At 63.5% G+C, this 55,214-nt stretch carries 54 protein-coding genes (2 of these 54 only partly in view); 22 read left to right on the top strand and 32 right to left on the bottom strand.

Features of this window, described 5'->3' with window-relative positions; all coding sequences use genetic code 11:
* The 4 genes from AC1D11_RS13375 to icmF form a co-directional block, all read left to right on the top strand.
* Positions 1 to 517, top strand: the 3' end of a protein-coding gene (locus AC1D11_RS13375) for a TRAP transporter substrate-binding protein (RefSeq protein ID WP_477647491.1). 593 nt of this gene lie to the left of the window's left edge; the window shows 517 of its 1,110 coding nt (coding positions 594-1,110); its start codon lies beyond the left edge, outside the window; the stop codon is at positions 515 to 517.
* Between the two features lie 77 nt (positions 518 to 594).
* A complete protein-coding gene (locus AC1D11_RS13380) occupies positions 595 to 1,221 on the top strand; it encodes a TRAP transporter small permease subunit (RefSeq protein ID WP_457281277.1) in 627 nt (208 codons plus the stop codon).
* A gap of 64 nt (positions 1,222 to 1,285) precedes the next feature.
* Positions 1,286 to 3,217 (top strand): TRAP transporter large permease, encoded by a 1,932-nt coding sequence (locus AC1D11_RS13385; protein WP_477651275.1) that lies wholly within the window; start codon positions 1,286 to 1,288, stop codon positions 3,215 to 3,217.
* 190 nt (positions 3,218 to 3,407) lie between these two features.
* Complete coding sequence (icmF, locus tag AC1D11_RS13390; RefSeq protein WP_477647493.1) at positions 3,408 to 6,731, top strand: fused isobutyryl-CoA mutase/GTPase IcmF; 3,324 nt, start codon at positions 3,408 to 3,410, stop codon at positions 6,729 to 6,731.
* Positions 6,732 to 7,001: 270 nt separating this feature from the next.
* Here the strand turns inward: icmF and AC1D11_RS13395 are convergent, their stop codons facing one another.
* Positions 7,002 to 7,901, bottom strand: a complete 900-nt coding sequence (locus AC1D11_RS13395) for a LysR family transcriptional regulator (protein WP_477647494.1) — start codon at positions 7,899 to 7,901, stop codon at positions 7,002 to 7,004.
* Between the two features lie 101 nt (positions 7,902 to 8,002).
* On the opposite strand from AC1D11_RS13395, the gene AC1D11_RS13400 reads away from it, so the two are divergent.
* Positions 8,003 to 8,872, top strand: a complete 870-nt coding sequence (locus tag AC1D11_RS13400) for an SDR family oxidoreductase (RefSeq protein ID WP_477647495.1) — start codon at positions 8,003 to 8,005, stop codon at positions 8,870 to 8,872.
* A gap of 36 nt (positions 8,873 to 8,908) precedes the next feature.
* On the top strand, positions 8,909 to 9,397 hold the full coding sequence (locus tag AC1D11_RS13405; RefSeq protein ID WP_477647496.1) for an AtaL-like protein: 489 nt from the start codon (positions 8,909 to 8,911) through the stop codon (positions 9,395 to 9,397).
* A gap of 119 nt (positions 9,398 to 9,516) precedes the next feature.
* Here the strand turns inward: AC1D11_RS13405 and AC1D11_RS13410 are convergent, their stop codons facing one another.
* Genes AC1D11_RS13410 through AC1D11_RS13430 form a run of 5 tightly spaced genes read right to left on the bottom strand, consistent with a single transcriptional unit; the run spans position 9,517 to position 13,566 of the window.
* The gene (locus AC1D11_RS13410) at positions 9,517 to 10,221 is read right to left on the bottom strand and encodes a hypothetical protein (RefSeq protein ID WP_477647497.1); all 705 of its coding nucleotides are present in this window, start codon (positions 10,219 to 10,221) and stop codon (positions 9,517 to 9,519) included.
* A gap of 1 nt (position 10,222) precedes the next feature.
* A complete protein-coding gene (locus tag AC1D11_RS13415; protein ID WP_477651274.1) occupies positions 10,223 to 11,500 on the bottom strand; it encodes a TRAP transporter large permease in 1,278 nt (425 codons plus the stop codon).
* Positions 11,497 to 12,069, bottom strand: a complete 573-nt coding sequence (locus tag AC1D11_RS13420; protein WP_477647499.1) for a TRAP transporter small permease — start codon at positions 12,067 to 12,069, stop codon at positions 11,497 to 11,499. Before AC1D11_RS13420 ends, AC1D11_RS13415 begins: the two co-directional genes overlap by 4 nt.
* 1 nt (position 12,070) lies before the next feature.
* Positions 12,071 to 12,529 carry a type II 3-dehydroquinate dehydratase gene (locus AC1D11_RS13425; protein ID WP_457281283.1) on the bottom strand — a complete coding sequence of 153 codons (459 nt, stop codon included), beginning with the start codon at positions 12,527 to 12,529 and terminating at the stop codon, positions 12,071 to 12,073.
* A 5-nt stretch (positions 12,530 to 12,534) separates the two neighbouring features.
* On the bottom strand, positions 12,535 to 13,566 hold the full coding sequence (locus AC1D11_RS13430) for a TRAP transporter substrate-binding protein (RefSeq protein ID WP_477647500.1): 1,032 nt from the start codon (positions 13,564 to 13,566) through the stop codon (positions 12,535 to 12,537).
* Positions 13,567 to 13,771: 205 nt separating this feature from the next.
* Here AC1D11_RS13430 and AC1D11_RS13435 point away from each other — a divergent pair, with 205 nt between their 5' ends.
* Entirely contained in the window at positions 13,772 to 14,551 is a 780-nt protein-coding gene (locus tag AC1D11_RS13435) for an IclR family transcriptional regulator (protein WP_477647501.1), read from the top strand.
* 27 nt (positions 14,552 to 14,578) lie between these two features.
* The gene (locus tag AC1D11_RS13440; protein WP_477647502.1) at positions 14,579 to 14,932 is read left to right on the top strand and encodes a hypothetical protein; all 354 of its coding nucleotides are present in this window, start codon (positions 14,579 to 14,581) and stop codon (positions 14,930 to 14,932) included.
* A gap of 17 nt (positions 14,933 to 14,949) precedes the next feature.
* Here AC1D11_RS13440 and AC1D11_RS13445 read toward each other — a convergent pair whose 3' ends face one another.
* The 4 genes from AC1D11_RS13445 to AC1D11_RS13460 form a co-directional block, all read right to left on the bottom strand.
* Positions 14,950 to 15,156 (bottom strand): hypothetical protein, encoded by a 207-nt coding sequence (locus tag AC1D11_RS13445; protein ID WP_477647561.1) that lies wholly within the window; start codon positions 15,154 to 15,156, stop codon positions 14,950 to 14,952.
* 163 nt (positions 15,157 to 15,319) lie between these two features.
* The gene (locus AC1D11_RS13450) at positions 15,320 to 16,468 is read right to left on the bottom strand and encodes an ABC transporter substrate-binding protein (protein WP_477647503.1); all 1,149 of its coding nucleotides are present in this window, start codon (positions 16,466 to 16,468) and stop codon (positions 15,320 to 15,322) included.
* 178 nt (positions 16,469 to 16,646) lie between these two features.
* Complete coding sequence (locus tag AC1D11_RS13455) at positions 16,647 to 18,074, bottom strand: MmgE/PrpD family protein (protein WP_477647504.1); 1,428 nt, start codon at positions 18,072 to 18,074, stop codon at positions 16,647 to 16,649.
* Positions 18,075 to 18,183: 109 nt separating this feature from the next.
* Positions 18,184 to 19,158, bottom strand: coding sequence for a Bug family tripartite tricarboxylate transporter substrate binding protein (locus AC1D11_RS13460; RefSeq protein ID WP_477647505.1), 975 nt, complete (start codon positions 19,156 to 19,158; stop codon positions 18,184 to 18,186).
* Positions 19,159 to 19,335: 177 nt separating this feature from the next.
* Between AC1D11_RS13460 and AC1D11_RS13465 the strand changes: the two genes are divergently transcribed.
* Complete coding sequence (locus AC1D11_RS13465; RefSeq protein ID WP_477647506.1) at positions 19,336 to 20,241, top strand: LysR substrate-binding domain-containing protein; 906 nt, start codon at positions 19,336 to 19,338, stop codon at positions 20,239 to 20,241.
* A 557-nt stretch (positions 20,242 to 20,798) separates the two neighbouring features.
* On the opposite strand, the gene AC1D11_RS13470 is transcribed toward AC1D11_RS13465, so the two are convergent.
* From AC1D11_RS13470 to AC1D11_RS13495, 6 genes are all read right to left on the bottom strand, one after another.
* A complete protein-coding gene (locus tag AC1D11_RS13470) occupies positions 20,799 to 23,213 on the bottom strand; it encodes a TIM-barrel domain-containing protein (protein ID WP_477647507.1) in 2,415 nt (804 codons plus the stop codon).
* Positions 23,214 to 23,255: 42 nt separating this feature from the next.
* Positions 23,256 to 24,257 carry an ABC transporter ATP-binding protein gene (locus tag AC1D11_RS13475; protein ID WP_477647508.1) on the bottom strand — a complete coding sequence of 334 codons (1,002 nt, stop codon included), beginning with the start codon at positions 24,255 to 24,257 and terminating at the stop codon, positions 23,256 to 23,258.
* 14 nt (positions 24,258 to 24,271) lie between these two features.
* A complete protein-coding gene (locus AC1D11_RS13480; protein ID WP_477647509.1) occupies positions 24,272 to 25,327 on the bottom strand; it encodes a carbohydrate ABC transporter permease in 1,056 nt (351 codons plus the stop codon).
* A gap of 10 nt (positions 25,328 to 25,337) precedes the next feature.
* Positions 25,338 to 26,327, bottom strand: coding sequence for a carbohydrate ABC transporter permease (locus AC1D11_RS13485; RefSeq protein WP_477647510.1), 990 nt, complete (start codon positions 26,325 to 26,327; stop codon positions 25,338 to 25,340).
* Between the two features lie 139 nt (positions 26,328 to 26,466).
* Positions 26,467 to 27,756, bottom strand: coding sequence for an ABC transporter substrate-binding protein (locus tag AC1D11_RS13490; protein ID WP_477647511.1), 1,290 nt, complete (start codon positions 27,754 to 27,756; stop codon positions 26,467 to 26,469).
* Positions 27,757 to 27,807: 51 nt separating this feature from the next.
* Positions 27,808 to 28,056: a hypothetical protein gene (locus AC1D11_RS13495; protein ID WP_477647512.1), complete on the bottom strand. Its 249-nt coding sequence runs from the start codon at positions 28,054 to 28,056 to the stop codon at positions 27,808 to 27,810.
* A gap of 297 nt (positions 28,057 to 28,353) precedes the next feature.
* On the opposite strand from AC1D11_RS13495, the gene AC1D11_RS13500 reads away from it, so the two are divergent.
* Positions 28,354 to 29,382, top strand: a complete 1,029-nt coding sequence (locus AC1D11_RS13500) for a LacI family DNA-binding transcriptional regulator (RefSeq protein ID WP_477647513.1) — start codon at positions 28,354 to 28,356, stop codon at positions 29,380 to 29,382.
* A gap of 130 nt (positions 29,383 to 29,512) precedes the next feature.
* Here the strand turns inward: AC1D11_RS13500 and AC1D11_RS13505 are convergent, their stop codons facing one another.
* From AC1D11_RS13505 to AC1D11_RS13525, 5 genes are all read right to left on the bottom strand, one after another.
* A complete protein-coding gene (locus AC1D11_RS13505; protein ID WP_007863796.1) occupies positions 29,513 to 29,674 on the bottom strand; it encodes a hypothetical protein in 162 nt (53 codons plus the stop codon).
* Between the two features lie 75 nt (positions 29,675 to 29,749).
* Complete coding sequence (locus AC1D11_RS13510) at positions 29,750 to 30,586, bottom strand: amidohydrolase family protein (protein WP_477647514.1); 837 nt, start codon at positions 30,584 to 30,586, stop codon at positions 29,750 to 29,752.
* Between the two features lie 3 nt (positions 30,587 to 30,589).
* Positions 30,590 to 31,567 (bottom strand): tripartite tricarboxylate transporter substrate binding protein, encoded by a 978-nt coding sequence (locus AC1D11_RS13515; protein WP_477647515.1) that lies wholly within the window; start codon positions 31,565 to 31,567, stop codon positions 30,590 to 30,592.
* 34 nt (positions 31,568 to 31,601) lie between these two features.
* A complete protein-coding gene (locus AC1D11_RS13520; protein ID WP_477647516.1) occupies positions 31,602 to 32,351 on the bottom strand; it encodes a GntR family transcriptional regulator in 750 nt (249 codons plus the stop codon).
* 141 nt (positions 32,352 to 32,492) lie between these two features.
* Positions 32,493 to 33,455, bottom strand: a complete 963-nt coding sequence (locus AC1D11_RS13525; RefSeq protein ID WP_477647517.1) for a Bug family tripartite tricarboxylate transporter substrate binding protein — start codon at positions 33,453 to 33,455, stop codon at positions 32,493 to 32,495.
* Positions 33,456 to 33,713: 258 nt separating this feature from the next.
* Here AC1D11_RS13525 and AC1D11_RS13530 point away from each other — a divergent pair, with 258 nt between their 5' ends.
* Complete coding sequence (locus AC1D11_RS13530) at positions 33,714 to 34,442, top strand: hypothetical protein (RefSeq protein WP_477647518.1); 729 nt, start codon at positions 33,714 to 33,716, stop codon at positions 34,440 to 34,442.
* A 13-nt stretch (positions 34,443 to 34,455) separates the two neighbouring features.
* Here the strand turns inward: AC1D11_RS13530 and AC1D11_RS13535 are convergent, their stop codons facing one another.
* A complete protein-coding gene (locus AC1D11_RS13535; RefSeq protein ID WP_477647519.1) occupies positions 34,456 to 35,289 on the bottom strand; it encodes an aldo/keto reductase in 834 nt (277 codons plus the stop codon).
* 144 nt (positions 35,290 to 35,433) lie between these two features.
* Here AC1D11_RS13535 and AC1D11_RS13540 point away from each other — a divergent pair, with 144 nt between their 5' ends.
* Positions 35,434 to 35,745, top strand: coding sequence for a cupin domain-containing protein (locus AC1D11_RS13540; protein WP_477647520.1), 312 nt, complete (start codon positions 35,434 to 35,436; stop codon positions 35,743 to 35,745).
* Between the two features lie 28 nt (positions 35,746 to 35,773).
* Here AC1D11_RS13540 and AC1D11_RS13545 read toward each other — a convergent pair whose 3' ends face one another.
* Positions 35,774 to 36,847 (bottom strand): DUF6352 family protein, encoded by a 1,074-nt coding sequence (locus tag AC1D11_RS13545; RefSeq protein ID WP_477647521.1) that lies wholly within the window; start codon positions 36,845 to 36,847, stop codon positions 35,774 to 35,776.
* A gap of 12 nt (positions 36,848 to 36,859) precedes the next feature.
* The gene (locus AC1D11_RS13550) at positions 36,860 to 37,012 is read right to left on the bottom strand and encodes a hypothetical protein (protein WP_477647522.1); all 153 of its coding nucleotides are present in this window, start codon (positions 37,010 to 37,012) and stop codon (positions 36,860 to 36,862) included.
* Positions 37,013 to 37,178: 166 nt separating this feature from the next.
* Here AC1D11_RS13550 and AC1D11_RS13555 point away from each other — a divergent pair, with 166 nt between their 5' ends.
* From AC1D11_RS13555 to AC1D11_RS13580, 6 genes are all read left to right on the top strand, one after another.
* Entirely contained in the window at positions 37,179 to 39,560 is a 2,382-nt protein-coding gene (locus AC1D11_RS13555; RefSeq protein ID WP_477651273.1) for a DUF6600 domain-containing protein, read from the top strand.
* 314 nt (positions 39,561 to 39,874) lie between these two features.
* Positions 39,875 to 40,648 (top strand): ABC transporter ATP-binding protein, encoded by a 774-nt coding sequence (locus AC1D11_RS13560; protein WP_477647524.1) that lies wholly within the window; start codon positions 39,875 to 39,877, stop codon positions 40,646 to 40,648.
* 152 nt (positions 40,649 to 40,800) lie between these two features.
* On the top strand, positions 40,801 to 41,505 hold the full coding sequence (locus tag AC1D11_RS13565) for an ABC transporter ATP-binding protein (RefSeq protein WP_477647525.1): 705 nt from the start codon (positions 40,801 to 40,803) through the stop codon (positions 41,503 to 41,505).
* Positions 41,506 to 41,598: 93 nt separating this feature from the next.
* Entirely contained in the window at positions 41,599 to 42,792 is a 1,194-nt protein-coding gene (locus AC1D11_RS13570) for an ABC transporter substrate-binding protein (RefSeq protein WP_477647526.1), read from the top strand.
* A 173-nt stretch (positions 42,793 to 42,965) separates the two neighbouring features.
* On the top strand, positions 42,966 to 43,850 hold the full coding sequence (locus AC1D11_RS13575) for a branched-chain amino acid ABC transporter permease (protein ID WP_457281315.1): 885 nt from the start codon (positions 42,966 to 42,968) through the stop codon (positions 43,848 to 43,850).
* A gap of 2 nt (positions 43,851 to 43,852) precedes the next feature.
* Positions 43,853 to 44,833 carry a branched-chain amino acid ABC transporter permease gene (locus tag AC1D11_RS13580; protein ID WP_477647527.1) on the top strand — a complete coding sequence of 327 codons (981 nt, stop codon included), beginning with the start codon at positions 43,853 to 43,855 and terminating at the stop codon, positions 44,831 to 44,833.
* A 114-nt stretch (positions 44,834 to 44,947) separates the two neighbouring features.
* Here AC1D11_RS13580 and AC1D11_RS13585 read toward each other — a convergent pair whose 3' ends face one another.
* Complete coding sequence (locus tag AC1D11_RS13585; RefSeq protein ID WP_477647528.1) at positions 44,948 to 45,958, bottom strand: GlxA family transcriptional regulator; 1,011 nt, start codon at positions 45,956 to 45,958, stop codon at positions 44,948 to 44,950.
* Positions 45,959 to 46,079: 121 nt separating this feature from the next.
* Here AC1D11_RS13585 and AC1D11_RS13590 point away from each other — a divergent pair, with 121 nt between their 5' ends.
* On the top strand, positions 46,080 to 46,727 hold the full coding sequence (locus AC1D11_RS13590; protein ID WP_477647529.1) for a cysteine hydrolase family protein: 648 nt from the start codon (positions 46,080 to 46,082) through the stop codon (positions 46,725 to 46,727).
* Positions 46,728 to 46,749: 22 nt separating this feature from the next.
* Here AC1D11_RS13590 and AC1D11_RS13595 read toward each other — a convergent pair whose 3' ends face one another.
* From AC1D11_RS13595 to AC1D11_RS13615, 5 genes are all read right to left on the bottom strand, one after another.
* A complete protein-coding gene (locus tag AC1D11_RS13595; protein ID WP_477647530.1) occupies positions 46,750 to 47,616 on the bottom strand; it encodes a transglutaminase-like domain-containing protein in 867 nt (288 codons plus the stop codon).
* A gap of 358 nt (positions 47,617 to 47,974) precedes the next feature.
* Entirely contained in the window at positions 47,975 to 49,423 is a 1,449-nt protein-coding gene (gene dbpA, locus AC1D11_RS13600) for an ATP-dependent RNA helicase DbpA (protein WP_477647531.1), read from the bottom strand.
* Between the two features lie 41 nt (positions 49,424 to 49,464).
* Positions 49,465 to 49,797 carry a hypothetical protein gene (locus AC1D11_RS13605; protein ID WP_477647532.1) on the bottom strand — a complete coding sequence of 111 codons (333 nt, stop codon included), beginning with the start codon at positions 49,795 to 49,797 and terminating at the stop codon, positions 49,465 to 49,467.
* A 53-nt stretch (positions 49,798 to 49,850) separates the two neighbouring features.
* On the bottom strand, positions 49,851 to 50,636 hold the full coding sequence (locus AC1D11_RS13610; protein WP_477647533.1) for a crotonase/enoyl-CoA hydratase family protein: 786 nt from the start codon (positions 50,634 to 50,636) through the stop codon (positions 49,851 to 49,853).
* Positions 50,630 to 50,911 carry a DUF2917 domain-containing protein gene (locus AC1D11_RS13615; RefSeq protein WP_477647534.1) on the bottom strand — a complete coding sequence of 94 codons (282 nt, stop codon included), beginning with the start codon at positions 50,909 to 50,911 and terminating at the stop codon, positions 50,630 to 50,632. Before AC1D11_RS13615 ends, AC1D11_RS13610 begins: the two co-directional genes overlap by 7 nt.
* 95 nt (positions 50,912 to 51,006) lie before the next feature.
* Here AC1D11_RS13615 and AC1D11_RS13620 point away from each other — a divergent pair, with 95 nt between their 5' ends.
* Positions 51,007 to 51,930, top strand: a complete 924-nt coding sequence (locus AC1D11_RS13620; RefSeq protein ID WP_477647535.1) for a LysR substrate-binding domain-containing protein — start codon at positions 51,007 to 51,009, stop codon at positions 51,928 to 51,930.
* Here AC1D11_RS13620 and AC1D11_RS13625 read toward each other — a convergent pair.
* Both AC1D11_RS13625 and AC1D11_RS13630 read right to left on the bottom strand, forming a co-directional pair.
* A complete protein-coding gene (locus AC1D11_RS13625) occupies positions 51,927 to 52,886 on the bottom strand; it encodes a pyridoxamine 5'-phosphate oxidase family protein (protein WP_477647536.1) in 960 nt (319 codons plus the stop codon). The genes AC1D11_RS13620 and AC1D11_RS13625 overlap by 4 nt on opposite strands.
* Complete coding sequence (locus tag AC1D11_RS13630) at positions 52,883 to 53,536, bottom strand: glutathione S-transferase family protein (protein WP_477647537.1); 654 nt, start codon at positions 53,534 to 53,536, stop codon at positions 52,883 to 52,885. The genes AC1D11_RS13625 and AC1D11_RS13630 overlap by 4 nt, the downstream gene beginning before the upstream one ends.
* A 141-nt stretch (positions 53,537 to 53,677) precedes the next feature.
* On the opposite strand from AC1D11_RS13630, the gene AC1D11_RS13635 reads away from it, so the two are divergent.
* Entirely contained in the window at positions 53,678 to 54,568 is an 891-nt protein-coding gene (locus AC1D11_RS13635; RefSeq protein ID WP_477647538.1) for a LysR family transcriptional regulator, read from the top strand.
* 43 nt (positions 54,569 to 54,611) lie between these two features.
* Positions 54,612 to 55,214: the 5' end (the start) of a glutathione-disulfide reductase gene (gene gorA / locus AC1D11_RS13640; RefSeq protein ID WP_477647539.1), read on the top strand. It continues 765 nt past the right edge of the window; 603 of the gene's 1,368 nt are visible here — the first part of the coding sequence; the start codon lies at positions 54,612 to 54,614; its stop codon lies off the right edge, out of view.

The following is a 55,214-nucleotide window of genomic DNA, read 5'->3' on the forward strand; positions in this document are numbered from 1 at the left end:
TCCGCTGCCGGGCGGTGAGATCGTCCCTGCGCTGGACCGCGGCTTGATCGACGCGGCCGAGTTCAACAACGCGAGTTCGGACCGTGTTTTGGGTTTTCCGGATGTGGTCAAAAACTGCATGCTTCAGAGCTTTCACCAGAGCGGAGAGCAGTTCGAGATTCTGTTTAACAAAGCCAAGTACAACGCGCTACCCGCCGAGCTCAAGGCAATCATCGACTACGGCGTGCAGGCTGCCAGCGCCGACATGAGCTGGAAGGCCATAGATCGCAATTCCACCGACTACGCTGAAATGAAGAAACAGGGCATCAAGTTCTACAAGACGCCCGACGCCGTGCTCAAGGCACAGCTGGAAGCCTGGGACAAGATCATCGAGGACAAAGCCAAGGCCAATCCGCTGTTCAAGAAGGTGATCGACTCGCAGAAGGCCTACGCCGCGCGCACCATCCCTTGGCAGAACGACTACATGGTCGATTTCAAGATGGCCTACAACCATTCCTTCGGCAAGAAGAAGGCCTGAGCCTGCGAGCCCCGGCGAAGCCGGCCAGCCGTCCAGCCCTGGATGGCTGGCCTTTTTGATGGGAACACCGGTTCAAAATGAATACACAAAAAATCCTTCACACGGCTGACCACATCAGCACCTGGGTCGGGAAGGCCGCCGCCTGGCTCATCGTGATCCTCATGGTGGTCGTTTGTGCTGAAGTTTTCAAGCGTTACGCGCTCAACGCGCCCACGGCCTGGATCTTCGACGTCAATAACATGCTGTATGGCACGCTGTTCATGCTGGGGGGAGCCTACACGCTGGCGCATGACGGCCATGTGCGCGGCGACTTCTTCTACGGAAACTTGAAGCCCCGCACGCAGGCCTGGCTGGACCTGGTCCTGTACATCGTCTTCTTCCTACCCGGGATTATGGCGCTGACCTGGGCCGGCTGGACATACTTCAATGAGTCACTGGCGATGCGCGAACAAACCTTCAACGCCACCCCTATCCCCCTGTATCCGTTCAAGTTTGTGATCCCGGTGGCTGGCACCATTGTGCTGATGCAAGGGCTGTCCGAGATCCTGCGCTGCGTCGTTTGCATCCGCACCGGCATCTGGACACCGCGGCTCAAGGACGCCCAGGAATCCGATGTGGTCGCGCAACAGCTGGCCGGCAGCGAGTTTGTCGATGAAGAAGCCAAGCGGTTGGCCATCGAAAAATCCGCCGGCTTGAAAGGTTGAACATGACTCGCCCGGCTGTTCCGAAGATTCATGGCACCGCAGCCCACAGGGCGGAGGTCTCCAAATGAGCAACGCAGTACTCGGCATGACCATGCTCGGCCTGATCGTGGTCGTCATCATGATGGGCTTTCCCACCGCATTCACACTGATGGGCCTGGGCATGGCGTTCGGCTTCCTGGCCTTCTACGATCCGTCCACCCATTTTTGGGAAAACAGGATCTTCGACCTGATGGTCCAGCGCGCCTTTGGAGCGATGACCAACGAGACCCTGTTATCGATTCCGCTGTTTGTGCTGATGGGCTACGTGATGGAGCGCGGCGCGCTGGTGGACAAGATGTTCCATAGCGTGCAGCTGGCATTCCGCAGCGTGCCCGGCTCGCTGGCGGTCACCACCCTGATCATCTGCACGTTCTGGGGCATCGCCAGTGGCCTGGTGGGCGCTGTGGTGGTGCTGATGGGCGTGATCGCCATGCGGCCCATGCTCAACGCCGGCTACGACACGCGGCTGGCGGCTGGCGTGATCACCGCTGGCGGCACGCTGGGCATCCTGATCCCGCCCTCGGTGATGATCATCGTCTACGCCGCCGTCGCCGGCCAGTCCGTGGTCAAGCTCTACGCGGCGGCCATGTTCCCCGGCTTCTTCCTGGCTCTGCTCTACCTGGTCTACATCGTCGGCTGGGTCATGCTCAACCCCAAGATCGCGCCCAAGCTGCCGCCGGAGCAGAACCGCGCGCCGGTGCCGCTCTGGCTGCAGCAGGTGACCGCCGCCTATTCGCGCAGGGCGCTGCCGGCGCTGGCCATGGCCGTCGCGGCTCCGGGCAAGGCGCTGCAGGCGGGCGCCCAAGTCAGCCGCGGCTTCCTGTTGCGCAGCTTGGGCACAGCCCTGGTGCCGGTGGTGTTCGCGCTGGCGACTCTGGGCGGCACCTGGTGGTATGTGGTCATCCATTCTCAGGCCGACAACATCGCCCAGGTGGCGGCGGCACGCGCCGCCAAGGCCGCAGCGCCGGCGGGCGAAGGCCTGCAGGGGCCCGCAGTCAGCGGCGGAGTCCAGGAACCACCGGCGGAAGAAGGGCTGAAAGAACCCGGCGACACGGCCAAGGAGCCGGCCGAAGCCGGCGGCTTGCAAACGCCGCCGGGATCGGAGGATGCGAAGCCATCAACAGCAGCAGCCACCACCGACGCACCACTGCAGGAAATCGGCGAGCCCTCGGGTTCGGGGCCACAGACCGCACCCGTGCCCGAGTCCTTCTACACGGGCTTTGCCATCGCCTGCGTGCTGATGGCGGGACTGCTGCTGTGTTACTACCGGCGCTTCGACGCCGAGCAGTTCGAGATCCTGCGGATGCTGGTGAGCTCGGTCATGCCGCTCGCGCTGCTGACCATTGTCGTGCTGGGGGTCATCCTGTTCGGCATCACAACCGCCACCGAATCGGCGGCCGTCGGCGCGGCCGGCGCCTTTCTTATGGCTTGGCATGCCGGCACGCTGGACTTTCAGAAAATCAAGGAGGCGGTGTTCCTGACCTGCAAGACGACCTCCATGGTGTGCTGGCTGTTTGTGGGTTCAGCACTCTTCTCCGCGGTTTTCGCCCTGCTGGGCGGCCAGCGCGTCGTCGAGGAATGGGTGATGTCGATGAACCTGACACCACTGCAGTTCCTGCTGCTGTCACAGGCCATCATCTTCGTCCTGGGATGGCCGCTGGAGTGGACCGAGATCATCGTGATCTTCGTGCCCATCTTCCTGCCGCTGCTGCAGCATTTCCAGATCGATCCCATCCTCTGGGGCGTGCTGGTCTTCGTCAACCTGCAGGCGGCCTTCCTGTCACCTCCGGTCGCGATGTCGGCCTTCTACCTGAAAGGGGTGTCGCCACCACACGTGACCATCAACCAGATCTTCGCCGGCATGACGCCCTACATGCTGATCGTGATCCTGTGTATGGTCTTCATGTACATCTGGCCCGGCCTGACGCTGTGGCTGCCTAAATACCTGTACGGGTAAACAGCGCGTGGGGGCCATTGGGCTCCAGGCTTTGGCAAAAAGGGGCGCTCCGCGTCCCTTTTTTTATGGCTGACGCCGATACATGGCGCACACTTGATCGGCGCTGGCTTACCGGCTAAGATTGACGTTTACGTAAACGTCAATCAAACAGATCACAGATCGGTGGCCACGTCGCCGCCCGGAGACAACCATGACCGACATGTCCGCCGAATACAAAGCGCTCGCCAGCTACCGCCCCACCCACAAAGTGCGCTTCATCACGGCAGCCAGCCTGTTCGACGGTCATGATGCCGCCATCAACATCATGCGGCGCATCCTGCAGAGCATGGGCGCAGAGGTCATCCACCTGGGCCACAACCGCAGCGTGGACGAGGTGGTGACGGCCGCCCTGCAGGAGGACGCGCAGGGCATCGCCATCAGTTCCTACCAGGGCGGGCATGTCGAGTACTTCAAGTACATGGTGGATTTGCTTAAAGGCCGCGGCGGCGAGCACATCCAGGTGTTCGGCGGCGGCGGCGGCGTGATCGTGCCGCCCGAAATCCGCGAACTGCATGCCTACGGCGTCACCCGCATCTACAGCCCGGAGGACGGACAGAAGATGGGCCTGGCCGGCATGATCGGAGAGATGGTCATGCGCTGCGACAAGGACCTGACCGGCTTCGCACCCAAAAACGTCAAGGCCATCGAAGGCCACGGTGAAATGAACTGGCGGGCGCTGGCCCAGTTGATCACCGCTCTCGAGAATGGAAAGGCCGACGCAGCCCTGGTCGACAAAGTGCGCGCCCAGGCCGCCACCCGCAAGATTCCCGTGCTCGGCATCACCGGCACCGGCGGGGCCGGGAAGTCTTCGCTGACCGACGAGCTGATACGCCGCCTGCGTCTGGACCAGGACGACAGGTTGCGCGTGGCCGTCATCAGCATTGACCCCTCGCGCCGCAAAAGCGGCGGTGCCTTGCTTGGCGACCGCATCCGCATGAACGCCATCAACCCCTGGACTGTTCCGCTGGCCGGCCAGAAGAACGCCGACAGCGGCCAGCGCGTCTTCATGCGCTCGCTGGCCACACGCGACTTCGGCTCCGAAATCAGCCAGGCTTTGCCCGACGTGATCGCTGCCTGCAAATGCGCGGGCTTTGACCTGATCGTGGTCGAAACTTCCGGCATAGGCCAGGGTGACGCTGCCATCGTCCCGCATGTGGACGTGCCCATGTACGTGATGACGCCCGAGTTCGGTGCGGCCAGCCAGCTCGAAAAAATCGACATGCTGGATTTTGCCGAGTTCATCGCCATCAACAAGTTCGACCGCAAGGGATCGCTCGACGCATTGCGCGATGTCTCCAAACAAGTACAGCGCAACAAGGAGGCCTGGGGCACGCCGGCCGACAAAATGCCGGTCTTCGGCACCATGGCCGCGCGCTTCAACGACGACGGCGTGACCGCGCTCTACCAGGCGCTCAAGCCACGCCTGGCCGCGCTGGGCCTGGCGCTTGAGGCTGGCGTTCTGCCAACGGCCGACGTGCGCCACAGCACCAACCAGACACCTGTGGTGCCGGCCGCGCGTACGCGCTACCTGGCCGAGATCAGCGACACGGTACGTGGCTACAAGAAGCGTGCCCGCGCGCAATCCCAACTGGCGCGCGAGGTGCAGCAACTCAAAGCCGCCGCCACCATGCTCAGGATCGACAAGCCCGACCGCGCCCCGGCCGCCGAAGCCGTGCTGGATCTGGCCGGCCACCGCAAGGCCCGCATGGATGCCGATGCCCGTGCCCTGCTGAGCCAATGGCCGGACATGCAAGCCACCTATGCCGGCGACGAATACGTCGTAAAAATCCGCGACAAGGAAATCCGCACCGCGCTGACCACCAAATCGCTCTCAGGCACCACCATCCGCAAGGTGGCACTGCCGCAGTACGAAGATCACGGTGAAATTCTCAAATGGCTGATGCTGGATAACGTGCCCGGCAGCTACCCCTACACCGCCGGCACTTTTGCCTTCAAGCGCGAGGGTGAAGACCCCACCCGCATGTTCGCCGGCGAAGGCGACCCTTTCCGCACCAACACCCGCTTCAAGCTGCTCAGCGAAGGCATGGCCGCCAAGCGCCTGTCCACCGCGTTTGACTCCGTCACACTCTACGGCAACGACCCGGCCTTGCGGCCCGACATCTACGGCAAGGTCGGCAACTCGGGCGTCTCTATCGCCACGCTGGACGACATGAAGGTGCTGTACGACGGTTTTGATTTGTGCAATCCGTCGACCTCAGTCTCCATGACCATCAACGGCCCGGCGCCCAGCATCCTTGCCATGTTCATGAACACGGCCATCGACCAGAACCTGGAGAAGTTCAAAAAAGACAACGGCCGCGACCCGACGGCGACTGAGGCCGCGAAGATTCGCGAATGGGTACAGGAAAACGTCCGCGGCACGGTGCAGGCCGACATCCTGAAGGAAGACCAGGGCCAGAACACCTGCATCTTCTCGACCGAGTTCAGCCTGAAAGTCATGGGCGACATCGCCCAGTATTTCGTGCACAACCGGGTGCGCAACTTCTACAGCGTCTCCATCAGCGGTTATCACATCGCCGAAGCCGGCGCCAACCCCATCAGCCAGCTGGCCTTCACGCTATCCAACGGTTTTACCTTTGTTGAAGCCTACCTCGCGCGCGGCATGCACATCGACGACTTCGCGCCCAACCTGAGTTTCTTCTTCTCCAACGGCATGGACCCGGAATACACGGTGATGGGCCGCGTGGCGCGTCGCATCTGGGCTGTGGCCATGAAAGAAAAATACGGCGCCAATGAACGCAGCCAGAAGCTGAAATACCATATCCAGACCTCGGGCCGCAGCCTGCACGCGCAGGAAATCCAGTTCAACGACATACGCACCACGTTGCAGGCACTGATCGCGATCTACGACAACTGCAACTCGCTGCACACCAACGCGTTTGACGAAGCCATCACCACGCCAACCGAGGAATCGGTGCGCCGCGCCATGGCCATCCAGCTCATCATCAATCGCGAATGGGGGCTGGCCAAGAACGAAAACCCCTCACAGGGTGCTTTCATCATCGAAGAACTCACCGAGCTGCTCGAAGAAGCCGTGCTGCTGGAGTTCGAGCGCATCGCCGAGCGCGGCGGCGTGCTGGGCGCCATGGAAACCGGCTACCAACGCGGCCGCATCCAGGACGAGTCCATGCACTACGAAATGCTCAAGCACACCGGCGAGCTGCCCATCATCGGCGTCAACACTTTTCGCAATCCGCACGGCGACGCGGTGCAGGACAAGCTGGAGCTCGCACGCTCTACCGAAGAAGAAAAGCAGAACCAGCTCAAGCGCCTGGAGGATTTTCACCGCCGCCACGCCGCCGAATCGCCCGCCATGCTCAAACGCCTTCAGCAAGCCGTCATCGAAAACCTCAACGTGTTCGAAGTGCTGATGGAAGCGGTGCGGGTCTGCTCCTTGGGGCAGATCACCAACGCACTGTTTGAGGTGGGCGGGCAATACCGGCGGAATATGTAAGAGGCAGGAAGGGTGGGCTTTGAAAGATCAGATGTCCATCCGCGATGGTTGCAAGGCGTACAGGCCCGGCTCGCAACGCAGAGAAGAAGCACCCGGGATCAGATGACGCTGCGCCCGGACGGGTCAGCTCAAGAAAGCTCGAGCCCTAGGCCGAGAAGCTGGCCACCTGGCTGTAATCGAGGCAAAAAATCGCAGAAACAGCGGCGCGTTTTGAGGCAGTTCCACACAGCATGGGCTTCGCCAAACCGCTTAGGCCGGCCAGTGGCCCGTTCATAGCCTCATATAAGCCGCCAGTTCATCTGGGGTACCTTCAGGGAATGCCTCCTTCAAGAAGTTCAGGAAGGCGGAAACACGGGTGCTCAGCAAGCGGCGAGAGGGATAGAGCGCCCATAGCGCGACCTCAGGCCCCGGAACGTCCCCCCATTGCACCAGTGTTCCGGCGGCCAGATCATCAGCCACCAGCGATAGGGGGAGACGCGCAGCGCCGACATTCGCACGCACTGCATCACGAACCATGAACAACGAGGACAAGCCCAGGACAGGCTGGACGGTCAGGCGCTTTTTCGCGCCCTTCTCCGTCAGTTCCCACACAGCCGTCTGGTCGCCGGTTCCGCCTCCCCGCACCACGACTGGAATGAGCGCCCCGCCCGCCGGCCGCTGAAGCTCGGGGTGCGCCACCATCACGACGCGGTCTCTCAGGAAGATCCGGCCCACGAGGCTTTCGTCTGGGTCCGGATTCACCCGGATCACCAGGTCGTAGCCCTCTTCTACCATGTCCACGGAACGGTCTTCCGTCGTGACCTCCAGGCGGATTGCGCGATGTTTCATGGCGAACTGGGCCGCAAGCTTTCCCATCGCGGCTTGCGAGAAGAGCAACGGCGCACTCACCCTCAACCTTCCTCGCGGCTCATCTCCCCCGGCGGAAATCGCCGCCGTTGCCTCGTCGAGCTCGACAAGTAGCACGGAAGTCTTCTCAAACAGCGCCCGCCCCTCTTCGGTGAGCTTCAGCGCGCGCGCTCCGCGCTCAAAAAGCCGCAGGTTGAGGCCGCTTTCCAGGTCAGCCACCCGGCGGGACAGGGTGGCCTTGGGGCGACCTGATTCGCGGGAGGCCCGCCCGAAGCCGCCGTGCCGGGCGACAAGCGTGAAATCGGCAAGTGCAAGTAAGTCCATGTGTTCCATCTGTGAGACAGATGGTCTAAATATAACGGCTATCGAACATTCCACGAAACGATGAAGATTAAGGCTCTTTCAAACCAAACGGAGCAATTTTCATGACCATCCTTATCACCGGCGCAACCGGCAATGTCGGCCGCCAAGTTGTCCAGCAACTCGTCAATCGGGGCGCAGATGTTCGCGCGCTCGTGCGCGATCCATCAAAGGCTGACTTTCCGGCGAGCGTGAACGTCGTGCAAGGCGACCTGCTTGATGTGGACTCCCTGCGCGTCGCCCTCAAAGGCGTCTCCACCCTGTTCCTGCTCAACGCGGTGGTCCCCGATGAATTCACCCAGGCCCTCGTTTCGCTCAACCTGGCACGCGAGGCAGGCATTGACCGGATCGTCTACCTGTCGGTGATCCACAGCGACAAGTACCTGAACGTTCCCCATTTCGCAGGCAAGTTCGGCGTCGAGCGGATGCTGGAGCAGATGGGTTTCGGCGCCACCATCCTGCGGCCGGCCTACTTTATGGACAACGAACGCACCATCAAAGACGTGGTGACGGGCTACGGCGTGTACCCCATGCCCATCGGAAGCAAGGGCTTGGCGATGATCGATGCGCGCGACATCGGTGAGATCGCAGCCATCGAGCTGCTGCGCCGCGAACGCGCGTCCGGCCCGCTGCCCCTGGAGCGGATCAACTTGGTCGGCCCGGACACGCTGACCGGCGACACCGTCGCCGCCATCTGGTCTGGCGTTTTGAATCGCACTATCACCTATGGCGGCGACGACACGGCCGGCTTTGAAAAGAACCTCCGCAACTTTATGCCCGCATGGATGGCGTATGACATGCGCCTGATGAGCGAACGCTTCCTGACGGAAGGCATGGTTCCGGAAGCTGGCGACGTCGAGCGCCTGACGAAGCTCCTGGGCCGCCCGCTGCGCTCGTACCGCGACTTCGCCGCCGAAATTTCGGTACCGGCCTGAGCGCCGGCGTAGCAAAACTCCAATAAGGAAACCATCATGATCTATTCGACCGCTACCGTTCAGGTAAACCCGCAAGGCGAAGTTCCACTCACACGCTCCCAGGCGTGGGCCGGCCTGGTCCTCAAGGCGCGCGACGCGCGGCTGTTCCTTCCGCCTGGCCTTTGCACTTACTGCGAGGTCGTGGAAGAGAGCAAAACCCACATCGTGCGCGAAGCCACCATCGCCGGCACCGACCTTCGTGAAATCATCGCTTTCGAGCCAGAGAACAAGGTGACTTTCTTCCAGGCCACCGGCCCGCGCGAAGGCGCGATTGTCAACGAACTCTTTGAAGACGATGCAGGGCAACTTCAGCTTCGTTTCTATTGCTACATCGGCCTGCGCGGCAAAGAGCCGAATGCCCCCGAAGAGCAGGCCGAACAGGCGCAATTCGACAGCGACAAGGGCTACAAGGCAGCCCTGCTGTCAACGCTGAAACGCACGCGCGAACTGCTCGCTCAAGGCAAGCTGTCAGGAGGCGCGCAATGAACTCCGTCAACACTGTCCATTCCGGTCCTGCACACCCCGAAGGTCTTGGTGCTCGGCGCCTCCAGGTGGCAGATCGCCCGTCTGCGTGGCTGAAAGAAAAGAAACTGGATGACGGGGAATTACGCTGCCCCGCCCTGCGCAGCAGGTTTCAAGTCATGCTTCCCCAGTGAATAAGAAAGAGCGTAGATGTCATGTGTCATGGCCGCAAGGGCGCCTGCAACCTGGAGACGCTGCGGCGCCAATTCGTTGGCCAGGGCGTGTTGCAGGGCCTCCGTCTCATACGACGACAGCAAGACAATCCAGTCGGCGGCGGCATCCCCGCCGCGGATTTTTTGCTCTTGCGTCATGGCTGCCTCTGGCGTTCGGGTTTGCAGCAGGTGCGCCCCGACGATGCCTCTGCTGCCGGCCTGGCGGGCCAGCAGCTTTTCCAGCCAGGCCAGCGGAGCCTCTGCCTGGCCATCCGCAGGTGACAGGCGGATCGTCAGCACTGCCTTTCCCAGCCCGCCCCCGAAACTGCTGAGCAGCTTGCACTGGCTGCGCACCATGTACAGGTGGTGCGGCATCATCTTCGCCGACCACGGCGTCGGGTTGTTCAGGCTCTGCAGGTAGCCGGGAGAGGTGAGGGTGTCATACGATGCCAGCTCGTACATCACGAAGAACCCTGTTCCTCCGTCAATATTGGACCAGCGTGAACCGCGCAGAAAGCCTTCGATGCCCATGCGTTCCGGAAAGTGTTCGCGGGAGTGCCACTCCTGGAACTCCTCGCGTTGCGCGGGCAGGATGTCCCACCACATGGCGACTGCAGCGTTGCCTAAAAGTGCCATGTCAGTAGAACCAGCTCGCCGGAACCGTGACCAGTTTGGGGAAAACCACCATCAGGAACATCACCGCGAACTCGGCGATCATGAACGGGATGACACCCTTGGTGACGTCGTCCATGCTGATCTTGCCGACCCCCGCCACCACATTGAGCACCGTGCCCACCGGCGGCGTCACCAGCCCGATCGAGTTGTTGATGATGAACAGCACGCCGAAGTAGACCGGGTCTATGCCTGCGGCCTTGACCACGGGCATCAGCACTGGCGTGAGGATCAGGATGGTGGGTGTCATGTCCATCGCCGTGCCGACGACCATGACCAGCACCATGATGGCGGCCATCAGCAAGATCGGGCTGCCCATGAAAGGCTTGAGCAGGTCCACCACCATTCCCGGCAGGTTGGCAACGGTGATCAGCCAGGCGCTGACCATGGCCGCGGCGATCAGGAACATCACGATGGCACTGGTCTTGGCCGACGACACGAACACACCGTAGAGCTGCGCAGGCTTGAGCTCGCGATAGATAAAGATGGAAACAAAAAGTGCGTAGACGGCGGCCACCACGGCTGCCTCGGTGGGCGTGAACACGCCCATGCGCAGGCCGACGAGGATGATGACCGGCAGGACCAGCGCCCAGGTGGCGTCGCGGAAGGCCGTCATGATCTCGGTGGCCGACTTGCGCGGCGGCGGCACGATCTTCTCGCTGCGCACCAGCCAGGCCCAGGTGATCCAGAGCGCGCCGCCAATCAGCAGGCCCGGCACAACGGCTGCGAAGAAGAGCTTGGAGATCGACACGTTGGCCGCCACGCCGAAGATCACCAGCCCGATGCTGGGCGGGATCACAGGGCCGATCACCCCGACGGCAGCGATCAGGCCGCCGGCGCGCGCCTTCTCGTGCCCTGCCTTGACCATCATCGGCAGCAGTAACGCGGTGAGCGCGGCCGCGTCGGCCACGGCTGAGCCCGACAGCGCCGACAGCAGGCAGCCGGCCATGATGGTCACATAGCCCAGCCCGCCCTTGACGTGGCCGACCAGCGCCAGCGCCAGGTTGACGATGCGGCGCGACAGGCCGCCGACGTTCATGATCTCGCCGGCCAGCATGAAAAACGGCACGGCCAGCAGCGGGAAGCTGTCGGCGCCCCCGACCAGGTTCTGCGCCAGGATCTGAGCATCGAACAGTTGCAGGTGCCACATCAGGGCGACACCGCTGGCCAGCAGCGCAAACGCGATGGGAATGCCCAGGGCCATGGCGGCCAGCAGCGAGCCGACGAAAATGAGGATGGTCATGGCCGCGCTCCTGCGGTGTTGTCCGGCTGGCGCGCATCGTCCAGCACCTGCTTGAGCTGCACGGCCTCTTCCGACTCCTGCACCATGACCAGTTCGTCATCCGACAGCTGGCCGGTGACGACCTTCCACAAATCCAGCACCAGCAGGCCGCATGCCAGAACGCCGAACACAAGACCCGAGAGGTAGACGATGGACATGGACCAGCCGGTCGTCGGCGCCGTGACGTCCCAGTTGATCTTGACCTGCTCCCAGCTGCCCATGGCCAGCAGCACTACGATGAAGATCATCAGCGCGTGGCCGATGATGAGGCAGATCTTCTTGCCCATGACCGGCAGCCGCCCGACCACCATGTCGATGCCGAGGTGGCCGTGTTCACGCAGCGCCACCAGGGCACCGAGGAAGGTACCCCAGATGAAGAGCCAGCGCGACACTTCTTCAGACACAGTGATGCCCGAGTTGAAGCCGTAGCGCAACACGACGTTGCCGAACACCAGCACGACCATGATGGCCAGGCCGGAGGCGATGAGGAACTCAATGCCTTTGCAGGCCTTGTCGACGAACTTTTCCATGTCAGTTTTGCGCGGCAAGGGCCTGCGCTTCGCGCGCGATGTCGGTCACGACTCGAAGGCCCTGCAGGTACGAGCGCGGGCCGAAGCCCTGGATCGTTCCTTTCACAGCCGGCGAGATGATCGAGTGGTGGCGCCAGGGCTCACGTGTCGCGAGGTTCGACATGTGCACCTCGACCACCGGGAAAGGCATGGCCTTGATCGCGTCATGCAGCGGCACGCCATGCTGCGTTAAGCCGGCGGGGTTGACCAGCGCGCCCTGCGCCGTGTCGATGTGCTGGTGCAGGAAATCAATCAGCGCCCCTTCGTGGTTCGACTGGATGGTTTCAAGCGTGACGCCCAGTTCCCCGGCCAGTTGTGCCAGCATGTCGTTGATCTGTGCGAGCGTCGTGGTGCCGTAGATGTGGGGTTCGCGGCGGCCGAACAGATTCAGGTTCGGCCCGTGGAGGACAAGTATTTTCATGGGATTCAGAACTTCGACACGCGTTCCAGCTCGGACTTGAAGAGGGTGACGATGGCCGGGTCATAGGCGGCAGAGAACTTTTCGTAGACGGGACGCACTTCGGCGCGCATCTTGGCCAGCTCGGCGGGCGGCACATCGTTGTACAGCATGCCTTTGGCCGTGAGCTCGCCCAGGGCCTTGGCCGAGACTTCACGGCTGACCACGCGCTGCCAGTTTTGGGCTTCGATGGCGGCGTCCTGCAGGATCTTGTGCTCCGTCGCCGAGAGCTTGTCCCAGAAGCGCTTGCTGATCTGGATCGGGTTGGTGGCATAGACGTGGTTGGTGCCGCTCACGTACTTCTGCACTTCATAGAACTTGCTCGAGGCAATCACCGCGAAGGGGTTTTCCTGGCCATCCACCGCCTTGCTTTCGAGCGCGCCGTACAGCTCGGCAAAGGGCATAGGCACCGGATTCGCCTTGAAGGTCTTGAAGGTTTCCAGGAACACCGGGTTCGGGATCACGCGCAGCTTCAGGCCTTCCAGGTCGGCGCCTTTCATGATGGGGCGCTTGCTGTTGGTGACGTTGCGAAAGCCCAGGTCGAAAAAGCCCAGCACGATCACGCCCTTTTCAGGCAGTTTGGCGGTGAGCATCTTGCCCAAGGGGCCGTCGACCAGCGCGTCAGCCTGTTTCGCATTGGCGAAGAGGAAGGGAAAGTCGAGCAGGCCGAATTCCTTGACGATGCCGTTCAGCGACGTCGTCGAGGCCACCAGCATTTCCTGCACGCCGCCCTGCAGTGCGGACTGCTGCTGCAACTCGTTGCCGAGCTGGGAGGCCGCGAATTCCTGCACCTTGATCTTGCCGCCGCTCTTGGCGGCGACGATCTCGGCAAACTTGCGCACGCCCAGGCTGGTCGGGTGGTCGGGGTTGTTCAGGTGACCGAACTTGATGGTGCGTTCCTGGATGTCCTGGGCCGTGACGGCGGTCGACAGGCCTAACAGGGCGGCTGCGGCCAGGGTGAGGGTGCGGCGTGTAAAACGGATAGAGGGCATCGACGTCATGGAAGGTTCCTTTTGTCCCGGATTTGAATAATGGAAGTGAGCAAGCGGGCAGCGCCGATACACGCGCCACCATCAGGGCAGGCTGGATCATCAAGTAAAGTGGAAAGTCTTTCCATTATGGAAAACCATTATCATTTTGTAATCGGCCCGGCCGCAAGGCGTGGCCAAATAGCGCCATGCCCTTGCCTGAAAACGTCATTTCTCTATGAGCACCCTTCTTGAACGAAGCTTCAAAACCCTGGAGCATCTGGCCGTGCACCCCGAGGGGCAAACCGTCTCCATGCTTGCCGCCACGCTCGACATGCCGCTCAGCGCCACCCACCGCCTGCTGGCCGAACTGTGCCGCTGCGGTTATGTGCGCCAGGTGCGCGAGCAGGGCGAATACGTGCTCACCATCAAGCTCGTGTCGCTAGGCTTGGGCTTTTTGAGCGCGTCGGGCGTGGTCGATGTGGCACAGCCGCTGCTCGACAGCCTGGCCGAAGAATCGGGCGAGCTGGTGCGTCTGGCTGTGGTCGACGGTGACGACCTCACCTTTGTCGCCAAGGCTCAGGGCGCACGCCGCGGCCTGCGTTATGACCCCGACATGGGCTTGTCGGTGCGCCTCTCGTGCAGCGCCGCCGGCCACGCCTGGCTATCGACCATGAGCGACGAAGAAGCCATGCGCCTCGTTGCCGGGCAGGGCTTTGGCTTGCCGAAAGACTTCGGCCCCAAGGCCCCCACCACCGTCAAGGCGCTGCTGGCTTATGTGCAGGCAGCACGCAAGCGTGGCTTCAGCATGATCAACGAAGTGTTTGCACCGCAGATGACGGCGATGGCCGCACCGGTGATGTCACCCACAGGCGCGATAGGCGTGGTCACCATCGCCGGCCCGCTGGTGCGCCTGACTGAGGCGCGCATGGAGGAGTTGTCGGAAGCTTTGCTCGCCACGGCCGAAGAGATTCGCGCGGCGAGCGGTGCGTCAGCCATGTTCAAGAAGCGGGCCTGAGCAAGCGACTGCGAGCAGCTCAGCCTGATGCGCAAAACCCTGATTTCCACCATCGTCGCGTTCTTCGGCGGTTCGGCCCTGCTGGCTTTCTGGGTGAAGCTCGAACACAGGCCGGCAGAAGCCATCGCAGCGACCCACGCCTACATCGAAGGTGTGGACACTGACGCCGGCTGGAAAGACCGCCTGCGCCGCTGCGTCAAACCGACCGGGTTCACACCGTTCCAGACCAACGGCAACCGACTTCGCCGCCTGGCCGGTAACCAGGACCCTGACCCGGCGGAAGTCAGCGTGGATTTTTTTGACTGTTCAGTTCGCTTCCACCTGAGCAAGCAGAAGTCGGGCTCCTGGCGGGTCTACAAGGTCCAGAGCCACGCGGGCTAGGACCTGTCCTTGCCTCCCTAGAGCTTCAGGGTCAGCCGCCTCCATGCACCTTCGAGCTGGCCCTGCACCAGCGCCCCGCCGTCAAAGCTAAGCGGGCGTTGCTCTGTCACCGGCAACAGCAAGACCAGGTTGTCCTGCACGGGCGGCCGTGCGCCATCACGGAGCACCGCGATATGCAGGCCTTGCGCGGTGGATTCGACGCTCAAGCGCCAGGAGCAGGCCATGATCGAAAACCTCAATGTGTTCGAGGTGTTGATGGAGGCGGTGCGCGTCTGCTCGCTGGAGCAGATCACCAATGCGCTGTTTGAGGTGAGCGGGCAGTATCGGCGGAATACGTAAACCGGCGGGGAGCCGTATTACCAACTGATGCATGGCAAGTCATTTCGGCTATTGCCGAATCCTGCCAGCACTGGTGACGATGGATAGCTCGACGAAGCCAGAACCAGAGTGCTGTCCAGGTTTAAAGCTGATCAAGTAACCACCAAGGTCAAAATTACTCATGCTGTCCAAGGCTAGAACGGTCCCCTCGCGGCTGGGCCTGCTGCCTTGGCGACGTATCGCTTCAGAAATGACGCGAGCGGCAATATAGCCCTCCATCATGGCGTAGCTCACAGGCACTTCCAGGTTGGGTGTCTTGGCAGCGGTCTCAGTAAATTCCTTGACTAGCTGACTGGAGACCTTGTACGGACTTGGCGTCACTTGGGCAATCGCGACACCTTGCATCTGCTCCGGAGAAAGCCGTTTTGAGAGCTGCTCGATGTCTGCGCCCGAATGTGCAAGCAGTTGAGCTGCGCCACCAGCGATACGGTACTTCTCAATAAAGCCGGCCGCAGCAGATCCACTGGAAACCATGATGATCGCTTGCGGCTGCATGTTCATGAAAGTGTCCACGGCGTCGGTGACGTTGACCGTGTTGGCGACGTAGGAGGCGCGTCCTTCGATCGTCGCTCTGACTTTCCTAGCTGACTCCTCGGCCGCGGCGATTACCGCAGTTGAGCCCGGCCCAGCCTCATGGAAAAGCCCCAGGCGCTTAATCCCGATGGTGGCCAAATGCTCAATGAGTTTGGAAATCTCGTCGCGCAGGCCTGCCCGCACGCTATACAGGTAGGGGGTGTCCGGCTGGATCTCCGAAGTACGGTAGCCCACCAGAGCGATCTTTTCTTTTGCCAAAACGCCCGCTGACACCAAGTCGGCAACATTCTTGCCGCCAAAGTAACCGGCCAGAACCAGCGGCTTATCTTCAGCAATCATCTGCTTGGTCAAAGTGACCGTGTCGTCGGGCCTCCCGCCATCATCCTTGCGCAAGAGTGTGAACTTATGACCGTTGATGCCACCGGCCTTGTTCATGGCGTTGAAATGCAATTGCATGCCGGCGGCGTAAGCGCGGCCCTGACCGGCCTCCGGCCCTGACATGGGGCCGACCTGGCCCACTATGATCTCTGCGGCGAGTACCGCACCGGCTCCCGTCACAAGGGCTACCACGGCCAGTGCCCTCAGGGCCTTGGCGAAAGCCGACGATAAACAACGGTTGTGCATGATGAGAGTTTCCTTTGTGCCGCGAATCTGACGGACCTGGGTATCGATCAGTGGTCAACCTGCTGCAACACGGTCATTTCCAAACGCGGACTCTCCGTTGCCAGCGCCGCTTCGACTGTGATCCGGGCGGGGGAACCGCCGGGTTTGGGCCTGCCTGAGCAGGGCTGGATTCCATGGATCAAGGAAGGGGGCCCGACCCGCCTCCTCGTGAACGGCCGAAACGCGTGCCATCATCGACCCGGGCTTCGAACTGCAGCAGTGCCAGCAGTTGGCGAACCTTGACGCCTTGCGGTCGAGCCAGGTTGTCGCGAAGCGGTGCGACGCGCTCTTCCGGAATAATGCCCGTGGTGCATTGTTCGAATTTGATTTGCCGCTCCAACGGCGAAAACGGATTCAGGAATGACCCTTTGGCGTGGTGAACCACACGCTCCAGGCGTCGTCCGTCCTTCAAGGTTACGACTGTGGTGTGGGGGAGCAGCTGCGTTGCGGTTTCTACGCGTGTCGAATCCAGGCGCATTTCGACGCGTGGCATGAGGCGTCGGGTCACGTCGTCTTGCACCGCTTTCGGCGTGAAGTCAGCCAACGTGACCGTGCCATAACGGAGCATCGTTGCCACCGCGTAGGGCATGGAGAACATGGCCTCGCGCGGATCCCGGGGCTCCGGGTATTTGAGGTTCACCAGGTTGACGCGCCCGACCAATGTTTCGACACGCTCCACGTCCTCCATGCCGAATCGGTGTTCCGTGGCCAGGGCTTGTAACGCGTCCAGGCAGCGGTGTGTGGACGCACAGTTGGGATACAGCTTGAATCCCAGGCCGTGGCTGTCGATCGCCAGCGGGCCATCGTTGACCGCAGTCATGGACCGCCAGTCGGCCGCCAAGCCCCCAGCATAGAGTGCGCCAAACCCGTGCGGGCCTTCCAGGGCTGTATCGCTACCGGTGACGCCCGCTGCCGCCAGCGATGCGGCCAGCACACCACCTTGCGCCGCCAGTCCGGCATGTACGGGTTTCGTGTCGGTGCCGAACTGGACCTTGGGTCCGGCCGCCATGGAAACGGCCAGGCTGAGAGCGTGCGTCATCCTGGCAGCGTCCAGCCCAAGCAACCTGGCGCAAGCGGCTGCGGCAGCAATTACGCCAATGGTTTGAGTGCCATGCCAGCCTTTTTCGGCATGGGACCGGTCCATCGCCATCCCGACGCGGGCCATCACCTCGCTTCCGACGATCAGTGCATCCAGCACGGCGTCCAGCGTGGCATCAATCTCGTGGGCTTGCGCCAGGATGGCTGGGATCACAGCGCAGCCAAAATGGCCACCGGCGACGAAAAACATCTCATCCAGCTCCCTCGCATGGGCGGCCGTGCCGTTGGCCAGCGCACTGAAGGCGGCACAAGTCCCGGTGTTGCTACCCACCACCGGGACCGATCCCGCGACACGCAATCCCGCCCGCACCGAGGCGCAAACCGGGTCCCCAGCACCTGCCACCATGGCGGCGATGGTGTCCTCCAGTGAGTGCTCTGCCGTGCGCAAGGTGGATTCACCCCATTGATTGGGAACCGCGGCAGCCCAGTGCGCGAGAACCTGGGTAGCGGGGACGGGGGAACTGAACATGCTTGTCCTTGGGGTCTGTTTTGATATGTGGTTGCGCCTGTCAGCGCATCCTTGTGTGAAGTGAATAGCCGAAACGCAACAGCAGACCTACGCGAAAGGCCAGACACATTCAGTCAAGCTTTACTCCGGCGTTGCGGATCACGTCACCCCATTTTTTCGCCTCGCTGTCGATATGCGTCTTGAAAAACTCGGGCGTTCCTCCAAGCGCGACCTGCCCCACTTGCGCGAATTCGGCTTTGGTCGCAGGTGCCTGCAGCCAGTTGTTGATCTCACGGTTCAGGCGCAGGATCACGGGCCGAGGCGTGCCCGTCGGTGCCACAATGCCGCCCCAGGCCACCACCTCGAAGCCTGCAATGCCCGCCTCTTCCATGGTCGGCACGTTGGGCAGCAGCGCCGAGCGACGTTTACTGGTAACCGCGAGCGGACGCACCTTGCCCGACTGGATCGCGCCCACCATGGACGGCAGGTTGTCAAACATGAAGTCGATCTGCCCGCCGATCAGGTCGGTCTGCGCCTGCGGGGCCCCGCGGTAGGGAATGTGGCTGAAGCTGATGCCGGCTTTTTCCTTGAGGATTTCGCCGCTGAGGTGACTGGTGGTGCCGTTGCCGCCGGAACCCATGGTCAGATTGCCCGGGTGGCTCTTGGCATAGATGACCAAATCACGCACCGAGGCGATGGGCAGGCCATGGCGGACCACCAGCACATTGGGCACCTGCGAGAGCACGGCCACCGGTGCCAGGTCTTTATCGGGGTTGTAGGGCATCTTGGAAATCAGGCTGCGGTTGATGGCCATGGTCACGATATTGCCGAAGCCCAGCGTATAGCCGTCGGGCTTGGCGGTGGCCACCGCCTGCATGGCGATGGTGCCTGCCGCGCCGGGGCGGTTCTCGACGATCACCGCTTGTTTGAGTTTGTCCTGAAGGTAGTAGGCCAGCTTGCGGCTGGTCTGGTCGGGCGTGCCGCCGGCGGCCGAGGGCACGATCAGTTTGATAGGCTGGGTGGCGGGCCAATCCGCCGCCAGGGCGGTGCCAGCCAGCGCGGCCGACGCCAACAGCAGCATAAGGCGTGTTTGAAATTTCAGCATCTGTGACTCCAACGTTCTGTTCTTGATGGGCTACCCTCTGGGGCGACCTGAATATCAGGCATGCGCGCCGGCCTGTCCAACGGAATAACCGCATACCCCCTTGCATTTATTTCATGCCCGCATAGCCTTTTTCATTGCGGGCGAACGGATGCCATGCCAATAATGGCCGTAACCGCCATGAAATATCCGACGCAGCGCCACCTGCCCTCCATCGTCAACCTCAACACCTTCGAGGTGATTGCACGGCGCCTGAGCATCACTGCCGCAGCCGATGAACTGGGCCTGACGCAAAGCGCGGTGAGCCGCCAGCTGTCGGACCTGGAGAGCTTTGTCGGCGTTGCACTGTGCCGGCGCACAACTAGCGGGATGGAGCTGACGGTTGACGGTGCCAGTTACCTGCGGCGGGTGCGAACCCTGCTGGACGAGCTGGAGTCAGCGACCATTGCCGCGTCCATGGGCTCCATGCCGGGCAAGATACTGCGGCTGTCTGTACCCACCACCTTTGGCACGCTGTGGGCCATGCCTCGGCTGTGCGCCTTCGCCATCGCGCACCGGCAAATCCAGCTGGACGTGGCCACGCATACCGGGCCCATCAGCATGCGCGACTCGGGGCTGGACGCTGCCATCGTCTACTGCGAAGGGCCGGAACCCGGCTGCGTGGCCGACCTGCTACACCCCCTGCACTCCTTTCCTCTTGCGGCGCCCACGCTGAGCCGGCTGGCGGCGCCGCTGACGGGCACGCAAATGGCAGCGCTGCCCTTGCTGCACCAGAGCATGGTGCCCAACTCATGGCCGGCCTACCTGCGGCAGCTGGGCGCGTCCGTAGAAGTCCCTATGCCGGGCGCCCACTACGGTCTGCTGTCGCTTGCATTGACGGCAGCGGAGGCCGGTCTGGGCGTCGCATTGGCGCCGGACTATGTGAGCGCATCGGCGCTGCAGACCGGGCGCCTGGTCAAGCTGAATGACAAGCCCTTTATTTCGCCGCGCAGTTATTTTCTGGTGACGACGAACGAGCGCGCCAAGGCGCCCGTAATCCAATCACTGCGCCAGTGGTTGGCGAGCCAGTCGCCGCCTGCCCCTTGACGCTCCGGCAGTGGCCAGCGGAATGAGGCAGAGGCGGCGTGGTCCAGGAGACTGATCAACGCGCGAAGCTGCTGCTCCAGGCCAATCACACCAGAGACACTGGAGAGTGCAATGGGGTACGTCACAAATCCCGTCGAAATCCGTCTCAATGGTGAGGACCCCAGGGGCCCTCCCAAAGCGGCATCGCCGGGTTCGTGCCCAGTGTGCGCTTAGCCTCGGCCCTGGTTTTGGCCGCGTTGACCGGTTTGACATTGTGGTCCGGCACACGCAGGGTTTGCGTTTGGCTGGCTGGACTGACCGGGCGGCCGGCGGCAACGTCTGAGGCGTGTAGGCCGGTTGTGGTGAAAGCGGCCGCCAGGCCGACAGATGCAAGGGGTCGCAAGATCAGGACCAACATTTGAAGCCTTCCGTCGTGAATCATCGTCACTGCAGGGCAGCATGCAAAGGACGTGCCAGAACTTCGGACATCGTGTCTCGCCGTCACGGCTTTACCCCAGGGCTAGTGATCCGCTGTGCCGGGATCGCAGCGTCCCAGGCCACAGTGGTCCCACATAGGGTCAGAGCTTCAGCGTCAGCCGCCTCCAGGCGCCTTCGAGCTGATCCTGCACCAGCGCCCCGCCGTCAAAGCTAAGCGGGCGTTGCTCCGTCGCCGGCAACAGCAAGACCAGGTTGTCCTGCACGGGCGGCCGTGCGCCCTCACGGAGCACTGCGATGTGCAGGCCTTGCGCTGTGGACTCAACACGCAGGCGCCACTGCCCATAAGCACCGCTGCGCCAGGCCTGGCTATGGCCGTCGTCTTCAAAACAGTTTGCTTCGAAACTTCCCGCCCCCTGATGGGGAAAGACCTGGAAGCCGCGCAGATCTTCGACCGCTGCGAAATGGATCTCTCCCAGATTCAGCGGTACGGCGCAGCCTTCGCGTGCCAGCAACGGGGGCGGGCCGTCCAGCGATGCCTCCAGCGTCACCCATTGCCCGGCATCCAGGTGCCGCGCCGTGTGCACTTCGTACCAACCGCTGGTGCCGGGCAGCCACACGCGGCGCTCGGTCTGGCCGGGCTCGACCACCGCGGCTACCAACAGGTTGGCGCCTAGCAGCATGTCGTCGTTTTCTTCCAGGCAGCGCGCGTCTTCCGGGAAGTCGTGATACGTCGGCCGGATGATGGGCTCATAGGTGCTGTGGTAACGCCAGACCAGGTCATACAGGTAAGGCATGAGGCGGTAGCGCAGGCGAATCAACTCGCGCACCTGGGGCGTGACCTCGGGGTACATCCAGGGTTCATTGACGGTCTTGTCGTCGTTCCAGGAATGGATGCTGAAGCGCGGCAGGAAGATGCCGTGCTGCACCCAACGCAGCAGCAACTCAGGCCCCGGCGCGGGGCCGGAGAAACCGCCGATGTCGTGCCCGGTGTTGGACACACCCGACATCGCCAGGCCCAGGCCCATGCGGATGTTGTAGCGCAGTGTTTCCCAGGCCGTGTAGTTGTCGCCCGACCAGGTCTGCACATAACGCTGCATGCCGGCGGCACCTGAGCGCGACACCAGGTAGGGCCGCTCCGCGGGCGCGAACTCGGTCTGCGCGGCATGCGAGGCCTGCATCATCAGCAAGGTCTGCAGCGGGCGCGCTTCGCGCGCGGGACGCGGCGCGCCAAAGCCGTGGGCCAGCGCCTTGTCGCTCCAGATTTCGTATTCGTTGTTGTCGTTCCAGGTGGCGGGGATGCCGTATTGCAGCAGTTGCTCTGTGACCTGCTGCTTCCACCACGCGATGGTCGCGGGGTTGGTGAAGTCAAGGTAGGCGCCAGTGCCATCCCAGAACTGGATGGCGGTGGGCTGGCCGTCCGGGTCATTGACAAGAAGGCCAGCCTGGCGGGCTTCTTCAAAACGCGGGTGGTCGCGCAGCAGCGCGGGCTTGATGTTGGGCACCAGGCGTATGCCGCACTCCAGGTAACTCTGCACAAATGCCGCGGGGTCGGGAAACTTCTCGCGGTTCCAGTTGAAGACATAGCGGCCCGGGCCAATGGAGGTGTAGCCCGACGACAGATGGAACGAGTCACAGGGAATGTCGTGCTCTTCGCAGCGCTCGAGGAACTCGCCCATGCGCTCCTGCGCATTTGGTGCGTCGGTGTAGCTCATGGTCGAGCCCGAATAACCCAGCGCGTAACGCGGCGGAAAGATGGGCCGGCCGGTGAGCCAGGTGTAGCGTCGCGTGATGACGGCCGGATCAGTGCCGGCGATGTAGTACAGGTCCAGGTCGCCGTGGTCGGCCACGAAGTAGCGATAGTGGCCGTGGTAGTTGTCCATTTCGCGGCCCATGTCGAAGCTGCAGTCGGACAAGGTGTCGTAGAACAACCCGAAGCACAGGCCGGCGTCTTTTTCACCACCCTTTCGGGTGATGTAGAACGGAATGTGCTTGTACAACGGGTCAGTGCTGCGCGCGCTGTAACCCATGGGGTCGAGGTTGCACATGCGGTAGCGCTGGCCAGCGCGGTTGGCGTCACCGGCGCGTTCACCCAGGCCGAAGTAGGCCTCGCCGCGATCACGCTGCAGGTAGTGGTAGACCTTTTCATCCCACCAGCCGAAGTTGTAGCTTTGCGTGGTGCGGTCGGAGGCTGTGGCTTGCCAAGCACCGTGGTGCCGGCTTTCCCATCGGCAGAAGAAACCTTCGAGCGCGACGGTCAGGCGCACGGCGCTTGTGGTGATTTGCAGTTGTGCGTCCTCTTCCCTGAGATCGAATACGGGGAGCAAAAAGCCGCTCACGTCAAAACGGTCGCGGCCCTCCACGGGCAAATTTTCAAGCCCCGGCGCCACGGTCCAGCTGCGCGGCATCTGCAGCCGGCCCTGCGGCAGCACCAGCACACGAATGATGTCTTCTTCGAGCACCCAGATGTGGGCAGTGGCACCGCTGGCGCTGGCCAGCACAAGGTGGTTGTCGTTGCGGGATTGCAGGGCGAATACGGGAGGATGGTCCAGGCGCATGGTGGGGAGTCGAAAGGAATTGGGATCAGCCGGGCACGGCACTCAGAGGCGCAGGCCGCTCGCGTCGAAATAATGCAGCTGCTCCGCGGGCGCGCTGACCTTGACGGTATCGCCGCGCTTGATCGTGGTCTGGCCGTTCAGGATCAGTTCAAAAGGCGCGTCGGGCACCACCTTGCCGTGCAGGATGCTGGTGCTGCCGAGCTGCTCGACCTGGGAAACCGCCAGCTGCAGCGGGCCGTCGTCCGATAGCTGCGCGTGCTCGGGCCGTATGCCCACGGTCTGGGCGCCGGGTTTTGCGCCGGGCATCTGCGCCGCGGGCACGAAGTTCATGCGCGGGCTGCCGATGAAGCCGGCCACGAACTGGTTGCAGGGCCGGTTATACAGCTCCAGCGGCGAGCCGACCTGCTCGATGCGACCGGCGCGCAGCACCACGATCTTGTCGGCCATGGTCATGGCCTCGACCTGGTCGTGTGTCACGTAAATCATGGTGGCGCCAAGCCGGGCATGCAGGTCGCGGATCTCGGCGCGCATCGAAACGCGCAGCTCGGCATCGAGGTTGGACAGTGGCTCGTCGAACAGAAACAGCTTGGGTTCGCGCACGATGGAGCGGCCTATGGCTACGCGCTGGCGCTGGCCACCGGAGAGTTGCGTGGGTTTGCGCTGCAATAGGGGCGTGAGCTGCAGCAGGGTGGCGGCGGCATTGACCTTGCTCTCGATCACGGCTTTGGCCACGCCCAGGTTCTCCAGGCCGAAAGCCATGTTGTCGTAGACGCTCATATGCGGGTAGAGCGCGTATGACTGGAACACCATGGAGCAACCGCGATGCGCGGCGCTCACATCGTTGACGCGCTGTCCGTCAATGCGGATGTCGCCGCTGCTGGCGGGCTCCAGCCCCGAGATGATGCGCAGCAAGGTGGATTTTCCGCAGCCCGAGGGGCCGACGAAGACCACAAATTCACCGTCAGAAACGGTCAGGTCCACACCATGGATGATGGTGGCTCTGTCGAAGGTTTTGACGACACTGGCAAGTTCAAGAGTGGCCACGGAAAGTCCTCGGTTTATTTGACGCCGGCGCTGGCGATGCCGGTGGCGATGTATTTCTGCAGAAAGGCAAAGACCAGGGTGATCGGAATCAGGGTGATCACGGTCATCGCCAGCAGGTAGTGCCACTGCGTGTTGAGTTCGCCCTGGAAGGCGTTGAGCGCGAGCTGCAAGGTGAAGTGCTCCGACTTGGACAGCACGATCAAGGGCCAGAGAAAGTCGTTCCAGCGCCACATGAACGAGAAGATGGCCAGAACTGCCATGGCCGGCGCAGCCAGGGGCAGGATGATCTTCCAGTAGATGCGCCATTCACTGGCGTTGTCCATGCGCGCAGCCTCCAGCAGCTCGTCGGGAATGGTCAGCATGTACTGGCGCAGCAGGAACACGCCGGTGGGTGTGGCCACAGCGGGCAGGATCACGCCCCAGAGGTTGTTCAAGAGGTTCAATTCCGAGATCACCAGGAAGGCCGGCACCAGGATGATGGTGGGCGGGATCATCAGCGTGGCGATGATCAGCACGAACACCGTCTTCTGCCCGGTGAACTGGTACTTGGACAGCGCGAAGGCCGCCATCGAATTGAACAACAACGTGAGGATGGTGGCCACCACGGTGATGAACACGCTATTCCACAAGTAGGTGCCGAAGGCGAACTTGCCGAACAGCTCGGTGTAGTTACCGCCGGCGAATTTGAGTTCATTCACCGGTTTGCGGTCGTTGATGTTGACGCGCAGTTCGGTCTGCGGCGCGGCGGGGTCGACCATGGTGGCGATCAGGCCGATGCGGCGCACCTGGGCCAGTTCGCGAATGTTTCCCTGCTCGTCCTTCGCTCGGAACAGCGGCAAGGGCTTGTCGTAACCGGCCACCACCGCCTCCTTCTGGCTGTAGGGCAGAAAGGTCGGCGGGAACTGGCTGAGTGCGCTTTCGGTCTTGAACGACGACATCACGAGCCACAGCACCGGGCCGAACATCACGATGAGGCCGGCCAGCAGGTAGGCGTAGGAGACCCAGTCGGTCCAATGCAAACTGGTGCCGCCGTGCTTGTGACCCTGGGTACGGGTAAAGAAATTGGCCATCGCTTTTTCCTTACTTCTTGATTTTTCCGGCCTCGCCGGCTTTGGACAGCCGTAGCTGCGCGAGCGTCAGGGCCATCAGGCCGGCGGCCAGGATCAGCGAGGCCGCGGCAGCCAGGCCATACAGGTGGATCTGTTCAGCAAAACCGGTCTGGTAGATGTACTGCACGATGAAGGTAGTGGCCGAGCCCGGGCCGCCGCCGGTGAGCACAAACACCTCGTCAAAGCTCTGCACCGCGCGGATCATCACCAGCACCAGCACCACGATCAGGTTGGGCATGAGCAGCGGCAGCGTGATACGCCTGAGCACGCGCCACGGCGGCGCGGCGTCCATCTCGGCAGCTTCGTAGACGTCTTTCGGAATGGCTTGCAGGCCGGCCAGCAAGATGAGTGTGTAAAAGCCCATGTGGGCCCAGATCGACACCACCACCACCCAGAAAAAAGCCCAGTGCCGGTCCAGCAACCAGTCCATCGGTGAAGCGCCCATGGACACCAGCGCGGCATTGAACACGCCCTGGCTTTGCAACAGCCATTTCCAGATCAGCGCCACCACCACCGGCGACAGCAGCACGGGGTAGAAGAACACGCCGCGCCAGAAACCGCGGCCTATGATTTTTCGGTTCAGCACCAGGGCCGTCACCAGCGAGAAGAACACCATCAAGGCCACCTGGATCAGGCTGAACTTCATCGTGTTGGCAATGGAACGCCAGAAGATGTCGGTGCGGCAGGTCTGCAGATCGGTGTAGTCGCGGCATTCAAGCAGAATGGCGAAGTTCTCCAGCCCCGTGAACGGCCGCTGCGTGGGCAGCAGGTTCACCCCGCCCGTGACCGCGTACACCAGGTTCACCACGATCGGCAAAAAGGTGAAGAGGCTGATCACCACCAGGTTGGGCCCGACGAACAGCCAGCCTATGCGCGAAGCGCCCAGCCATTTTTGGCCGAGCCTGAAAACCGGCTCGAACAGATTAAAGAAGAAGCCCAACAAGGCCGAGAAAACTGACATGCCGACTCCGATCTGTACCCATGACGCCGCTAACGCATTGCCTTATGCCAGTGACAGCGCGGAACTGGCTCCGCCAGGCCGCAGGTGTCGCCCCCTGCAAGGGCGGAGGCGCGCAAGCAGTGCGCGCCACGGGGTGTGCCTACTTCTCGGCTTGCTTGACCGCTTCGGCCATGTCGGTGCCGATTTTGGTCACGGCCTCGTCCACGCTGATTTCTCCCACGATGGCCTGGGTGACCCGGGTCACGGTCGGCAGCATCAAGGCGCGGTTGTATTTGTAGCCTTGCAGCGCGTAGGCCGGAGGCGCGATCGTGGCGGTGCCGCTGCTGAACACACCCAGCGCGGCCTGTGCCGCAGGGCCGGCAGTCGGATAGCTCACGCCTTTTTTGGCCACGCCGGCATGGGCCGGGATATTGTTGGTGCGTGAGGCGAATTCAGCGACGTTGGCCTCCTGCGCCATGAAGTCCAGGAAGCGGCCCACTTCCTTCGGGGACTTGGTGGTTTTGAGCGCCACCCAGGCCGCGCCGCCGGGCATGCCCGAGCAGGCGGCGGGACCGCAGGGGTTGGGCACGGCGACCCAGTCGAAGGCATTGCCGATTTCCTTTTGCATGCGGTTGATCTGCCAGGAGCCCGACAGGATCATCACCACGCGGCCGTTCTTGAACTCGCCCACCGCGTCGGCATAGCTGGAGCCGCCCGAGCCGCCCCAGACGTCTTTGAGCATGGTGCCGTCCTTGTGCCAGGCGACGAACTTGCCCACGGCGGTCTTGTAGCCCGCATCCACCGTGAGATTTCCCTTGGCGTCGAAAATCTTCGCGCCATAGCTGACGGCTGGGCCGGCGAAGCGGTGGCCCGAACGGTCCCAGGCCATGGCGGCCGGGGTCTGCGTAGCCTTGGCCACCTTGCGCGCCGCATCGGCCCACTCTTCCCAAGTGGCCTTGGGGCCGGGCATCGGCACCTTGGCCTGCTCAAACAAGGTCTTGTTGACGAAGGGGCCGGTCATGGTCATTTGCGACAGGAAACCGTAGATGCCCTTGTCGCCCGCCTTGTTGCGCATCCAGGGCAAGGTGCTGCCGAAGTTGTCTTCCCAGTACTTGCGGTCCTTCACATAGGCACTGATGTCGATGTAGTTCTTCGACAGGCCGCCGATTTCGGCGACACGCGCGATGTCGGGGCCCTGGCCGGCCGCGAGCTGGACAGGCAACTGCTCAACCACCGTCTTGTACGGCACCACGTCAAGGATCACCTTGGCGCCGGCGTTCTGGGCTTCATAACGCTTGATGAGGTCGGCCGTGACATCGCACTCATTGCCGTCCTGGTAGCACATGACGCGGATGTCGGCGAAGGCGCTGGTAGCCAGCGTGGCGACGGCGGCGCCCAGAAGGCCGACGCGCGTGGCGCGCCTGGCGAGAAAACGAAGCTGGAAGTTCATGGTTGTCTCTTTCTGGAAAAAAGGAAGGGAGGGGCCGATCTGTCGTCGGCTTCAGGAGTGCGCGTCAGCGGCCGACGCAAAGACGAAACCTGATGGCGTCTCGCGCCAGTCGCACAGTGCAGCGTCGATGTAGGTGCCTTGGGCACGCGAGCCGAAATGGGATTCAACGCGCGCGACGGAACGCAGCGCGGCATCCGCTCCATCACCGGGCAGCATTTCCCCGGTGCGCGGAGACGGGTCGAGCAAGAGCACCGGCAGAGGCTTGCCGTCGCTGTGCGCGCCGCTAGAGGTGAAAACCATGTCGTCCTGTGCCGTTGGTTTGCGATCATTATCGGTTTTGGCTATTATGGCAAACGTTTGCCAATGTTTGGCAATCGTTTGCCATACTTGTCAGCTGCGGTTTTCTCGGTTATATGTTTTGTCTTGGCCCGCACTAATCGGGCCACCGCCCTCGGCCCTTGTTTTCCCAAAATACGACCCATCGATGCTTCGCTTTCCACTCGCCGGACTCCCGCCTGGCCATCCACATGTCCGGACTTCGCGCCAACCCGTCATTCGCTGCGGCGTCCAGACCCGGCAGGCCTGCCGACCGCACCGATGACCGACGACACCCCGCGCAGGCGCAGGGGCGTCGGCCCGGTTTCGCTGAGCGAAGTCGCTGTGCAGGCCGGCGTCTCAATCTCCACCGTCTCGCGCATCGTGAACGGCGAGACCCGGCGGGCTTCGCCGGAAACGCTGGCGCGCGTACGCGAGGCGATCAAGACCGTGGGCTACCACCCCAACCAGCTGGGACGCGCGCTACGCAACCGTGAGAGCCGCCTGGTCGCGATGCTGGCCGCCAACCTCGACAACCCGGTGATGGCTACGCTAGCCGCCTCCACCGAGGCCGCGCTGCGCGAGGCCGGCTACACGATGATCCTGTGCGACACGCACGACCGGCCGGAGCTGCAGGACGACTATCTCAACGCCATGCGTTCGCAGGTCGTGCAGGGCTACGTGATGGTCGCGGCCCAGCCCAGTGCCGGCCTGCGCGACTTCGTGGAGCGCGGTGCGCCGATGGTCTTCGTGAGTCGGCGCAGCCCGTTCGGCACATGTTCCTTCGTGGGACCGGACAACCTGGCGGCCGGCGGCGCCGCCGCAGACTACCTGCTCGACCGCGGCATCGACGCGCCGGCCGTGGTATTTCCGTCGCGCGGATCGTCCACGACCAGGGAACGCGTGCAGGGCTTCTGCGAGCGGGCCGGCGCCAGAGGCTTGTCAGCCGACCGGATCCGTCGGGTAGAGGCCCCGGGCATCTCGCACCTGGAAATCGGCTACGCCGCCGGGGCCCAGTTCGCGACGCCCGGTGCCTGGCCGCGTGGCGCCATGTGCATCAGCGACCAGGTCGCCTATGGGCTGCACCGTGTGGCCCGCGAGAGCGGGATCCGGGTGCCCGGCGATTGCGAGCTGGTCGGCATCGACGGCAACCCGATCAATGCCTGGCTCGCCCCGTGGCTCACCTCGGTCGAAATTCCGCATCAGGATTTCGGACCGGTCATCGTGGACCTGATGTTGAGCCTGTGGGGCGGCGAAGCGCCACGCGAACGCCTCATGCCGCACCGCATGGCGGCTGCGCTCGAGAGCTAAAACAGGCCAGGCCTGAGCCGCCATGCCCATGCTGTTCATTCAGACGCGTGATCCCAACGGCATAAAAAAAAGCGCCCCCAGGGCGCTTTTTTATGGATGCAGCCTCAAGGGGCCGCATCAGCAGACCGGCTCAACCCTGGTGAGGGCGCTTGCCTGGGTTCTTTTTGCTGCGGGTGTGCGAACCGCGCTCCAGGCTGATCTTCTGGCCGCGGCCGGTCGTGATCGTGTAGCCCTTGGGAGGGACTGGCTTGGGGGCGCAGATGTCGGCTTCGACTCTGATTTTCTTGGGCATGGAAGACTCCGGGTTAAAAATGGCGTAGCCCGTGATTTTAAGCCACTCCGGGCTGCAGGCCTCCCGCCGGGCTTATCAGGCGTACAAGGCGGCCGGCGCCTGCTCCCGGGCACGCTGTGTTTGGGCCGCCGCCAGCGTGCGCGCCACGGGCTCCCAGGTGCTGGCATAGGCGGGGAGCGCGTCGGGTGCAAAGGCGGTGTGCGGCCAGTCGGAGCCCCAGACCAGGCGCCGACCGAACAGCCCCGCGACCTTGCGGATGGTCTCGTCTAGCGTCTCATACGGCGCCTGCGCCCCCAGGCGGTACCAGCCCGAGAGCTTGACCCAGGCGCCCTGGTCGGCGAGCTGCTCCAGCGCCAGCCAGGCCGGGTGATCCGGAGGAACGCCGGCGTGCATGCCGGCGAGGTGGTCCAGCACCGCCGGTACCGGGCTGGCCGCATGCATGGCCGCGATCACGGGCAGGTCTTGCGGTGCCGCATACCACTGCACATGCCAGCCCAGCGCACGCAAGCGCGGCGCCAGGGCCTGGAAGCTGTCCCGGGCACCTTCACCCTCCCCGGCCTTCAGGCTGTCCCCGACGGGAGACACCAGGTTAAAGCGCACACCCCGCACGCCGAGCGCATGCATGGCCTGCAGCGCCGCATCGTCGATGGAAGGCGGCAGCACCACCACACCGCGGTGGCGCCCGCCACCGGCACGCAAGGCATCCAGCAGCACTGTGTTGTCGGCGCCATAGACGCTGGGCTGCACCAGCACCAGGTGGCCGAAGCCATGGCTTTGGGCCAGTTGCGCTATGTCGGCCAGCGGCCGGTGCACGGGCCGGTAGTGGCCACCGGCCACCGGCGCCTGCGCATCGAATACATGGACGTGACTGTCCCAGCCGGGCGCCACCAGGTCAGGTGTGGAACTCTGCACCGCTTAACCCGTGGTGATCTTGCGGTCCCTGACGATGCGGCCCCATTTGAGCTGCTGGGCCTTGAGGAAAGCCTGGGTCAGGGCTTCCGGGCCATCGGGAAAAGCCTCGCCGCTCAGGCTGCGGATGCGGCCCAGTACTTCGGGGTCGCCCATGGTCTTGCGGATGGCGGCGATCAGCGCGGCCTTGGATTTGGCGTCTATACCGGCGGGCGCCAGCACCGGGTTCCATTCGAGCACTTCATACGCCGGCACGCCGGCTTCTTCCATGGTCGGCATGTCGGGCAGCGAGCGCGTGCGGCGGCGGCTGGTCACCGCCAGCGGACGCAGCCGGCCCGACTGGATCTGCCCCAGCGAAGAGGCCACGTTGGCGAAGAACAGCGGCACCTGGCCAGCCATCACGTCGTTCATGGCCGGGCCGCCGCCGCGGTAAGGCACGTGCACCAGCTTGACGCCGGCCAGGTCTTCAAACAGCGCGCCAGCCAGGTGCTGGGCCGAGCCGTTGCCCGAAGAGGCATAGGCAATCTGCCCGGGTTTGGCCTTGGCCAGGCGTATCAGGTCCTTGACGCTTTTGGCCTCAAAACCGGGCGCGCACACCAGCACGTTGGGGAACTGCGCCAGCACCGCCAGCGCCGCGAAAGCCGTGTCGGTGTCGTAGGGCAGCTTGGGGTAAAGCGCGGGATTGACGGCGAAGGACGAGGCATCGACCAGCAACTGCGTGCCGTCGGGCACGGCGCGCGCCACCTGCGTCGCGGCGATCTGGCCGCCTGCGCCGGGCTTGTTGTCGACCAGCACGGGCTGGCCCAGGAAGTCCGCCATGCGTGGCGCGATCAGGCGCGCCATCAGGTCGGCGCCGCCGCCCGCGGCATGGGCGGCAAAGGTCCAGGGTGCGACGACGGCCGCACCCGCGGCCTGCAGCACGAGGCGGCGCGAGCGGTTCAAAGGTTGCACTTTGCTTGCAGGGCGGTTGCTTGGGTGTGACATGGTTTTCTCCAGTTTCGGTGAGGGGTCTGGGCGTTCAGGTGATGGTGACGGTGTAGTGAAAGGCATGGGCATCGCCCCGCGTGTAGCGCACTTCGACGCAATGGCCGGCCAGGTCGTAGGCGCTGCGCGTGACCAGCGCGCACGGATGGCCGGCCGACAAGGCCAGGTGGCCGGCCTGCGCCGCCGTGAGCGCGCCGAAACTGATTTCATCGACCGCGCGGGCCACGTGCACGCCGCAGCGCTCGGCAAACATCGGGTAGAGCAGGTCGCCCCAGCCGCCAGCGTCGCCCTCGGCGAGCCCGGCGAACAGGGCCGGCGGCAGCCAGATTTCTTCATAAACACAGGGCTGGCCCGAGAGCGAGCGCACGCGTTGCAGCCGCAGCGCCATATCGCCGCGTGCAAGGCCGAGACGCCGCGCCACCTCGGCGGGTGCGACCAGCAGCCGGCGCGAAATGATGTGCGAGGCCGGCACTTCGCCAGTGCCTTCGCCAAAGCGGAAAAACCGCATCATGGTGCCGCCCGTCATGCCGGCACGCACAAAGGTGCCGCGGCCGTGGATGCGTTCGATCAATCCCTGGTCGGCCAGGAGTTCCAGCGCGCGGCGCAGCGTGCCCAAGGCCACGCCGTGCTCGGCGGCCAGGGTCTGCTCGGCCGGCAAGGCGCTGCCCGGCGGCCACTCGCCCGCCACCACGCGCGCGCGCATGGCGGCGGCCAGGGCGGCATAACGGCTTTGGCCCGGTTCGGCGGGAACCAAGGTCAGCGAAGGGTTTGCTGAAATGGCCATAATTGATCTAGTCCTATAGATGACTAGATCATGTCACGTACCCGGACTTTTGCCTCTTAGGGTTTACACGGAGCGCTGCGGCCCATAAAAAAAGGCGGCGCCCATCGGGGCGCCGCCTTGCGCGAAAAAGCGTGAACCGGCTTACTCGATGGTCGCGCCGGAAGCCTGCACGATGCCCTTCCACTTCAGGTAATCGCTCTTGAGCAACGCGGAAAACTGCTCGGGCGTCATGTTCTGCACCTCAGCGCCCTGGGCGTGGATGGCGGCCTTCATCTCGGGCATGCCTAGCAGCTTGTTGACCTCGGCATTGACGGTGGCGACGATGTCCTTGGAGGTGCCGGCCGGCATGAAGAGGCCATACCAGGTGCTGACGTCAAAGTCCTTGTAGCCCAATTCGGCCACTGTAGGCACTTCGGGCAGTGAGGTGCTGCGACGGGCCGAGGTGACGGCCAGCGGGCGCAGCTTGCCCGACTTGATCTGGGCGATGGCCGACGGCAGTGATGACACCATGAGGTCCACATTGCCGGCCAGTACATCCATCATGGCCGGGTTCGAGCCTTTGTAAGGCACGTGGCGCAGCTTGATGTTGGCGGCGCTGTTGAAGATTTCGCCGGCCAGGTGGATGGTCGTGCCGTTGCCGGGCGAGCCGTAGGTGATGGAGTCGGGCGCGGTTTTGGCTGCCGCCACCACGTCGGCCAGCGTCTTGAAGCGCGACTGCACGCCCGTGACGATCACGACCGGCGTGTAGGCCACGTGGGCCACTGCCACCAGGTCTTTGGTCGGGTCGTAGCTGAGGTTCTTGTAGAGCCAGGGGGCAACAACCAGGTTGTCCTTCTGGCCCATGACCATGTCATAGCCCGTGGGCGCTGCGCGTACGGCTTCGGCAATGCCGATGGTGCCGCCGGCGCCGCCGCGGTTGTCGGGCACCACGGTCCATTTGCTGGCCTCCGTCAGTTTGGTGGCCACCAGGCGTGACAGGATGTCGGTGCCGCCGCCAGGCGGGAACGGAACGATCAGGCGTATCGGCTTGGCCGGGTATGTCTGGGCCTGCGCGGCAGAGAGTACGAGCGCGAGGGCGATGAACGACAAAAACTTGCGAAGCATGGGGGAAGGTCTCCTTATGGGGCTTGCCAAGCATAAGGCGAATGGAAAAGACGCACTCGCTCGCAGCCAGTTTGACCTTCGATTTTATTCGCCGGCCTGTCTATACAACATGGCGGTGCCGCGCGGCTGGACCGTGATCCGCGGGGTCCGGCGTCTCGATCGGCGATGGCGCGGATGAGCTGCAGTGCCTGCCGTGCACCACCTGTGCCGCCGCGAGCGCCGCTTATGATCAGCCCTTCAAAATAAAGGGGGCCTTGCATGTCATCAAACTCTTCCGCTGCGCCATCGATGGTGCGGACCGGTGCCAAAGCCGGTGTGGCGTTTGCCGGTTCTGTCGCCATGGGTGGTTTGCTGGCTTTCCTGCTGGGCGGTGGCGTGTTCTTCTTCTACCTGAGCCGGCTGTCCGGCCCTGGCATGCCTGCCGCAGCGCACGCAGGCGGCGCCGGCGCCGTCCTCGCCTTGCTGTTTTCACCGCCCTTGCTGGTCAGCATGCTGCTGCTGGCCTTTGTACCGATTTACCTGATGCTGGGCGTGGCGCGTGGCCGCAGCCGGGCCATACAGCAAGTCGTGACGGGTCATGGAGAAGCCATGTCCCAGCGCTTGACGGATGCGATTGCCGGTCGTATCGAGGCCATGCCGCGAACCAAGGGTGCACTCGAACGGGTGTCAGAGATGCTGTCGGCCGATGCCATTGGTCAGCAATTGGCGCCCGTGCTGGGCCAGGGACGCGCCGTGCGCGGCATGATCAATTTTGTGGTGAACCGCCTGCCGCTGGCTGATGTCCTGGCGCAATGGCAGCAGGCCCGCGCCGCCGAGGCCGCACCTGCGCCAGCACCAGGTGCGCCTGACCCCGTGTTGCGCACGCTACTCGCACAGCGTATTGGCCAGACGCTGCATGATGCCGCTACGCCTTCCCGCAAGCCGCTCTACATCGCCATGGCCGTCCAGGCGGCCTTGCTGGCAGTAGGGATGTGGCTGACGCGTTGACCCCTGGAAAGGTCTAGATCATCTCCAGCGAGGTGGCGCGGGAAGGCGGTTTGAACAACACATCCAGTTCAGCCAGTTGTTCATCGCTGAGCCGGATCTGCGCCGCCGCGGCGTTCTCGCGCAGCCGTTCCGGATGGCCCGTTTTGGGAATGGCGATGACGCCGTCCTGCGCCAGCACCCAGGCCAGCGCCGCCTGGGCGGGTTGCATGCCGTGACGCGCGGCGAAGCGGGTCAGGCCCGCATGGCGCAGCAGCCGCGCCTGCTCAATCGGCGAATAGGCCATCACAGGCACCTTGCGTTCGCGTAGCCAGGGCAGCAGATCCCACTCAATGCCGCGGCGCGTGAGGTTGTACAGCAACTGGTTGGTTTGCGCGCCCTGACCGCCGGGCACTCGCCACAGTTCCTGCATATCGGAGAGGTCAAGGTTGCTCACGCCGTAATGACGGATCTTGCCGGCCTTTTGCAGCGCCATCAGAGCCTGCATGGTTTCGGCCAGCGGAACCGAACCCCGCCAGTGCAGCAAATAGAGATCAATGCGGTCGGTGCGCAGCCGCTGCAGGCTGCGCTCGCAGGCGGCCACCGAGCCCGCCTTCGAGGCATTGTGCGGATACACCTTGGTGACGATGAAAGCTTCATCACGCCTTCCCTGCAGCGCCTCGCCAACAAGCTCTTCGGCCAGCCCCTCGCCGTACATTTCCGCGGTATCGACCAGCGTACAGCCCAGGTCCAGGCCAAGGCGCAAGGTCGCCAGTTCGCCGGCGCGCCGCGCCGGCACATCGCCCATGTTCCAGGTGCCCATGCCCAAGGCAGGAATGGTTTCGCCGCAAGGCAGCAATACGCTTTTCATGCAAACCATCTTATCGCTGCCAAGTCCTCAACGGCGCGTTTCAGTGATGCGGATACGGAATCAATGGAAGCCGAAGAATTCATGGTTCCGCCGGCCCCGCGACGTAGCATGGCGAAGCTTTCACTGCACCTGATGGAGACCGACATGAAGATCATCCGAAGCAAGGATTTCACCGCAGAACGCGCCTGGGGCGCGTTGACAGTAGCCAATATGCAGGGCATCACCACCCGGCTGCACTGGACCGACAAGCCCTACAAGTGGCATATCAACGAGGGCGAAGAAGTGTTTGCGGTGCTCGATGGCCGTGTGGAAATGCGCTACCGCGACAACTGCGGGCAATGCTCCGTGATGCTGGAAACCGGTGACATCTTTTTCGCGAGCGTAGGCACCGAGCATGTGGCCTCGCCGGTGGGCGAGGCCCGCGTGCTGGTGGTGGAAGTGGAGGGCAGCGACTGAAACGATCCGGCTTGATCCGCGCACACCCCTAGGAAGCTGCAGGCAGCAGCGGCAGGTTCACCAGCAGGTTTTGCGGCTTGAGCCTCACCACCCCGTCGGCGTTCATCATCAACCCCAAGTACACCGGCTTGCCCGCCACATCGCTGCGCATTTCCCGCGCATCCACAAACTCCAGCCGGAACAGGCTGACCAGGCGTTGCAGGCGGTCGGGTGCAACGTCCCTTCCCTCATACAGGTCATTGAGCAAGGCCGTGGCCTCCACGTCCAGCCCCACATGCCAGCGCCATGCCTCGTCGTCCACTTTCTGCACGGGCCGGATGGTGACTTCAATGCCCAGAAAATGTTTCACCCACTTCTGCAACACGCCGGCCAGCGCCTTGAGGCCTGAGCGGGCGCGCACCATCGTCAAGACCAGGCCGTGGCTCAGGTCGTTGCTGACCTCATGGGTCAGGTCCAGCAAAAAACGGTGACGGCCCGGCTGCTGCCAATACGTGAAAGCGTTGTCGTCATTGAGCACCTGCAGTTCAACCAGGGGCACCGGCGCCTTGGCCTCCGCCAGGAAGCGGCCGAAGTCGCCCACACCGCCGGTCTCATTGAACATGTCGATCACCTCCTGGTCACCGCTCAGCACCTGGCCGTCCTGTGTGCCGATGCGCTGCGGGCGAAACAGCATTTCGGCGGCGCGCACTTCATACGCATCGGTGGAGCCTTCCAGCAGGTTGTGGACAACCGCCTGGGCGATCAGGTCGATGAACAGGGGCGGTATGTCGATGCGGCCCGTTCCGTCCCGCGGGAACAGGCCCAGGTAGTACGCCTCCAGCGTGCCGGCGGCGAGCAAGCCATCGCGAAATCGCAAAAACAGGTTGTAGTTGTCACGCGCATCCGCATCTTCCAGGGCCGTCAATCCGGCGGGCGAAACCGGCCGGGACGGCGCGGCCACCAGTGCGGCGTGCAGGGCACGTTCGGCATCGCATGACTCGGCCACCGGCGCGAGTTCGGGCCGCGCGAGGAAGAGCCGCAGATAGTCGTCGGAGGGTGCGAGCCAGCCGCGTGCGTTGCGCTGGAGCCGGGAAAAGCCGCTGGAAGGCCAGAAATCTTGCATGGGGCAATCGTCTCATATTGCACGCGCCATTTTTTCGCCAAAGCCCGGTTGCTCCTTTTTTGATAGCTGCTCGCGCCCGTCTGTATTAGCTTGCAGGCGTTTTTCTCTCATAAAAAAGCCATCAACAGAAAGACCGGCCGCTGCGGGCATTACATCCCGTTTCATTCCAACCTTCTGTTTCGCAATCTTTACTGCCTGTTAGCACTCCATCCATCGTCACGCACGTTGTACTGGGTAAGGTCTCCTCATCAGGCTGGCGATCACGACCGTTACGTGTCAGCCCGCCTTCCAGTCCATCCATGTCCCGCAAGACAGGAAGAGAGCGTTCAACATGACAGCAATCGATACCGGCGACACAAATTCGTTCCCTACCGACCACATGGCCTTCCGGCCTTCGCACCTTTACGGATACCTCGCGCTGCTGGCCTTTGCAGTCCTGCTGGCACTGCTGCAGCCCGTTGCCTGGGCGCAGGAGTCCGCGCCTCAGGGCGCCCAGCTGGATCCACCCGGCCGCGTCGCCCGGCTTAACCTGGCCGAAGGCGCCGTAAGCTTCGCACCGGGCGACGGCAACAACCCGGCAGAAACGTCGGCCTGGACACCCGCGGTGCTGAACCGGCCGCTGACAGCCGGCGACAGGCTATGGACGGGCCCCGGCGCCCGCTCGGAGCTGTATGTGGGCTCTACCGCGCTGCGCATGAACAGCCAGACCAGCCTGGATTTCCAGGCACTGGACGACAACACCACCCAGTTGCGCCTCGCCCAAGGCACGCTCAAGCTGCGCGTGCGGGCCCTCTATGAAGGCCAGCGGCTGGAAGTGGATACGCCCAATCTCGCGTTTGTGGTGTCGCAGCCCGGTGACTACCGGCTGGACGTCGACCCTGCCGGCAACACGACGCGCGTGGTGGCCCAGTCGGGCAGCGGCGTAATTTATGGCGACGGCGTCGCCCCTGTCACACTGCAAAGCCGGCAGCAGGCCAACTTCAGCGGCACGCAACTCACCCCGGCAGGACCGGGCGCAGCACAGCAGGACAGTTTTGACCTGTGGGCCGCCGCCCGCGACCGGCGTGAAGACCAGTCGGTTTCGGCGCGTTACATACCGCGCGAAACCGTAGGCTACCAGCAGCTCGACAGCTACGGTAACTGGAGCCAGGACCCGGCCTACGGCGCCGTCTGGATACCCCGCGCCGTTCCCGCCAACTGGGCGCCCTACCGTGTTGGCCACTGGGCCTGGGTTTCACCCTGGGGCTGGACCTGGGTGGACGACGCACCCTGGGGGTTTGCACCGTTTCACTATGGCCGCTGGGCACAGATCGGCCCGCGCTGGGCCTGGGTGCCGGGCCGGCTGGCACCGCGCCCTGTCTATGCGCCCGCCCTCGTCGCCTTTGTGGGCGGCAGCAGCGGCGGTGTGAACTGGAACATTTCCATCGGCGGTGCAGCGCGGCCCGGTGTGGGCTGGTTCCCGCTGGCACCCGGCGAAGCCTTTCGTCCCGCCTACCGCGTGAGCCCGCGCTACGTCACGCAGGTGAACCACAACATCGTGGTCAACAACACCGTCAACGTGACCAACATTTACCGCTACCAGCGCCAGCCTGCAGCGGTGACGGCTGTCAGCCGCGAGGACTTCGAGCGCGGCCGGCCGGTGCACGGCAATCCCCACCGGCTGAGCAGCGCCGACCTGGGCCGCGCACAACTCGTGGCCGACCGCGGCGCCCTGCCGCAGCGCCCGAATCCGTCGGAGCTGCACGCGCAGCAGCGCCCCGTGGCCGCCGCCGCATTGCCGCCGCCCGCCGTGGCCACGCGGCCGGTGGTCAGCAGCCGCGGCGACCGCAGGGATGATCGCCGGGACGGCCGGCCCGATGACAACAACCGGGACGAGCACCGCGCCGGTCCCGCTGCCGGCAGGGACCACGACGCCCGGTCACAAGCCGCCGCTCCCGCTTCCCCCGGCGCGCCTGTCGGCGCAGCGCCAGCCGCACGGCCCTCGCCCGCACCGGACCGCAGCGCCCTCGAGGCCAGCCAGCGCGCGCAACGCGAGCAGCAGCGCCAGCAGCAGGAGCAAAAAGAACGCCTGCAAGGCCCCCAGCTGGAACAGCAACGCCGCCAGGGCGAAGAGGCCATAGGCCAGCGCGCCCTCCGCGAGCAAGCCCAGCGCGATGCGCGGGCCCGCCAGGAAGCGCAGGAACGCGCCCAGGCCGCGAATGCCAATGCCAATGCCGATGCACGCGCCAACGCCGACCGCCATACCGCCGAACAGGCTCGTCGCAGCCAGCAACAAGCGCAGCGCGAACAGCTGCGCCAGCAACAGGAACAACGAGAAAAGCTTCAGGGTCCCCAGCTGGAACAGCAGCGCCGTTCCGGTGAAGAATCCATAGGCCAGCGCGCCCTGCGCGAACAGGCCCAGCGCGACCAGGAAAACACCCGCCAGCAACAGGCCGCGCAAAGACAGCAGCAACACCAACAGCAACTGCAGCAACAACAACATTTGCAACAACAGCAGCATTTGCAACAACAGCAACAACGTGCGCAGCAGGAGCAGCAGCGCCAGGCCCAGGAACAACAACAGCGGCGGCAACACCAATTGCAGCAACAGCAACAGCAGCAACAGCAGTCACAACGCGACGCCACCCCAGACAAACCGTCCCGCCAGGCCGACGCAACCAATCCGCGCGGCCAGCGCGGCGAAGGCGGCCCAGGCCGCAACCGCGAGCAATAAAAAAGCCAATACGGGCGCCGGTTTCCTACCGGAGGGGGCACTCCTCATCAAGCAGGGGTCGCAGAACCGGCTTTGCCGGGCCGCAGGCGCAGCGCCCCCGTACGTAGGGAAAGGGGCAGCGCGCCGTAGGCTCGAAGTGGGGAGCGTGGGGGCTTTAGATCACGCAAAACTACTTAAGGGTCTGACCCGGTACCGCCTCGGAGGGTGGGTGGCTAGGATGACCACCTGTGTTTCACGGGTTCGCGCCTGCTGCCGCATCAGCCGCCGCGGCACCTTGCGCCCGTGATATCCAACCCATCTTCCGGAGAACCAATTTGTCAGTGGAGTTCATTCTCGAAACACGAGGACTGACCAAGGAATTCAAGGGATTCGTGGCGGTCAACAACGTGGACCTGAAAGTCCAGCGCGGGCATATCCATGCGCTGATCGGGCCCAACGGCGCCGGCAAGACGACTTTCTTCAACCTGCTGACGAAATTCCTCATCCCCACGCGCGGAAGCATTGTCTACAACGGCAATGACATCACGTTTGAGCAACCCGCGCAGACCGCGCGGCGCGGCATCGTGCGGTCATTCCAGATCTCGGCGGTCTTCCCGCACATGACAGTCCTTGAGAACGTGCGCGCCGCGTTGCAGCGCAATCTCGGCACCTCGTTCCATTTCTGGAAAGCAGAGGACACGCTGTTTCATCTCCACGACCGCGCCCGCGAACTGCTGGCCGAAGTCGACCTGAGCGACTTCGCCGACGAGCTCACCGTGAACCTGCCCTACGGCCGCAAGCGCGCGCTCGAACTCGCCACCACGCTGGCGCTGGAACCCGAACTGATGCTGCTCGACGAGCCCACGCAGGGCATGGGCCATGAAGACGTAGACCGCGTGACGCAGCTGATCAAGAAAGTCTCGGCCGGCCGCACCATCCTGATGGTCGAGCACAACATGAACGTGGTGTCGTCGATCGCCGACCGCATCACGGTGCTGCAGCGCGGCGCCATCATTGCCGACGGGCCTTATGCCGAAGTGTCGGCAAACCCGCTGGTGATTGAAGCCTATATGGGTACCGCAAACACCGAACTACGGGGAGCTCACTAGATGTTGGCCCCCACGCTTTTCACCTCGCCTTCGGCTCCGTGTAATGCGCTGCCCCCCGGGGGGGCGCTGCGCCTGCGGCCCGGCAAAGCCGGTTCCGCGGCCCCTGCTTGCTCTACATCTTTTGCCTCTGTGGCGACCAGGATGTTGGCCCTATGACCAAAGAACTTCTCAGAATCGAAGACCTGCACGCCTGGTACGGCGAGTCGCACATCCTGCATGGCGTGAACCTCACCGTCAACGAAGGCGAAGTGGTAACGCTGCTGGGCCGCAATGGCGCCGGCCGCACCACCACCATGCGCGCCATCGTCGGCATGACGGGCGCGCGCAAAGGCTCCATCCGCATCAACGGCGAAGAAGCCATCAAGCTGGCGCCGCACAAGGTGGCCCGGCTGGGCGTGGGCTACTGCCCTGAAGAGCGCGGCATTTTCGCCAGCCTGTCGGCCGAAGAAAACCTGATGCTGCCGCCCACCATCGGCCCCGGCGGCATGAGCCTGGACGAAATCTACGCGATGTTCCCCAACCTCAAGGAACGCGCCAGCAGCCCCGGCACGCGGCTGTCCGGCGGTGAACAGCAGATGCTGGCCGTAGCGCGCATTTTGCGCACCGGCGCGCGCCTCTTGCTGCTCGACGAAATTTCCGAAGGCTTGGCGCCGGTCATCGTGCAGAAGCTGGCAGAGATGATCCTCACGCTCAAGGCCAAGGGCTACACCATCGTGCTGGTGGAGCAGAACTTCCGCTTCGCCGCGCCGCTGGCCGACCGCTTCTACGTCATGGAACACGGCCGCATCGTCAAGCAGTTTGCGCAAAGCGAGCTGACCGGCAACATGGGCATGCTGCAGGAATACCTGGGCGTCTGACGCCCAAGCGCGCCGCACCCTCCGTCGAATCCTCTTTCAGTCCTTTCGATTTCCCCACACCCCGGTTCACCCCCTTCCATAACAGGAGACATCATGAAACTCAAAACACTTGCCGCCGCACTCGCCCTTGGCCTTACAGGCGCCGCTTATGCGCAGAACACTGGCCCGATCAAGATCGGCATCATCACCGACATGTCCAGCCTTTACGCCGACATCGACGGCCCCGCCGGTGCGGAAATGCTGAGGTGGGCCGTGCAGGATTTTGGCGGCAAGGTCTTGAACCGCCCTGTCGAGGTGCTAAGCGCCGACCACCAGAACAAGGCCGACGTCGCATCATCCAAGGCGCGTGAGTGGATCGACAAGGATGGCCTGCAGATGCTGATTGGCGGTACCAACTCCGGCACGGCACTGGCCATGTCCAAAGTCACCACCGAAAAGAAAAAACCCTTCCTCGTCATCGGCGCCGGCTCCGCCCGCCTGACCAATGAAGACTGCTCGCCCTACACCGTCCACTACGCCTACGACACGGTATCGCTGGCCAAGGTCGCCGGTTCCGCGCTGGTCAAGGCCGGCAACAAGAGCTGGTACTTCCTGACCGCCGACTATGCGTTCGGCTACTCGCTCGAAGGCGATGCCTCCACCGTGGTCAAGGCCAACGGCGGCACCGTCGCCGGCACCGTCCGCCATCCGCTGAACGCCTCGGACTTTTCGTCTTTCCTGCTGCAGGCGCAGTCTTCCAAGGCGCAAATCCTGGCACTGGCCAATGCCGGCGGCGACTTCACCAACGCCATGAAGGCCGCCAAGGAATTCGGCATCGGCAAGACCATGAAGGTTGCCGGCCTGCTGGTATTCATCAACGACGTGCACTCCTTGGGTCTGGCCAACACCGAAGGTCTGCAACTGGCGGACAGCTGGTACTGGAACCAGGACGACGCCTCGCGCAAGTTCGCCAAGCGTTTCTTCGATAAATACAAGCGCATGCCTTCGAGCCTGCAGGCGGCCGACTACTCCGCCACCCTGAGCTACCTGAAGGCCGTGCAGACCGCCGGCACGACCGATTCCGACAAGGTCATGAGCACGCTCAAGGGCATGAAGATCGAAGACTTCTACAACAAGGGCCAGATCCGCGCCGACGGCCGCATGATCCACGACATGTACCTGTACGAAGTCAAGAGCTCCAAGGATTCGGGCACGCCATGGGACTACTACAAGACCATCGCCAAGGTGCCGGGCGAGCAGGCGTTCACCACGGCGGCCGAATCCAAGTGCTCGGCTCTCAAGAAGTAAAGCATCACTGCAACTGCGCAAACGTTGAACTGACAAAAAAAACAAAAAACGGGGTAGAACGAGGGTTCGATCCAGCCGGTCATTTCGCAGAAATGCAGAATGACCGGCTGCTTCTTTGAAAAACCCTCGCGCTCCCGCCACAAGTAACGGTATCGGTGTCCTGACAGGTTCCCATGGAAATTTTCGGTATTCCCCTGCAAGCGTTTATGGGCCAGCTGATGCTGGGCCTGGTCAACGGCGCCTTCTACGCCATGCTGAGCCTGGGGCTCGCGGTGATTTTCGGCCTGCTGGGCATCGTCAACTTTGCGCACGGCGCGCTCTACATGCTGGGCGCTTTTGCCGCCTGGATCATGCTGGACCAGTTCGGCATGAACTACTGGTTCGCGCTGGTGCTGGCGCCGCTGACGGTCGGCATTCTAGGCGTCATCATCGAACGGCTTTTCCTCAAACATCTGTACAAGCTCGATCCGCTCTACGGCCTGCTGCTGACTTTCGGCCTGGCGCTGGTTCTCGAAGGCGTCTTTCGCGAAATTTACGGCGTCTCGGGCCAGAACTACAACGTGCCCGACCTGCTGGCCGGCTCCATGGACCTCGGCTTTATGCGCCTGCCCATCTACCGCGCCTGGGTGGTGGTGGTGTCGCTGGTGGTCTGCCTGGGCACCTGGTTCCTGATCGAACGCACCCGGCTGGGCGCCTACCTGCGCGCCGGCACCGAAAACGCGCCGCTGGTGCAGGCCTTTGGCATCAACGTGCCCATGATGGTGATGCTCACCTACGGCGCGGGCGCCGCCCTGGCGGCCCTGGCCGGCGTGCTGGCCGCGCCCATCATCCAGGTCAACCCGCTGATGGGCTCCAACCTGATCATCGTGGTCTTTGCCGTCGTCGTGATCGGCGGCATGGGCTCCATCCTCGGCTCGGTCATCACCGGCCTGGGCCTGGGCATCGTCGAAGGCCTGACCCGTGTCTTTTATCCTGAAGCCTCCAACATTGTGGTGTTCGTCATCATGGTGATTGTTCTCATGTTCCGGCCCGCCGGCCTCTTCGGAAAGGAGGCTTGACCATGAGCGCCCTCTCCACCAAAGCCGCCAACATGCTGCGCATCACCTACCTCGTCCTGCTGGCATTCGCATTGGCTGCGCCCTTCCTGGGTCTCTATCCGGTGTTTGTGATGAAGCTGCTGTGCTTTGCGCTCTTCGCCTGCGCCTTCAATCTGTTGCTGGGTTTTACCGGCCTGCTCTCGTTCGGCCATGCCGCATTCTTCGGCTCTGCCGCTTATGTCACCGGCTGGTTCATCAAGTCGCAGAACTGGACACCCGAACTGGCTCTGCTGGCCGGTGCGGTGGCGGCCGGGCTGATCGGCCTGCTGGTCGGGCTGGTCGCCATACGCCGCCAGGGCATTTACTTTGCGATGATCACGCTGGCAATTGCGCAGATGGTCTACTTCGTCTGCCTGCAGGCGAGCTTTACCGGCGGCGAAGACGGCCTGCAAGGCGTGCCGCGCGGCAAGCTGTTCGGCCTGCTGCCGCTTGAGTCCGACGTCACGCTGTATTACGTGGTGGTGGCGATTTTTGTGGCCTGCTTCCTGTTCATCTCGCGCATCGTGCATTCGCCCTTCGGCCAGGTACTCAAGATGATCCGCGAGAACGAACCCCGCGCCATCTCGCTGGGCTACAACGTAGACCGCTACAAGCTGCTGGCCTTTGTGCTGTCGGCCGCGCTGGCCGGCCTGGCCGGTTCGATGAAGACTCTGGTCATGGGTTTTGCCACGCTGTCTGACGTGCACTGGTCCATGTCGGGCGAAGTCATCCTGATGACCCTGCTGGGCGGCGTCGGCACTTTCTTCGGCCCGATCATGGGTTCAGGCATCGTGATCGCGCTGCAGAACCTGCTGGCCGACAAGGTCGGCTCCTGGGTCACCGTCATCATCGGCGCGATCTTTGTGCTGTGCGTGCTCGCCTTCCGCAAGGGCGTGATCGGTGAGTTGCAGGCCTTCCTCGAACGCCGCCGCGCCGCGGCCAAGGCTGCCTCGGCAAAACCCTGACCGGCAGGGCCGGGCGGCCGTCCCGTCCGGCTGCTTTTAAAGCCCTTCAGTTGCTATTATTTTAATAGCTGCTTGCGCTCGTCACCATTGGCTAACAGCCTCATTTCCTCAAAATCAGCTGCTACGGAACTCGCGTCGGTACATCGACGGCGAGGTTCCAAGCGTCGCCGCAAAGTGCTGCCGCAGGGAGACCGCCGAGCCGAATCCTGTATCCAGGGCAATCTGCTCCATCGAGCGGCTGGTTGATTCGAGCTGCCGCTGCGCCAGCGCCAGACGCTGGCTGGTCAGCCACTGGCCCACGGTGGTGCCGGTGATCTGCCGGAAATGCCGGGTGAAGGTGCGCCGGCTCATCAGGGCACGTGCCGCCAGCGTGTCGAGGCTGTGGGGCTGACGCAGGTTTTCCTGCACCCACGCCAGGATGGCCGACAGCCGGTGGTCGGAGCCTGTGGCGGGTAGAGGTTGCTCCACGTACTGCGCTTGCCCGCCCTGCCGCTGCGGCGCCACCACCATGCGGCGTGCCACCCGGTTGGCAACTTCGGCGCCGAAGTCCCGGCGCAGCAAATGCAGGCAGCAGTCAATGCCGGCGGCCGTGCCCGCCGAAGTCAGCACGTCACCATCATCCACATACAGCACATCGGGCTGCAACATGACCTGCGGATAGCGCTCGGCAAAAGCCGGCGCCAGCGCCCAGTGCGTGGCGGCGGGCCGGCCATCCAGCAGGCCGGCCTCGGCCAGCACAAAAGCCCCCAGGCACAGCCCGACGATGCGCGCGCCGCGCTTGTGCGCCGCACGCAAAGCCTTGAGCAGGGCTTCGGACGGCCGCTCCATCGGGTCCCGCCACGACGGCACCACCACGGTCTGCGCCTTGGCCAGCACGCTCAAGCTGTGCTCTACCGCAATGGTGAAACCGGCAGTCGTGCGCAGGCTGCCCGGCGTTTCGGCGCACACCAGCAGCCTGAAGCGCGGCAGGTCTGGCCCTGAAAAATCATTGCCAAACACCATGCACGGCACGGAAAGATGAAACGGGCTGATGCCGTCAAACGCCACCACGGCGACCGTACTGAGCTGGCTTGTGGTGCGTGACTTGCCGCCGGTAGGTGCCCGTAAAAGGGATGATTTCGACATGACCCGATTCTATCGAATATTGTCAATTGGGCCACTTTCCGGAAAACGTGCCGCGCCCAACAATCACACCATCAGCATCCGTTGATCAATTGATTCAGCCACAACCCGCAGGAGCAAACACATGACCATCCAGAACTCAAAGCCCGCAGCACCACGCCGCGCCCTCGTCGTCATCGACGTGCAAAAGGAATACTTCAGCGGCGGCGGCCTGCTTATCGAATACCCGCCGGTGGAAAAAACACTGCCTAATATCGGCCGCGCCATGGACGCAGCGCGCGCTGCGGGTATCCCGGTGGTGGTGGTGCAGCACAGCGAATCGGCCGCGTCGCCGCTGTTCGCCAAAGGCTCGCCCCTGTGGGAACTGCATGAGACCGTGGCCAGCCGCCCGCGCGACCACTACATTGAAAAATCCTGGCCCAGCGTTTACACCGGCACCGACTTCGCCGGATGGCTGGATAAAAACGGCATCGACACCCTGACCGTGATCGGCTACATGACGCACAACTGCGACGCGTCCACGATTTTTGAGGCCACGCACCGCGGCCTGCATGTGGAGTTTTTGCAGGATGCCAGTGGCGCACTGCCGTATGCCAACGAGGCCGGCCAGGCCAGCGCCGAAGAAATCCACCGCGTGTTCAGCGTGGTGTTTCACTCGCGCTTTGCCGCCACAGGCTCCACCGACGCCTGGATCGCCGCGGTCCAGGCCGGCGGACGGCTGGAGAAGAATAACGTCCTCGCGTCGAACCGTGCGGCCATTGCTGGCCGTTAATAAACAACGCTTGCGTCGGCCCTCAGAGGCCGTCGGTCGAGAGCGCATGGTTCACGCGCTGCGGGACGACCAGTTGCCCATAGCCATCAGGAATGGCCTGGATCTGGATGATGGGCGCACTGGACGTGACGCTGCCGAACAGCATGGCAAAAGCCGCATCGGCCGCATCCCGGCCGGTGGCAAACCGCACAAAACCCATGGGAATGGCGGTGCCTGACGGATCGAACAGGTACCAGCGATGGCCCAGGTAGACCTCGACATAGGCATGGAAGTCGGTGGGGCCGAGCGCAGGGTCGGCGCCGTAATCGATGCCGGTGGCAAAACGCGCCGGCAGGTTGAGGGCGCGGCACAGCGCAATCATCAGGTGCGCGAAGTCGCGGCACACCCCGACGCGCTCCACCACCGTGTCGATCGCCGAGGTGCTGCCGTGCGAGCTGTTGGACTCGAAACTCACGCGCTGCTGCACCCACTGGCAGATGGCTTCTGCCCGGCTGTAGCCTTGCTGCAAATGACCGAACTCGTTGGAGGCCAGCTTCTGCAGCCGGTCGGACTGACAGTAGCGGCTCGGGTAGATGTAGGGCAGCACGGCACCGGGAAGCTGGCAGACCGGCACCTCGCCCAGCTCACCGGGAACCGCTGTGTAGTGGTAAATGTCTACGGTGGCTTCATAGCGCACGCTCAGTGGGCCGGGCTGGGCCTGCAGGCGCAGGTAACGGTTCCGGCTCGCCGGGTCGGTGTCGATGGTGAAGGGCACCGGCTGGCTGACCTGCAGGTTTTCGGCCTGCACGATCTGCTGCTGCGTGTGCGCCGCGTGGACGTTGAAGATGAAGTCGCCGCCCGGAGGCGCGACGTCGTAGTTGAGTTCGACGGAAAACTGGAGCCTGACCATGGATTCTTTCCTTGCCGTTGCGCAAGGGTCAGGCCTGGAGCAAGCCTGCCGCCGCGCAATCGTCAATCAATGAAGGGAGCCTCTCAGCGTGGCGCTCGCCGCAGGCGGGCACCTGCGCAAAAGCGCGCTGATCTGGTGTACCGGTCATTGTGGACCTCTTCGAGGCGGATACCGGCGGTTTGCGGCGATTTGCGGCTTTGGCGTCCGCCATGAATACGTGGTGTCCGGCTTGCGGGTGGCATGGGCGCCTACACGTCAGGGCTGCCGGCATGACCCAACTCTTCATTTGCTATTAATTCAATAGCTGCTTGCGCCCGTCAGATATGGGCTGGAGGCAGATTTTTCTTGCAAATTCGGGTCAACGGCCTTCAGGTTCGTCATCCAGCAGCCGCACCTTCACGCTTTTGCCCTTGACCCGCCCGGTGGACAGCTTGTGCAGGGCTTCGGCGGCAATCGAGCGGTCCACCGCCACATAGGTGGAGAACTCATTCACGTTGATCTTGCCGACCTGCTCGCGCGTGAAGCCGGCCTCGCCGGTCAGCGCGCCCAGCACGTCGCCGGCGCGGATTTTTTCCTTGCGCCCACCCACAATCTGCAACGTCACCATGGGCGGTAGCAACGGCTCATTGCTGGCCGGCGTCAGCTCGATCAGTTTGTGCCATTCAGATTCAGCCTTTTGCAGCACCTCGATTTTCCCGACGTAGCCCATCTCGTCCATGCTGGCCAGGCTGATGGCCCAGCCTTCTTCGTCGGCGCGGCCGGTGCGGCCAATGCGGTGGATGTGTACCTCGGCATCGGGCGTCACGTCGACGTTGATGACCATCGCGAGTTGCGCGATGTCCAGGCCGCGGGCGGCCACATCGGTGGCCACCAGCACCGAGCAACTGCGGTTGGCAAACTGCACCAGCACCTGGTCGCGCTCGCGCTGCTCCAGCTCGCCGAACAGCGCCAGCGCGCTAAACCCCTGCTCTTTCAAATAGGCCACCAGTGCGCGGCACTGCGACTTGGTGTTGCAGAACGCCAGCGTGCTGGCCGGGCGGAAATGCCGCAGCACCTGCGCGACGGCGCCCAGGCGGGCTTCGTCATGGTCGCTGTCGGGCACCTGGTACCAGCGCTGCTGGATCTTGGTCTTCTCGTGCTGGGCCTGAACCGTGATGGTTTGCGGCGTCTTCATGAACTGCTGGCTTAATTTGGCAATGCCTTCGGGATAGGTCGCCGAGAACAGCAGGGTCTGCCGCTCTTTCGGGCACTGTTTGGCGACAGTGACGATGTCCTCGAAAAAGCCCATGTCCAGCATGCGGTCGGCTTCATCGAGCACCAGGGTGTTCAGCGCCTCCAGGGTCAAATTGCCGCGGGCCAGGTGGTCCATGATGCGGCCGGGTGTGCCCACCACAATGTGCGCGCCGTTTTCCAGGCTGGCGGTCTGGTTGCGCAGCGGCACACCGCCACACAGCACCACCACCTTGGTGTTTTCCTCGGCCCGCGCCAGGCGGCGGATTTCGGTCGCCACCTGGTCGGCCAGCTCACGCGTGGGGCACAACACCATGGCCTGCACCGCAAAGCGCCGTGCATTGAGGTTGGCCAGCAGAGGTATCGCAAAGGCGGCGGTCTTGCCGCTGCCGGTTTTCGCCTGGGCAATCAGGTCTTTGCCCAGCAGCGCCACCGGCAGGCTGGCAGCCTGGATGGGCGTCATGCTGAGGTAGCCGAGCTGCTGCAGGTTGGCCAGCACAGCGGCATTCAGGGGCAGGCTGGCGAAGTCTGTATTGCCGGCGGAAGAAGGGGAAGAAGGGGAAGGAGAGGAACTCATCCCCCATTATCGATGCCAGGCCTTCAGCGGACTGAACATGGCTACATTTGCAGCCCATGGTCTTTGCCGCCAAGGATCTGTCCGGTGACGTTATCGACCACCACCGGACTTTCGAAATAAGTGACGGTTGGCTCCGTGCCGTACTTCTCCCGGACGAATGCTCGCCAGGATGCTGTGTACAGGGCGTCGGCCTCTGCACGCGAATTCCACAGATAGACGCCACCTGCCGTGAGCCCGTCCAGTGAAAGCACGTAGGTCTTGCGAAACAAACCTTGCACGCCCTGGTATCCTGGCGCGGTACTCAGAAAGATGCTGCGAGCTTCCTCGCGAGTGACGGGCTTTGGCAAAGTGAAGGTTGTGAACACAGTGATCATGAGACCTCTTGATATGTCGTGTTGTGCTGTGCGGCCTGTGGAGGAATGCAATCTCAGCGATGAAGGAATACAGGCTGCCGCTTCTCCAAAAACGCTGCCGTTCCCTCTCGTGCGTCTGGCGAAGCCGCGGCGACCATGAACTGGGCCGCCTCGATGGCCAGGCCTTCGTCGATGGAAACATTCAAGCCCCGCGTCACGGCGCGTAGCGAGGCCGTCACCGCCACGGCGGAGTTTTCGGCGATGCGGTCAGCCATTCGCAGGCACGCCGGAAGCAGGTCATGGGCCGGCACCACGTGGTTGATGAGGCCTATCAGCAGGGCTTCCTCGGCACTGATGGCGTCGCCGGTCAGGATCATTTCGTTGGCGCGCTTGCGGCCGATGTGGCGGGGCAGGCGCTGCGTGCCGCCAAAGGGCGGCGGAAAGCCAAGCCGGATTTCGGGCTTGGCAAAGCTGGCATGTTCCGACGCGATGGCCAGGCTGCAGGCCTCCATGGTTTCGCAACCGCCGCCGAAGGCGATGCCGTTGACGGCCGCGATGATGGGCTTGGAATAGTTTTCGATACGCCGCGTCATGGCCTGGCCGCGCATCACGAAGTTGCGCCACGCTGCCTCGGGCGAGGCGGCGACGTCAGGTGCGAAACCCGCAATGTCGGCGCCCGCACTGAAGGCTTTATCGCCCTGCCCCGTCAGCACCAGGCAGCGCACGCTGTCGTCGCGCTCCAGGGCGTTCAGCCTGTCCATGAGCTCGTCGATCAGTTCATAGCTGAGCGCATTGAGTTTTTCAGGGCGGTTCAGGGTGAGTACCACATGCTGGCCGCGGCGTCCGGTTTCTATCAGCATGGGATCTCCGCGCGTTGGAGGACGGGTGGAAAATCCAGGACACCACAACCGCGCGGGGCGCCCACAAAGTAGATGGCGGCTTGCGGCGTGACAAAAGACTGGCCGCTTTCCAGCACGATGTCGCTGTCCCGGCGTCCGGCCAGCGCATCGCTGGTGATCCAGAGGCAACCGCCGGTGCAGGTCAGGACCTGGCCGCGCGGCAGGCGCATCGGTTTCGGGATGGGCCCGAGCTCCAGCGGGGTCTGTGGAGTTTGTGGGGTTTGCAGGGCATGCATGGCGGACTCCTTCAAAAGTGTGGTTTGATTCTTCTTTGGAACCGGTCCGCGCGGCCGGATGGTTTGTCATACGGGGTATTCCAATCATTCATGCCATGCTGAACAGCCCTTCCACCAGCGCACTGCGCGCCATGTCGCTCGATGCCATCCGCGGCTTCGAATCCGCCGCGCGGCACCTGAGCTTCACAGCCGCCGCCGAAGAGCTGTGCGTCACGCAGTCGGCCGTGAGCAAGCAGATCAAAAGCCTGGAAGATGCGCTGGGCACGGCGCTGTTCCTGCGTGGCGGCAAGGGCCTGAGCCTGACACCGCAAGGCCGTGAGCTTTATGAGACGGCCCGCGCCGCGCTGGCGCAGCTGGCCTCGGCCGTGGACCGCATGCTGGCGGTGGACAGGGTCTCTGTGGCTGTCACCACCACGCCCTCTTTCGCCGCGCTGTGGCTGGCGCCCAAACTCGCCAGGTTCCAGTTGCTGGAGCCCGCCATCGATGTGCGCGTCGACGCCACGGAAACGCGCGTCAACCTGGAGCGCGAAGGCATGGATCTGGCCGTGCGGCTCTACCCTGTGCTGCCGGGCGGCGAAGACCCGCCACCCCTGCTGCAGGAGCAGGCCCTGCTGGTGGCGGCGCCGGCCGTCGCGACGCGCATTCGTAACGCCGCCGACATCACGGCCACACCGCTACTGGTCTATTACGACCCGGCCACGCGTTTCCCCTGGATGTCGTGGCCGGACTGGTACGAGCGCCTGGACTTGAGGCAATCGGCGCAACAGCCGTGCCTGTATTTTTCGCAGTACGAGCACGTGCTGACCGCGGCCGTGCAAGGCGCCGGCGTCGCGATAGGGCGCACGCCACTGGTGCTGCCGCTGTTGCGCAGCGGCCAGCTCACGGTTGTCTTGCCCGGCGAGACGGTCGCGGGTTTGGGCTACCGCATCGTGACCTCAGCCCACAGTGCAGAGCGGCCCGCCGTGCAGAAGTTTCGCGCCTGGCTGGAGCGCGAACTCGCGCTCGAAGCCATAGGCTAAGCCCAGGCGCCGGTAGCTTCCAGCACCGGGGAGAGTTCCGCCTCGCCCCAGCGCAGCGGCAAGGAAGACTCCACCAGCCGCATGGACTGCACCTTGAAACGCATCAGGCGCTGCGCGCCGGCGAAGGACTGCACCTCGGGCCCGTCCCAGACGATGTCGGCCGTGACGGCCAGGTACAGCAGGTCGCCGTTATCGAAATCGATGAACAGCAGGCCGGCGCGCGGGTTCACCACCAGGTTGCCCAAGGTGTTGAAGAAGTAGTTGCCGACGAAATCCGGCATGGTCAGGGTGCCGTCTGCTTCCACGCGCACAAAGCCGCGCTTGCCACCGCGGTGCGACACGTCGACACCGCCGGCACGGCCAGCCGCGTCACCGTTGCCCGCATAGGCTGTGGCGATGAACAGCGTATCCGCCTGTTCAATCATGCGACGCGCCGCATCGTTCAGTTGCGCCGACGCGTGCACCACCGGCCCCGCTGAAGACGTGGGGCGCTCCACGTACACCGACTCGCGCGCCTGGATGTATTTGGGGCAGTTGCCGAAACTCTGGCTCAGCTCCACCGCGAAGCCCGAGGCACTCACGCCGCGAACAATGCCGTTCATGCGGTTGCGCCTGCGCGTGTGCGGTTCTATGCCCAGCAAGCCTATCGCGGCGCCATTCGCCAGCGTGCCTTGCAGGGGATCACCTGCGAGCGGCTGGGCGCGCAGCACCAGGTGATGCGCATCGGGCGAGTGGATAAAACCCGGCGGCTGGGCCAGCACCGAGGCCCAGGGCTGGCCGGCAGCGTCCACCGTGCCGGCGACCACAAAAGGCAGTTGCTCAAAAAACTCGCGGTGCTGGTCGGGCATGAAGTCGCGGATCACGCGCGGGCCGATTTCCGCCATGCGCGCACGCACGGCCGCGCCCACGCGCGCTTGCGCGGCGCGCTCGCCTTCGTGGAAAGTGGCAGTGCTCATGCGGCCAGCCCTATCGGCGTCCTGACCATGGGCACAAAGCGCGGCAAGGCCTCGATGCGGGCCAGCCAGGCGCGTATGCGCGGGTAGGCTTCCAGCGAGACCTTGCCCTCCGGCGCATGGGCCGAATAACTGTAGTTGGCGATGTCGGCCAGTGTGGGGGTGCTGCCCGCGAGAAAAGCCGACTGGCCCAGTTGCTGCTCCATCACCGCGAACAGGGCATGCGCGCGCTCAATGGCTTCCGGGCTTTCCGGCCGCTTGAACAGCTGGATGACGCGCGCGGCGGCCGGGCCGGAGGCGAGCTGCCCCGCAGCGACCGACAACCAGCGCTGCACCGCCGCAGCGGCCAGCGGGTCGCGCGGCAGCCATTGCTCGGCATCCGGCGCGTAGCGTGCGTTGAGGTAGACCAGGATGGCGTTGGAATCGGCCAGCGTGACTTCACCGTCCTGGATCACCGGCACCTGGCCGAAGGCGTTCATGGCCAGGAAAGCCGGCGTTTTGTGCCCTTTGGTGGCCAGGTCGATCTCGATGCGCTCGAAGGGCAGGCCCAGCAGCGAGAGAAACAGTTCCACCCGGTGCGAATGGCCGGAGATGGCGACGCGGTACAGGCGTATGGGTTGTGCGGGCTGGGCTTTGGCGGCGGGTGTGCTCATGGTGGGGCTTTCGGCAGGTTGAAAAATCTTGGCTCTCGGGAGTGGATTTTGTTTGAGCCGATATTTTGAATAAATGGCTCTCATGACATTTAACTAATCCATTTAGTGGATGAATCACTGCAACAGGCGTAGCATGTCGCCATGGACAAACTCCGTGCCATGCAGGCCTTTATTCACATTGCCGAACAAGGCAGCCTGACGGCCGCGGCCCAGGTCATGGAATCTTCGTTGCCGGCGATGGTGCGCACGCTGGCCGGCTTCGAGGCGCAGCTGGGCGTGCGCCTCTTTAACCGCACGACGCGCCGCATCTCACTGACCGAGGAAGGCCGGCGCCACCTGGAAAGCTGCCGGCAGGTGCTGGCCACACTCGCGGACGCAGAAGCGGCGCTGACGGCCGACGCGGCCGAACCCGCGGGCCACCTGACGATTACCGCGCCCATGCTGTTCGGGCAAATGCACGTGGCGCCTGCCGTGACGCGCTTTGTGCAGCACCACGACAAGATGCGCTGCTCCATGGTGCTGCTGGACCGCGTGGTGAATCTGCTGGAAGAAGGCATCGACGTCGGCATTCGAATCGGCGAGCCCGAAGACTCCAGCCTGGTGGCGCAAAACATCGGGCACATCCGGCGCCTGGTGGTAGCCAGCCCGGCCTGGCTGCGGCGCCACGGTGTGCCGAAACACCCGCGCGAACTGCTCAGCGCCAACTGCGTGCGCGTGAGCGGCCATGCCCCCACGTGGGGGCCGTTCAATGTCCAGGGCCGGCAGCTGCGACTGGCGGTCAGTGGTAATCTGGAGTTCAACCAGATCGCGCCGGCCGTGGCGGCCTGCGCCGCGGGGGCGGGCCTGGGCTCTTTTTTCTCTTATCAGGTCGCGCCGTTTTTGCAGACAAAACATTTACGCATCGTGCTGGAGGATTTTGAGCCGCCACCCCGGCCCATCAATGTGGTCTACCCGCACGCCCGGCTGCTGCCCATGCGCACCCGGGTGTTCATTGAGTGGATCAAACACGAGTTGCGGGAATTCCGGTCCTGACATGCCCGCAGCCAGCGCTGCCGGCACCCACTGAAAGAAGCGAATGCAGACTTTTGATTTTGACCTTTTTGTGATCGGCGGCGGCAGCGGCGGGGTGCGTGCCGCGCGCATGTCGGCCCAACGCGGCGCCCGTGTGGGACTGGCCGAATTCGCCGCGATGGGCGGCACCTGCGTGAACGTGGGCTGCATTCCCAAAAAGCTCTACAGCTACGCCGCCCACTATGGCGACAGCTTTGAAGAGTCGCGCGGCTTCGGCTGGGTCGGCGAGTCGCCGGTGTTTGACTGGGACGTGCTCAAGGCCAACCGCGCCCGCGAGATTTCGCGGCTCAACGGCATCTATGTGCAGTTACTTGAAACTTCGGGCGTGAAGATCGTCAAGGGCTGGGCCCGGCTGCTCGATGCCCACACGGTCGAGGTCGACGACCAGAAATTCACCGCCAAAACCATTCTGGTCTCTACCGGCGGCACCGCTACCGTGCCGGCGCTTCCTGGGCGCGAGCACGTGGTGACCTCCGACCACATGTTCGACCTCAACCCGTTTCCCAAACGCTTGCTGGTGGTGGGCGGCGGCTACATCGCCTGCGAATTCGCCTCGATCTTCAACGGACTGGGCTCACAGGTCACCCAGGTCCATCGCCGCGACATG

The organism is Polaromonas sp. P1_E11, assembly GCF_056405995.1.

Excerpts from the sequence above, each read along its gene's own strand:
- icmF (WP_477647493.1), top strand. The coding sequence starts at position 3,408 with ATGACCGACATGTCCGCCGAATACAAAGCGCTCGCCAGCTACCGCCCC.
- AC1D11_RS13535 (WP_477647519.1), bottom strand. The coding sequence starts at position 35,289 with ATGAAAAGCGTATTGCTGCCTTGCGGCGAAACCATTCCTGCCTTGGGC.
- AC1D11_RS13435 (WP_477647501.1), top strand. The coding sequence starts at position 13,772 with ATGAGCACCCTTCTTGAACGAAGCTTCAAAACCCTGGAGCATCTGGCC.
- AC1D11_RS13580 (WP_477647527.1), top strand. The coding sequence starts at position 43,853 with ATGAGCGCCCTCTCCACCAAAGCCGCCAACATGCTGCGCATCACCTAC.
- AC1D11_RS13575 (WP_457281315.1), top strand. The coding sequence starts at position 42,966 with ATGGAAATTTTCGGTATTCCCCTGCAAGCGTTTATGGGCCAGCTGATG.
- AC1D11_RS13505 (WP_007863796.1), bottom strand. The coding sequence starts at position 29,674 with ATGCCCAAGAAAATCAGAGTCGAAGCCGACATCTGCGCCCCCAAGCCA.
- AC1D11_RS13610 (WP_477647533.1), bottom strand. The coding sequence starts at position 50,636 with ATGCTGATAGAAACCGGACGCCGCGGCCAGCATGTGGTACTCACCCTG.
- AC1D11_RS13410 (WP_477647497.1), bottom strand. The coding sequence starts at position 10,221 with ATGGCACTTTTAGGCAACGCTGCAGTCGCCATGTGGTGGGACATCCTG.
- AC1D11_RS13380 (WP_457281277.1), top strand. The coding sequence starts at position 595 with ATGAATACACAAAAAATCCTTCACACGGCTGACCACATCAGCACCTGG.
- AC1D11_RS13540 (WP_477647520.1), top strand. The coding sequence starts at position 35,434 with ATGAAGATCATCCGAAGCAAGGATTTCACCGCAGAACGCGCCTGGGGC.
- AC1D11_RS13515 (WP_477647515.1), bottom strand. The coding sequence starts at position 31,567 with ATGTCACACCCAAGCAACCGCCCTGCAAGCAAAGTGCAACCTTTGAAC.
- AC1D11_RS13465 (WP_477647506.1), top strand. The coding sequence starts at position 19,336 with ATGAAATATCCGACGCAGCGCCACCTGCCCTCCATCGTCAACCTCAAC.
- AC1D11_RS13495 (WP_477647512.1), bottom strand. The coding sequence starts at position 28,056 with ATGGTTTTCACCTCTAGCGGCGCGCACAGCGACGGCAAGCCTCTGCCG.
- AC1D11_RS13420 (WP_477647499.1), bottom strand. The coding sequence starts at position 12,069 with ATGGAAAAGTTCGTCGACAAGGCCTGCAAAGGCATTGAGTTCCTCATC.
- AC1D11_RS13525 (WP_477647517.1), bottom strand. The coding sequence starts at position 33,455 with ATGCTTCGCAAGTTTTTGTCGTTCATCGCCCTCGCGCTCGTACTCTCT.
- AC1D11_RS13400 (WP_477647495.1), top strand. The coding sequence starts at position 8,003 with ATGACCATCCTTATCACCGGCGCAACCGGCAATGTCGGCCGCCAAGTT.
- AC1D11_RS13520 (WP_477647516.1), bottom strand. The coding sequence starts at position 32,351 with ATGGCCATTTCAGCAAACCCTTCGCTGACCTTGGTTCCCGCCGAACCG.
- AC1D11_RS13625 (WP_477647536.1), bottom strand. The coding sequence starts at position 52,886 with ATGAGCACTGCCACTTTCCACGAAGGCGAGCGCGCCGCGCAAGCGCGC.
- AC1D11_RS13620 (WP_477647535.1), top strand. The coding sequence starts at position 51,007 with ATGCTGAACAGCCCTTCCACCAGCGCACTGCGCGCCATGTCGCTCGAT.
- AC1D11_RS13590 (WP_477647529.1), top strand. The coding sequence starts at position 46,080 with ATGACCATCCAGAACTCAAAGCCCGCAGCACCACGCCGCGCCCTCGTC.
- AC1D11_RS13445 (WP_477647561.1), bottom strand. The coding sequence starts at position 15,156 with ATGGCCTGCTCCTGGCGCTTGAGCGTCGAATCCACCGCGCAAGGCCTG.
- AC1D11_RS13455 (WP_477647504.1), bottom strand. The coding sequence starts at position 18,074 with ATGTTCAGTTCCCCCGTCCCCGCTACCCAGGTTCTCGCGCACTGGGCT.
- AC1D11_RS13500 (WP_477647513.1), top strand. The coding sequence starts at position 28,354 with ATGACCGACGACACCCCGCGCAGGCGCAGGGGCGTCGGCCCGGTTTCG.
- AC1D11_RS13480 (WP_477647509.1), bottom strand. The coding sequence starts at position 25,327 with ATGGCCAATTTCTTTACCCGTACCCAGGGTCACAAGCACGGCGGCACC.
- AC1D11_RS13470 (WP_477647507.1), bottom strand. The coding sequence starts at position 23,213 with ATGCGCCTGGACCATCCTCCCGTATTCGCCCTGCAATCCCGCAACGAC.
- AC1D11_RS13450 (WP_477647503.1), bottom strand. The coding sequence starts at position 16,468 with ATGCACAACCGTTGTTTATCGTCGGCTTTCGCCAAGGCCCTGAGGGCA.
- AC1D11_RS13385 (WP_477651275.1), top strand. The coding sequence starts at position 1,286 with ATGAGCAACGCAGTACTCGGCATGACCATGCTCGGCCTGATCGTGGTC.
- AC1D11_RS13440 (WP_477647502.1), top strand. The coding sequence starts at position 14,579 with ATGCGCAAAACCCTGATTTCCACCATCGTCGCGTTCTTCGGCGGTTCG.
- AC1D11_RS13615 (WP_477647534.1), bottom strand. The coding sequence starts at position 50,911 with ATGCATGCCCTGCAAACCCCACAAACTCCACAGACCCCGCTGGAGCTC.
- AC1D11_RS13565 (WP_477647525.1), top strand. The coding sequence starts at position 40,801 with ATGACCAAAGAACTTCTCAGAATCGAAGACCTGCACGCCTGGTACGGC.
- dbpA (WP_477647531.1), bottom strand. The coding sequence starts at position 49,423 with ATGAGTTCCTCTCCTTCCCCTTCTTCCCCTTCTTCCGCCGGCAATACA.
- AC1D11_RS13550 (WP_477647522.1), bottom strand. The coding sequence starts at position 37,012 with ATGAAACGGGATGTAATGCCCGCAGCGGCCGGTCTTTCTGTTGATGGC.
- AC1D11_RS13415 (WP_477651274.1), bottom strand. The coding sequence starts at position 11,500 with ATGACCATCCTCATTTTCGTCGGCTCGCTGCTGGCCGCCATGGCCCTG.
- AC1D11_RS13460 (WP_477647505.1), bottom strand. The coding sequence starts at position 19,158 with ATGCTGAAATTTCAAACACGCCTTATGCTGCTGTTGGCGTCGGCCGCG.
- AC1D11_RS13425 (WP_457281283.1), bottom strand. The coding sequence starts at position 12,529 with ATGAAAATACTTGTCCTCCACGGGCCGAACCTGAATCTGTTCGGCCGC.
- AC1D11_RS13630 (WP_477647537.1), bottom strand. The coding sequence starts at position 53,536 with ATGAGCACACCCGCCGCCAAAGCCCAGCCCGCACAACCCATACGCCTG.
- AC1D11_RS13485 (WP_477647510.1), bottom strand. The coding sequence starts at position 26,327 with ATGTCAGTTTTCTCGGCCTTGTTGGGCTTCTTCTTTAATCTGTTCGAG.
- AC1D11_RS13585 (WP_477647528.1), bottom strand. The coding sequence starts at position 45,958 with ATGTCGAAATCATCCCTTTTACGGGCACCTACCGGCGGCAAGTCACGC.
- AC1D11_RS13530 (WP_477647518.1), top strand. The coding sequence starts at position 33,714 with ATGTCATCAAACTCTTCCGCTGCGCCATCGATGGTGCGGACCGGTGCC.
- AC1D11_RS13395 (WP_477647494.1), bottom strand. The coding sequence starts at position 7,901 with ATGGACTTACTTGCACTTGCCGATTTCACGCTTGTCGCCCGGCACGGC.
- AC1D11_RS13405 (WP_477647496.1), top strand. The coding sequence starts at position 8,909 with ATGATCTATTCGACCGCTACCGTTCAGGTAAACCCGCAAGGCGAAGTT.
- AC1D11_RS13490 (WP_477647511.1), bottom strand. The coding sequence starts at position 27,756 with ATGAACTTCCAGCTTCGTTTTCTCGCCAGGCGCGCCACGCGCGTCGGC.
- AC1D11_RS13605 (WP_477647532.1), bottom strand. The coding sequence starts at position 49,797 with ATGATCACTGTGTTCACAACCTTCACTTTGCCAAAGCCCGTCACTCGC.
- AC1D11_RS13595 (WP_477647530.1), bottom strand. The coding sequence starts at position 47,616 with ATGGTCAGGCTCCAGTTTTCCGTCGAACTCAACTACGACGTCGCGCCT.
- AC1D11_RS13570 (WP_477647526.1), top strand. The coding sequence starts at position 41,599 with ATGAAACTCAAAACACTTGCCGCCGCACTCGCCCTTGGCCTTACAGGC.
- AC1D11_RS13635 (WP_477647538.1), top strand. The coding sequence starts at position 53,678 with ATGGACAAACTCCGTGCCATGCAGGCCTTTATTCACATTGCCGAACAA.
- AC1D11_RS13555 (WP_477651273.1), top strand. The coding sequence starts at position 37,179 with ATGACAGCAATCGATACCGGCGACACAAATTCGTTCCCTACCGACCAC.
- AC1D11_RS13430 (WP_477647500.1), bottom strand. The coding sequence starts at position 13,566 with ATGACGTCGATGCCCTCTATCCGTTTTACACGCCGCACCCTCACCCTG.
- AC1D11_RS13545 (WP_477647521.1), bottom strand. The coding sequence starts at position 36,847 with ATGCAAGATTTCTGGCCTTCCAGCGGCTTTTCCCGGCTCCAGCGCAAC.